Origin of the sequence: Silicimonas lutimaris (genome assembly GCF_047314965.1) — a bacterium.
Classification (GTDB): domain Bacteria; phylum Pseudomonadota; class Alphaproteobacteria; order Rhodobacterales; family Rhodobacteraceae; genus JAVJUV01.
Window position 1 is genome coordinate 1 of record NZ_JBLBVK010000039.1, and the last position, 57,671, is coordinate 57,671.

The 57,671-nt window shown below is 58.3% G+C and carries 46 protein-coding genes, 1 tRNA gene and 1 pseudogene (1 of these 48 running past the window's edge); 20 read left to right on the forward strand and 28 right to left on the reverse strand.

Translation table 11 applies throughout. The features are described 5' to 3' along the window. A pseudogene (locus ACKLNI_RS05130) lies at positions 1 to 541 on the reverse strand (mechanosensitive ion channel domain-containing protein); the annotation flags it as partial. A 558-nt stretch (positions 542 to 1,099) separates the two neighbouring features. On the opposite strand from ACKLNI_RS05130, the gene ACKLNI_RS05135 reads away from it, so the two are divergent. Together ACKLNI_RS05135 and ACKLNI_RS05140 are read left to right on the forward strand one after the other, a co-directional pair. Further along, the gene (locus ACKLNI_RS05135; RefSeq protein WP_413717972.1) at positions 1,100 to 1,312 is read left to right on the forward strand and encodes a hypothetical protein; all 213 of its coding nucleotides are present in this window, start codon (positions 1,100 to 1,102) and stop codon (positions 1,310 to 1,312) included. A gap of 150 nt (positions 1,313 to 1,462) precedes the next feature. Further along, positions 1,463 to 3,064: an amidase gene (locus ACKLNI_RS05140; RefSeq protein WP_413717973.1), complete on the forward strand. Its 1,602-nt coding sequence runs from the start codon at positions 1,463 to 1,465 to the stop codon at positions 3,062 to 3,064. 584 nt (positions 3,065 to 3,648) lie between these two features. Here ACKLNI_RS05140 and ACKLNI_RS05145 read toward each other — a convergent pair. The 9 genes from ACKLNI_RS05145 to ACKLNI_RS05185 all read right to left on the reverse strand — a co-directional run bounded on the left by ACKLNI_RS05145 (position 3,649) and on the right by ACKLNI_RS05185 (position 16,384). Next, positions 3,649 to 4,641 (reverse strand): C45 family autoproteolytic acyltransferase/hydrolase, encoded by a 993-nt coding sequence (locus ACKLNI_RS05145; RefSeq protein WP_413717975.1) that lies wholly within the window; start codon positions 4,639 to 4,641, stop codon positions 3,649 to 3,651. 86 nt (positions 4,642 to 4,727) lie between these two features. After that, positions 4,728 to 6,101, reverse strand: a complete 1,374-nt coding sequence (locus ACKLNI_RS05150) for a mechanosensitive ion channel family protein (protein WP_413717976.1) — start codon at positions 6,099 to 6,101, stop codon at positions 4,728 to 4,730. A gap of 75 nt (positions 6,102 to 6,176) precedes the next feature. Next, positions 6,177 to 7,628 (reverse strand): biotin carboxylase, encoded by a 1,452-nt coding sequence (locus tag ACKLNI_RS05155; protein WP_413717977.1) that lies wholly within the window; start codon positions 7,626 to 7,628, stop codon positions 6,177 to 6,179. Between the two features lie 11 nt (positions 7,629 to 7,639). Next, positions 7,640 to 10,393, reverse strand: coding sequence for an aminotransferase class I/II-fold pyridoxal phosphate-dependent enzyme (locus ACKLNI_RS05160; protein WP_413717978.1), 2,754 nt, complete (start codon positions 10,391 to 10,393; stop codon positions 7,640 to 7,642). A gap of 50 nt (positions 10,394 to 10,443) precedes the next feature. Beyond that, a complete protein-coding gene (locus ACKLNI_RS05165) occupies positions 10,444 to 11,412 on the reverse strand; it encodes a carbon-nitrogen hydrolase family protein (protein WP_413717979.1) in 969 nt (322 codons plus the stop codon). Positions 11,413 to 11,449: 37 nt separating this feature from the next. Next, positions 11,450 to 11,875, reverse strand: coding sequence for a universal stress protein (locus ACKLNI_RS05170; protein WP_413717980.1), 426 nt, complete (start codon positions 11,873 to 11,875; stop codon positions 11,450 to 11,452). A gap of 3 nt (positions 11,876 to 11,878) precedes the next feature. After that, the gene (locus tag ACKLNI_RS05175) at positions 11,879 to 14,650 is read right to left on the reverse strand and encodes a TRAP transporter permease (protein WP_413717981.1); all 2,772 of its coding nucleotides are present in this window, start codon (positions 14,648 to 14,650) and stop codon (positions 11,879 to 11,881) included. Positions 14,651 to 14,758: 108 nt separating this feature from the next. Continuing rightward, entirely contained in the window at positions 14,759 to 15,721 is a 963-nt protein-coding gene (locus ACKLNI_RS05180) for a TAXI family TRAP transporter solute-binding subunit (RefSeq protein ID WP_413717982.1), read from the reverse strand. A gap of 93 nt (positions 15,722 to 15,814) precedes the next feature. After that, a complete protein-coding gene (locus ACKLNI_RS05185; protein ID WP_413717983.1) occupies positions 15,815 to 16,384 on the reverse strand; it encodes a cupin domain-containing protein in 570 nt (189 codons plus the stop codon). Positions 16,385 to 16,583: 199 nt separating this feature from the next. Here ACKLNI_RS05185 and gabT point away from each other — a divergent pair, with 199 nt between their 5' ends. From gabT to ACKLNI_RS05220, 7 genes are all read left to right on the forward strand, one after another. After that, positions 16,584 to 18,023: a 4-aminobutyrate--2-oxoglutarate transaminase gene (gene gabT / locus ACKLNI_RS05190; protein ID WP_413717984.1), complete on the forward strand. Its 1,440-nt coding sequence runs from the start codon at positions 16,584 to 16,586 to the stop codon at positions 18,021 to 18,023. Between the two features lie 133 nt (positions 18,024 to 18,156). After that, a complete protein-coding gene (locus tag ACKLNI_RS05195; protein WP_413717985.1) occupies positions 18,157 to 19,476 on the forward strand; it encodes an aspartate aminotransferase family protein in 1,320 nt (439 codons plus the stop codon). Positions 19,477 to 19,495: 19 nt separating this feature from the next. Then, complete coding sequence (locus tag ACKLNI_RS05200; protein WP_413717986.1) at positions 19,496 to 21,091, forward strand: FMN-binding glutamate synthase family protein; 1,596 nt, start codon at positions 19,496 to 19,498, stop codon at positions 21,089 to 21,091. Continuing rightward, positions 21,081 to 21,644 carry a hypothetical protein gene (locus tag ACKLNI_RS05205; RefSeq protein WP_413717987.1) on the forward strand — a complete coding sequence of 188 codons (564 nt, stop codon included), beginning with the start codon at positions 21,081 to 21,083 and terminating at the stop codon, positions 21,642 to 21,644. The genes ACKLNI_RS05200 and ACKLNI_RS05205 overlap by 11 nt, the downstream gene beginning before the upstream one ends. Positions 21,645 to 21,646: 2 nt before the next feature. Beyond that, positions 21,647 to 23,050: a magnesium transporter gene (gene mgtE, locus ACKLNI_RS05210; RefSeq protein WP_413718066.1), complete on the forward strand. Its 1,404-nt coding sequence runs from the start codon at positions 21,647 to 21,649 to the stop codon at positions 23,048 to 23,050. 38 nt (positions 23,051 to 23,088) lie between these two features. Continuing rightward, positions 23,089 to 24,573 carry an NAD-dependent succinate-semialdehyde dehydrogenase gene (locus tag ACKLNI_RS05215; RefSeq protein ID WP_413717988.1) on the forward strand — a complete coding sequence of 495 codons (1,485 nt, stop codon included), beginning with the start codon at positions 23,089 to 23,091 and terminating at the stop codon, positions 24,571 to 24,573. Positions 24,574 to 24,968: 395 nt separating this feature from the next. Next, a complete protein-coding gene (locus tag ACKLNI_RS05220; protein WP_413717989.1) occupies positions 24,969 to 25,802 on the forward strand; it encodes a DUF481 domain-containing protein in 834 nt (277 codons plus the stop codon). A gap of 632 nt (positions 25,803 to 26,434) precedes the next feature. Here ACKLNI_RS05220 and ACKLNI_RS05225 read toward each other — a convergent pair. From ACKLNI_RS05225 to amt, 4 genes are all read right to left on the reverse strand, one after another. Beyond that, positions 26,435 to 27,454 (reverse strand): IS110 family RNA-guided transposase, encoded by a 1,020-nt coding sequence (locus ACKLNI_RS05225; protein ID WP_413717990.1) that lies wholly within the window; start codon positions 27,452 to 27,454, stop codon positions 26,435 to 26,437. Positions 27,455 to 27,658: 204 nt separating this feature from the next. After that, positions 27,659 to 28,291: a tyrosine-type recombinase/integrase gene (locus tag ACKLNI_RS05230; RefSeq protein ID WP_413717991.1), complete on the reverse strand. Its 633-nt coding sequence runs from the start codon at positions 28,289 to 28,291 to the stop codon at positions 27,659 to 27,661. A gap of 818 nt (positions 28,292 to 29,109) precedes the next feature. Next, positions 29,110 to 29,829 carry a Crp/Fnr family transcriptional regulator gene (locus tag ACKLNI_RS05235; RefSeq protein ID WP_413717992.1) on the reverse strand — a complete coding sequence of 240 codons (720 nt, stop codon included), beginning with the start codon at positions 29,827 to 29,829 and terminating at the stop codon, positions 29,110 to 29,112. Between the two features lie 105 nt (positions 29,830 to 29,934). Continuing rightward, positions 29,935 to 31,995, reverse strand: a complete 2,061-nt coding sequence (gene amt / locus ACKLNI_RS05240) for an ammonium transporter (RefSeq protein ID WP_413717993.1) — start codon at positions 31,993 to 31,995, stop codon at positions 29,935 to 29,937. A gap of 382 nt (positions 31,996 to 32,377) precedes the next feature. Between amt and ACKLNI_RS05245 the strand changes: the two genes are divergently transcribed. After that, positions 32,378 to 33,022 carry a Crp/Fnr family transcriptional regulator gene (locus tag ACKLNI_RS05245; protein ID WP_413717994.1) on the forward strand — a complete coding sequence of 215 codons (645 nt, stop codon included), beginning with the start codon at positions 32,378 to 32,380 and terminating at the stop codon, positions 33,020 to 33,022. 204 nt (positions 33,023 to 33,226) lie between these two features. On the opposite strand, the gene ACKLNI_RS05250 is transcribed toward ACKLNI_RS05245, so the two are convergent. Beyond that, positions 33,227 to 33,433 (reverse strand): OTU domain-containing protein, encoded by a 207-nt coding sequence (locus ACKLNI_RS05250; RefSeq protein ID WP_413717995.1) that lies wholly within the window; start codon positions 33,431 to 33,433, stop codon positions 33,227 to 33,229. Positions 33,434 to 33,569: 136 nt separating this feature from the next. Between ACKLNI_RS05250 and ACKLNI_RS05255 the strand changes: the two genes are divergently transcribed. The 6 genes from ACKLNI_RS05255 (at position 33,570) to ACKLNI_RS05280 (ending at position 41,116) form a co-directional block, all read left to right on the forward strand. Continuing rightward, the gene (locus tag ACKLNI_RS05255) at positions 33,570 to 34,775 is read left to right on the forward strand and encodes an alpha/beta hydrolase (RefSeq protein ID WP_413717996.1); all 1,206 of its coding nucleotides are present in this window, start codon (positions 33,570 to 33,572) and stop codon (positions 34,773 to 34,775) included. Positions 34,776 to 34,967: 192 nt separating this feature from the next. Then, positions 34,968 to 35,897, forward strand: coding sequence for a homocysteine S-methyltransferase family protein (locus ACKLNI_RS05260; protein ID WP_413717997.1), 930 nt, complete (start codon positions 34,968 to 34,970; stop codon positions 35,895 to 35,897). Positions 35,898 to 36,156: 259 nt separating this feature from the next. Then, complete coding sequence (locus ACKLNI_RS05265; RefSeq protein ID WP_413717998.1) at positions 36,157 to 37,050, forward strand: alpha/beta hydrolase; 894 nt, start codon at positions 36,157 to 36,159, stop codon at positions 37,048 to 37,050. Positions 37,051 to 37,224: 174 nt separating this feature from the next. Then, positions 37,225 to 37,650 carry a hypothetical protein gene (locus tag ACKLNI_RS05270; protein ID WP_413717999.1) on the forward strand — a complete coding sequence of 142 codons (426 nt, stop codon included), beginning with the start codon at positions 37,225 to 37,227 and terminating at the stop codon, positions 37,648 to 37,650. Between the two features lie 382 nt (positions 37,651 to 38,032). After that, a complete protein-coding gene (locus ACKLNI_RS05275; protein ID WP_413718000.1) occupies positions 38,033 to 38,251 on the forward strand; it encodes a hypothetical protein in 219 nt (72 codons plus the stop codon). A 981-nt stretch (positions 38,252 to 39,232) separates the two neighbouring features. Next, entirely contained in the window at positions 39,233 to 41,116 is a 1,884-nt protein-coding gene (locus tag ACKLNI_RS05280) for an SLC13 family permease (protein ID WP_413718067.1), read from the forward strand. 177 nt (positions 41,117 to 41,293) lie between these two features. Here the strand turns inward: ACKLNI_RS05280 and ACKLNI_RS05285 are convergent, their stop codons facing one another. Beyond that, positions 41,294 to 41,728, reverse strand: coding sequence for a bactofilin family protein (locus ACKLNI_RS05285; protein WP_413718001.1), 435 nt, complete (start codon positions 41,726 to 41,728; stop codon positions 41,294 to 41,296). A gap of 511 nt (positions 41,729 to 42,239) precedes the next feature. Between ACKLNI_RS05285 and ACKLNI_RS05290 the strand changes: the two genes are divergently transcribed. Beyond that, positions 42,240 to 42,656: a DUF2924 domain-containing protein gene (locus tag ACKLNI_RS05290; protein ID WP_413718002.1), complete on the forward strand. Its 417-nt coding sequence runs from the start codon at positions 42,240 to 42,242 to the stop codon at positions 42,654 to 42,656. Further along, positions 42,656 to 44,308 (forward strand): recombinase family protein, encoded by a 1,653-nt coding sequence (locus ACKLNI_RS05295; RefSeq protein WP_413718003.1) that lies wholly within the window; start codon positions 42,656 to 42,658, stop codon positions 44,306 to 44,308. Before ACKLNI_RS05290 ends, ACKLNI_RS05295 begins: the two co-directional genes overlap by 1 nt. A gap of 180 nt (positions 44,309 to 44,488) precedes the next feature. Here ACKLNI_RS05295 and ACKLNI_RS05300 read toward each other — a convergent pair. The 6 genes from ACKLNI_RS05300 to ACKLNI_RS05325 form a co-directional block, all read right to left on the reverse strand. Continuing rightward, positions 44,489 to 44,563 (reverse strand) — tRNA-Gln (locus ACKLNI_RS05300). 95 nt (positions 44,564 to 44,658) lie between these two features. Then, on the reverse strand, positions 44,659 to 46,272 hold the full coding sequence (locus tag ACKLNI_RS05305) for a KpsE/RkpR family capsule polysaccharide export protein (protein ID WP_413718004.1): 1,614 nt from the start codon (positions 46,270 to 46,272) through the stop codon (positions 44,659 to 44,661). Next, positions 46,247 to 46,909 carry an ABC transporter ATP-binding protein gene (locus tag ACKLNI_RS05310; RefSeq protein ID WP_413718005.1) on the reverse strand — a complete coding sequence of 221 codons (663 nt, stop codon included), beginning with the start codon at positions 46,907 to 46,909 and terminating at the stop codon, positions 46,247 to 46,249. The genes ACKLNI_RS05305 and ACKLNI_RS05310 overlap by 26 nt, the downstream gene beginning before the upstream one ends. Before the next feature lie 188 nt (positions 46,910 to 47,097). After that, positions 47,098 to 48,396: a Na+/H+ antiporter NhaA gene (locus ACKLNI_RS05315; protein ID WP_413718068.1), complete on the reverse strand. Its 1,299-nt coding sequence runs from the start codon at positions 48,394 to 48,396 to the stop codon at positions 47,098 to 47,100. 70 nt (positions 48,397 to 48,466) lie between these two features. Beyond that, entirely contained in the window at positions 48,467 to 49,495 is a 1,029-nt protein-coding gene (locus ACKLNI_RS05320) for a permease (protein WP_413718006.1), read from the reverse strand. After that, positions 49,488 to 49,832, reverse strand: coding sequence for an ArsR/SmtB family transcription factor (locus ACKLNI_RS05325; RefSeq protein ID WP_413718069.1), 345 nt, complete (start codon positions 49,830 to 49,832; stop codon positions 49,488 to 49,490). The genes ACKLNI_RS05320 and ACKLNI_RS05325 overlap by 8 nt, the downstream gene beginning before the upstream one ends. Before the next feature lie 83 nt (positions 49,833 to 49,915). Between ACKLNI_RS05325 and ACKLNI_RS05330 the strand changes: the two genes are divergently transcribed. Further along, positions 49,916 to 50,509 (forward strand): uracil-DNA glycosylase family protein, encoded by a 594-nt coding sequence (locus ACKLNI_RS05330; protein ID WP_413718007.1) that lies wholly within the window; start codon positions 49,916 to 49,918, stop codon positions 50,507 to 50,509. After that, a complete protein-coding gene (locus tag ACKLNI_RS05335; RefSeq protein WP_413718008.1) occupies positions 50,506 to 51,288 on the forward strand; it encodes an SseB family protein in 783 nt (260 codons plus the stop codon). Before ACKLNI_RS05330 ends, ACKLNI_RS05335 begins: the two co-directional genes overlap by 4 nt. Positions 51,289 to 51,353: 65 nt before the next feature. On the opposite strand, the gene ACKLNI_RS05340 is transcribed toward ACKLNI_RS05335, so the two are convergent. The 6 genes from ACKLNI_RS05340 to ACKLNI_RS05365 all read right to left on the reverse strand — a co-directional run. Beyond that, on the reverse strand, positions 51,354 to 52,283 hold the full coding sequence (locus tag ACKLNI_RS05340) for a 2-hydroxyacid dehydrogenase (RefSeq protein ID WP_413718009.1): 930 nt from the start codon (positions 52,281 to 52,283) through the stop codon (positions 51,354 to 51,356). Then, complete coding sequence (gene rodA, locus ACKLNI_RS05345) at positions 52,280 to 53,425, reverse strand: rod shape-determining protein RodA (protein ID WP_413718010.1); 1,146 nt, start codon at positions 53,423 to 53,425, stop codon at positions 52,280 to 52,282. Before rodA ends, ACKLNI_RS05340 begins: the two co-directional genes overlap by 4 nt. Then, positions 53,422 to 55,365 (reverse strand): penicillin-binding protein 2, encoded by a 1,944-nt coding sequence (mrdA, locus tag ACKLNI_RS05350; RefSeq protein ID WP_413718011.1) that lies wholly within the window; start codon positions 55,363 to 55,365, stop codon positions 53,422 to 53,424. Before mrdA ends, rodA begins: the two co-directional genes overlap by 4 nt. Then, on the reverse strand, positions 55,362 to 55,898 hold the full coding sequence (locus ACKLNI_RS05355) for a rod shape-determining protein MreD (RefSeq protein ID WP_413718012.1): 537 nt from the start codon (positions 55,896 to 55,898) through the stop codon (positions 55,362 to 55,364). Before ACKLNI_RS05355 ends, mrdA begins: the two co-directional genes overlap by 4 nt. After that, positions 55,891 to 56,808: a rod shape-determining protein MreC gene (mreC, locus tag ACKLNI_RS05360; protein ID WP_413718013.1), complete on the reverse strand. Its 918-nt coding sequence runs from the start codon at positions 56,806 to 56,808 to the stop codon at positions 55,891 to 55,893. The genes ACKLNI_RS05355 and mreC overlap by 8 nt, the downstream gene beginning before the upstream one ends. Before the next feature lie 88 nt (positions 56,809 to 56,896). Then, a protein-coding gene (locus ACKLNI_RS05365) for a rod shape-determining protein (protein WP_413718014.1) crosses the window boundary here: on the reverse strand, positions 56,897 to 57,671 show its 3' portion. 260 nt of this gene lie beyond the right edge of the window; 775 of the gene's 1,035 nt are visible here — the last part of the coding sequence; its start codon lies beyond the right edge, outside the window; it ends in the stop codon at positions 56,897 to 56,899.

Below are 57,671 nucleotides of genomic sequence, written 5' to 3' on the forward strand. Positions count from 1 at the left end.
ACACCAGAAACAGCGAAACCGTGCGGAAGAAACCCGCCCGCTCAGCGCTGCGGCCGAGACGAGAGTAAAAACGTTTGGCCAGCGTGCGCAGGACCAGGAAGACCGAAACCGTGATGACAATAATTAAGAGCAGTTCCGGCAGCGCTTTGAGAAGGACGCCAAGCTCATCGCCACGCAGGCCGGAGAACACGCTCTGGCCGCTGGAAAGATCCGTCGATATCCCAGTGAGCACGACCACGGCTTCCTCAGCGAATTCCTGCGTGACCAAACCAATGCGACGACCGAGTGAGATAACCTCTTCAACGGGTTCGCTCACGGTCGCAGTGGCGTTCTCCGCCGGTGCCGCGGCCGCCTCCAATTCTTCGATTAGCTTGGCACGCGCGGCGTCATCTTTCAAAATTCCAAGGAGAGTATTTATCCCGTCATCCGTCATCGCTGCATTTGACTCAGCCGGAGCGGGATCGGTGGATTGTGCATGAACAGGGGCGGTGCCGAGGCTCAAGCCTAGGAAGAGGATAGTAGCAGCGAAGGCCCAAATCATCCTAGTTTTTCTCAACCTATGAACCACCGCTTGCATGAGTTTGGCCCTCTTTGAAAAATTTCGTCGGTTGAGTTCCACGGCTCTATGCGAGGGCCTCGCCTTTTGCAAATCCTCGACCCAGATTACTGTTAACAAAGACTGCGGACAAACAAGAAGAGCTTCGGGTTGGCGGCTATGCCCGAATCTTTCACCGAGAAAGCAGAAGTAGAAATTTAGTGGATCGGAATCGACCCCTACGAGAGCCGATGGATGGCCGGTCTGGGGAGTTGCCATGCGTCGCCGAATACCCGTTGCCGCGTTATCGCACGTCAATTTTGGCTCTCTGCACCTGCATTCGCGTAGGTCAGCTCCGTCCCGCAAACTGGTCAAGCGACCTTTTCGGCTCTACGTCCGGTTCGTGCAAACGCAGCTATTCGCATTAGCGGCAGCTGATCAGATTGTTGGGATCATGGTTTCCGTCAATTTTTCACGAAAACTGTCTGATCCTGTCTTAGTACTGCCCCATCGCGCTGCGATAAAGGCAGCGTCGTAAATGTTAACCAGTGTAGTGAGTGTCCGATGCGTAAAATCGTTGCGCCGTCCTTTGCCCGCATGTCCCCCGTCATTCGATATGGCTACTTCATCCTCTCGAGCCTGACGCTACGGAGCTATTCCGCCTGGAAGCAGGACGGCGAACCCAATCCCTTCGTCCGCCCATGCTACGAGATGCTCAGAACCACGCGGTCAGAACTCGTGTCCCTGTTTCCGTCGCATCTGACCTCACAGGTTTGATGCCAGGGACTCCGCAAGGGCCAAAGTCTGGCATCACCTTGACTGTCGCGTCCGTGAAGAGGCCGCGGCCATCGCTGTTCTTCGCTAGGCGCCACGTTTGGGTTTGGTTCTTAGGTTGGCGCCACACTCAGGAATTGAGGAGACCCTGGAATGGCACAGAATAATACCCGCCCCCCGAAGGATACGATCCATCTCGGCGCGTCCGAACTGGCCGGCGCCATCAAGGCCGGCGATCTCTCCGCCGAAGAGGTCGTCGATGCCCAGATTAATCACATCGAGACCGTCAATCCCGCCCTCAACGCAGTTGTCATTCCGTTGTTCGACGAGGCCCGAGCGCAAGCCAAGCTTGCCGACGATGCACGTGCAAGGGGCGAGCCTCTCGGCGCGCTGCACGGCGTGCCCATGACCATCAAGGAGCAATACAAGGTCAGGGGTACTCAAGTCACGCTCGGCGCGACCAACAAGATCGGCAACGTCTACGAAGACGAGGGGCCGTTGGTCACAAGGCTCCGCGCTGAGGGTGCGATCATCTTGGGAAAAACCAACGTCGCGCAAACCCTTCTGGGCTACGAAAGCGACAACCGGGTCTATGGCCGAAGCAACAATCCTTGGGACCTGACGCGCTCGCCCGGGGGCAGCAGCGGCGGCGACGCGGCGATCATCGCGGCCGGTGGCGTGCCGCTCGCCCTGGCGAGCGATCTGGGCGGCAGCGTTCGAATTCCCCCGCTTTTCTGCGGCGTCCACGGCTTCAAGCCGACGATGGGGCGCTTCACGAACGATGACTTCCCGAACGAACTCCTTGGCTATGGGCAGGAAGCCATCCTGCCGCAGCCCGGTCCGATCGCCCGAACCGTTGTCGATCTCGCGCTGGCGCTAGAGGTGTTCGCCAAAACCTCGATGAACACCACCATCGACAACGTCCCGCCGGTCCCGTGGACCGACCCGGCGACCATCTCGGTCAAGGGTATGCGCATTGGCTATTACACGGACAACGGGCTATTCACTGCGTCTCCCGCACTGCGGCGCGCGGTCGAAGAGACCGCCGAAGCCCTACGCAAGCTGGGGGCCGAAACCGTGCCCGTCGACGCGCCGGACCCTTTCGAGGCAATGCGTATCTTCCTCGGTGTGATGTCCGCTGGCGGCGTTGGCCGCATGAAATCCCTGCTCGGCTCGGAAAAGCCGATCCCGCAAGTGGCCGATGCGGTCAATGGTATGGGAACGCCGCGCGCGGTCCTCGCCGTGCTTGCCCGGATCATGGCCGCGCGGGGACAGCACCTCAATTCCCGTGTCATAGGGTGCATGGGTGCCCTTAAGACGGCCGACTACTGGAAGCTGGTCGAGGCGCGCACGGATTTTCGTGTCGGTTTTCAACGTGCATTGGATGCGGCTGGGCTGGATGCTCTGCTCTGCCCACCTTGCGCCGTTCCTGCGATGACCCACGCCTCCAGCGAACACCTTTTCCCGGCGATAAGCTACGCCTTCACCTACAACGTTCTGGGCGCACCTGCCGGCGTGGTCTCAACGACCAGAGTGAGGCAGGGCGAGGAGAGCGACCGCAAGGTGGGCAAGGACATCGCCGATATTACGGCGCAGCAGGTCGAACGGGGAAGCGCGGGACTGCCGGTCGGCGTGCAGGTTGTAGCTCGACATTGGCAGGACCATGTCGCGCTCGCCGTGATGGCGGCGCTGGAAGCAGAGTTCCGCAAGACTGAGGAGTATCCATTTAGGCCGGAATTACCGGTGAACAGCTAGACAAACGGAACGGCAGATTTGTCCGCTTCTCAGACATAGCGCCCCATCAGTTCAAGGTCCGGTTCTCGCGGAAGCAGTCATTGAGGCGCCAAAGCAGACATTGCCTTGGAACTTGCTTGCCCTGAATGACCGATTAGCGCGATCAACCAGTCATCTGAGCATTCTTCTCGGATGTCTCAGAAGAGCCCGAAGCGGACATTTTCCCAATGGCGCAGCGTCGGCTACTAAGGGTGGAAAACAGACATTCGCTGCGAGTGCGAAACTCGGTTTGTGGGTAAGAGATACTTGACACTCACTTGAAGAATTACCGACCGAACGAAAGCGTCAAAGTGATGGCGTGGATTATGGACATTCGATACGAACAGTAGATTCTGAACGCGGCTGAGGATTCCCCTCCTGAGATAGCGTATCGGCATTCAGCCAAAGCAACGGCACTGAAAGACTTGCGCTGTCGGTCTACGAACCTGAGAGAAGAGGTGTAGAAAGTCAGATTACTGATCAGCATTTCCGACTTACCGCATGATTAACGGATTAGAAAAACATAGTTGCAGCATGCTTTTCGACGGCATCGAGTAAATGCGAAGTCAACTCGCGGCAATGTCACTTTGGTCTGGGAAGACTACTCGGACGGAGTCTTCCTTGAAGTCTTCAAATCCCTTGGACCAAATGCGGCCGGGCCAATGAATATCCACTGTTCCAACTTGTGGGCGGTAGGCTGCGGTGTATAGCGTTCCGAAACCAGCAGAGAACGCCGTTGAGTACAGCGGAGGTTTCAAAAAGGCAGCGATGAATCTTTCCTGCGTTTCGGGGTGAAGCGTCAGGCGCTGCAATAGATACCGCTCTCTTTCGACCGTGGCAGTGAACCTGGCATGGCTCGACCACTCCACCCGTTCCTGGTGGTTTGTCGCGACAGCGGAATGCGTCAACGCGGTCGGTCTATCGGGAGCGAGGAAGGCCGTGAGATAATTTCGATCTGCATCCAACACGGTCACATTGTAGCTCATATGCGAAGGAATGCGTTCAAGAGCCTGCCCAGCCTCTTCGGCCGTTGTACACGTCTGGAGAATGTATCGTAAGATCAGCGGCACGCCGAATCCGACGCCCACCGCTTGCCGGCCACCAAATGTGAGCGAGGCCGCCAGACCTTGGTCGTTCATACCATCCACCAGTCCGAACAAACCATCCGATGTTCCGATAACACCCCGTCCGTTCCAGTTGGTTTTTAGCAGTATGGCGTCAAATGCGTCCTTGTCGTAATCGTAATTGCGAACGAGGAGCGGTTTGTCTCCTGGCCAGATCGCCTGGCTGCATCCCGCCAGATATCGGGGCGGGCAATAGAAACTCAGGAACCGGGATTCAATATCTCCACCACCGACCAGCTCGCAGAGCTCGTCATAAAGATCGAGAATTTCCGGCATGTACTTTCGAATGGCATGCCGGGACTCAAGGTAGGTGCGCCTGCCCGAGACTCCCTCACGGCTCCACCATTTCGAATATGCCGGCCAGTACTTCGCAAACTGCCCCCCCCAACGCTGCCCGGGTGAATCCTCGGCGATAGATCGAAACTCTACAGTCATGAACCCTACATATCCTAAGCCTGCCCGCGCACAAGATCTTCGAATTGTCCGCCGGAGGAAACACGAGGGTACCTTTCAACGCGTCTCTATCGTTCGGACGCCCGCAGCTGATCCAGATTTGCACTGTCAGGACTAGAAACAGTACGCAACCGCACATCGTGGTGAGGGTAAGGTACCTCGATCCCATTGGCCTTGAACTTCTCCCAAATGCCGAGCATGACTGCACTTGCAACATTGGCAACGCCATTCTCGGGGTCGTTGATCCAGAACCGTAGTTCAAGATCAATGGAACTGTTGCCGAATGCTCTCATGAGACAATTTGGCGCCGGATCATGAAGGACCCGCGGTATTTCGAGCGCAGCCTCGATGCAGAGCTGTCTCGCAAGATCGATATCAGAGTCGTAAGAAACCCCTACAGGAATACGTCGCCTCGTCGGCTTGTCCGAATGCGTCCAATTGGTGACCGGACTTGCGATCAAGACCTCGTTCGGAATCAGCGTCTCGGTGCCATCTCTGGTTCTTACGGCAACGTAACGGGTCGTCATCTTTCGAACCTGGCCATAAGTGGGGCCATACGCTGTTTCGATTTCTATGACATCTCCCGGCTTGATCGATTCATCAGCCAGTAGCGTGTAACTCGCCAACAGGTTTTCTACAGTTCTTCGCAACCCAAGACCGACACCGATACCCAGAGCGCCCGAGAAGATCGCAAATGCTGTAAGATCGACTCCGATTGCCGAGAGGGCAATGACCACAGCCAGAATCAAGAGCGCCATCCGGAGCAACCGGACAACCAATAGCCTTAGGGCAGAGCTCATCTTGTCGACGCGTTGTAGCCTACGCTCGACGATTCCGGAGACCGCGTTTCCGCCCCAAATCAAGATGGCGGTAAGGATAACGCCTTTGACAAATGCCCAGGCTGTAATGCTGATGGGGCCGACGGTTAAGCCGGTCGCCCGCAGCCATTCAATGACAACATCCAACAGGCCCACGGAGTTCAACGCAGCGGCTGTCCAGGCGCTCCATGAAAAAACCTGGCTCCAATAGGCGGAAGGAATAAATATCGAGACCGTTCGGATAACGACGAACGCCAGCAACAAGCTGATCACGAGTCGCAAGAACGGAATCGGCAGTTCAAAGGCTTCAAATACCGATCTTGAAATACCTAGGAGCACCACCCACACAACCGGCATCGCGATCGCGGCAACCGTGCGAATTAGCCGTCGGACTGCGGGGCCAAGAGTATGTTGCTGGTTCAGCCTTTCGAGAAGGCGTTGAAAGCGCCTCCGGAGCGCAACTGCCAGAAAAAGGCCGCCGGCAATAAACGCAAACTGATAAAGCGTTTCAAAAACCAGTACGTGTTCACGAAGCCATTCGATTGCGAAGACCAAATAGTCGGTCGCTGCCGACGCGACTTCTTCGACCTCTTTCTCAATTATTGTTGGCTCTTCTTGTTCCATCTCTCAGTTTTGCCGCAACTGGCGAGGTACGCAAACCGCAGGCTTGCGTACGCCAACGTGACTTCCCGCGAATGATCACATTATCTTGAAAGCTGGATCCTCGAAAGCTTGGGCGGACGGCAACGGTCGCGCGGAATATGCGTTCTTTATGCCCTTGATCCATTTCTTGGATTTTTCGGTCAACGCGAAGCCTTTGGTCATGGAGCGTCCACGCGTCACCAGAATTCCAAGATCTGCGCCTTCGTAGCGGTAGTCGCCTGCGTTGGAAATGCGCAGGAAAAAGGCTTCATCCTCGCTTTCAACGGCACGGCGGTGATAATCGAACCGATCAAGAACCACCCGCCCGTCCGGCAGCATTTTGTAGATCCCCGATTCGGGCGCATGCGTGATGATGTCGACGCTATCTTCGGTGTGCTTGATCACCATCTGCGACCAGCTGTCAATCATGTCGGGGTCAGCCCACCGCGCGTTCAGTTCCTCTACGTCCAGATTGAAGGGTTTTTTCGAGAACTCGAGCAGGTGGAACAGGAAAAGCGGTGCGTCCGCGTGGGCGAAAGCGGCGTGGTTCGTCATGGATGATGCGCCGGTAATGCGCGGATTAAGCTCACCCAGCCAGATATCGCCGGTCTTCTTGTCGATCAGGAAGTCCAGCTCGAAATATCCACGATACCCTTCTTTCCGCAGTTGTTCGCCGAACTTGAATGTCAATTCACGCGCCTTCTGCCGCGTCTTTGGCGGAAAGGCGGTCGAGAAGATCTCGTTCCCGCACCAGCCGCCTCTGTAGGGTGTAAGTTCCTTGAACCCGACAAGTTCGGTCATCAGCGGGCCAACGATCGTACCCTCGCTCGTGGCACACGCCTCGATCGCCGATCCACGGCAATCGATCCGCTTCATGATCTTGATCTCGCCCTCGCCGATGATCTCGTGCTCGTGCTTTCGGAAATCTGCCTCGGACTTAATGAAGAACGTGGTGTGACCGCTATCGCCGAAGGCCGATTGCAGCACCAGATCGTGTCCGATCCCGGCCTTTTTGCAGACTTCGCGCAGCTGTTCGTAGCTTGTGACCTCGCTCAGCACGTTGGGCACCGACGGCACGCCGGCCTTGTTGCCGACGCGGACGGTTTCGATCTTGTTGTCCATCGACTGGCGCAGCTTGGCCTTTGGGAACCAGACTTCGCCACCCAGTTCCTTCACAAGCTTCTCGGTCTTTTCGTCAAACATCAGGAAGACGAATTTTGGCTTTCCGCCCCGCGACTTGACGTAATCGATCACCTCTTTGTGCTGCAGCAGATAGTTGTTGATGTCCTCGATCGACTGAAACTCATCATGCGGCAGTTCTGAGGGGCACAGCACGTTGGGATGTCGGCCGTCGAAACAATCCATGTAGCAAATATACTTGAAGTTCTTCACCCACTCATCAAGTCCGAGCAAATTGAAATTGGTCGCAGAGACGAAGTAGATCGGGTCCTGATTTGTGTGAAAGAAACGCCGGATCTCGGAGATGTTCCTCAGGGTTTTCTTGGGCATGGTCGTCCTCTCTACTTCTTTCTCTTTGATTGTTTCTTAAGGGCGGCTTCGGTGAAGACCCGCAAGCCAAGATCCGGCCGAAAGCCGTGGATCTCACTCACATCCAACGCGCGCATGAATGATAGGATCTCCGGGCTGATGACTTGCCCCGGCACAAGGATGGGAAACCCTGGCGGGTAAGGAATGATGAAGGAGGCCGAAACCATCTCCTCACCCGCTTCGAGCCGAGCCATCAACGCTTCATCGAGATCGAAATAGTCGCAATTGTCCTCGTTGTAGGCGAGGAAGAACGCCGAGCGAATGTCACCTTCCGGCGTTTCAACTCCTGTTCGGAACGCGTCGTGAAAACGACTGAAGTCGGGAAGCGGCGGAACGTGCTCGACCAATGCCGCGACGCGCTTTTCGAATGACCGCCGTTCCATTTTGGACGCATCATCGAGCAGATCATCCAGTTCATTGGCCACCTCAACCAAGACCTCGATCAAATAGGCGACGGACGATCGTGTCGTCCCGATATTGGTCATGAACAGAACCGAGTTGCGAGACGTCTTGTTGATCTGGATCCCGTATTTATCCATCAGGATCTTTGTCTTGAACGTATCGCCGTCCCATCCTGTGCCACCCACGGCAAGCGTCACGCGGGTCGGGTCCAGAACGAATTCGTCCTGCGCCCAGATCTGCCATTTGTCCGACCAGCCTTCGTGCTCGTCGTAATAGGCCTGAATTCCGCTTTCACGGTATTCGTCGGGGATCATGTCGGACGGGGTCAGGACCTTGAAATACTTCCGCAGCAATGGATGGGTCTGAACCGCCCGGCGGATTGCCATGGCGCTTTCTACCTGCCGCTGTACGAATTCGAAGCCTTCCAGCTCGACCTGGCGTCTGCCAACATCCAAAGACGCGATGATCTGATAGTTCGGCGACGTGGACGTGTGCGTCATGTAGGCTTCGTGAAAGGCCTGCTCGACCTCGCCTTTGAAGTCCATGTCGTTGACATGAATCATCGAACCTTGCCGCAAGGACGTAAGCGTTTTGTGTGTGGACTGCGTCGCATATACGCGCACACGCGCGTCAGGGGGCGGAATAAGCCTCGTACTCAACCACTTGTCTTCATCAGCATTCTCGAGGTCCTTTTGTTGCGCTTCGTACGCCGCCTTGTGGGCGTTGCTTCGAAGGCGCTCGCGCATGCCGTTCGCGACGGACATCGCTGTTCTCTGCCTATAAGTCGGACTGAAGCGTGCAAAGGCAAACCACGCCTCATCCCACAGGAAAATGAGATCCTTCTTGATGGCTAGGCATTCTTCCATCACGCGTTCGACGTTGTAGACGAGCCCATCGAAGGTGCAGTTGGTCAAAAGCACCATCCGCACCTTGTCGAGTTTTCCCACGGCCTTCAGCTCGAGAAGCTTGTGCTTGATTTCCCGTATCGGAACGGCGCCGTACATGGAGTACTCGTGCAGCGGATAGCTATCCATGTAGACCACATTCGCCCCCGCCAGCACCATGCCGTAGTGGTGCGACTTGTGGCAGTCGCGATCGACCAAGACAATGTCGCCGGGTCGAACCAGCGCCTGCACGACAATCTTGTTGCAGGTCGAAGTCCCATTGGTGGCAAAGAAGGTTTGCTTGGCGCCAAAGGCGCGTGCGGCCATATCCTGCGCTTCCCTGATCGGACCGCGTGGCTCGAGCAAACTGTCGAGACCGCCCGATGTGGCCGAGGTTTCTGCGAGAAAGATGTTCGGCCCGTAAAATGCGCCCATGTCCTGGATCCAGTGCGAGCGACTGATCGACTTGCCGCGACTGATCGGCATAGCGTGGAAAACACCGGTCGGCTGTTTTGAATACTCCTTCAGTGCCGTGAAGAACGGTGTCTTGTACCGTCGATTGACACCCCGAAGAATGTTCAGATGCAGTTCCAAAAAGTCTTCCTGATTGTAGAAGACGCGCCGGCAACGCCCCAGATCGAGACCGGCGATGTCTTCCGCCGACCGATCCGTGATCAGGTACGCATCGAGTTCGGGCCGTACTTTTGCAATGAGGCGACAGGCCTCGGGACCGTACTCATAGGGTTGCAGCCCATCGACGTCTTCGTCCTGGTTCAGGCGGTGCAGGTACTGCTCGATTATCGGCAAGACATTTCTTGACTTCAGGACCAGCCCCGGCCGAACGATGACGGCTTGTACGTTATAGTTGAACAGTATGCCCATTAACGCGTCTTCTAGGCTCGGGACGACGACGGGTTCGTAAATGAAGGGATCTTCAGGCCGTCTCATACGGTGCAGGTTGCTCCGCAAGAACCGCTCTTGGTGCTCATTGACGTTGTCAACAATCAGAACCTCGAAATAGGGACGACCCAGTGCCCGGTCTTCCGGTGCCAACGCGCTTTCGTCTTCGTAGTCTTCGTTGTCGGCTTCTTCGCCACCTATCGGTATCGTGCGCCGACGATAGGCACCTGAAGTCAGTGCTCGGGCGATACGCCGCACAGAAATGGACAGATCTTCGATATTGCGCTGTTCAAACAGTCTCTGAAGATGCTCAAATGACCTGATACCCGGGAAGGCCCAATAAAGCTCAATCGGAGCAAGGGCCTCGAACAAGGCCTCGGCAGTTTTGAGCAGTTTGCCGCCTTGCCGCCCTTCGACACCATGAAGGAGCATGGACTCTGCAGTTTCCCGCAGCGCACTCCATCGATCCGCGCGAAGCTGCGTCGCGCTGAAGTAGTCACTGACCGATGGCAGTTTGGTGCCGTGCTGCTGTACGTTCATGTCTTCCTCCCTTGCCTGCTCGCTCAACGAAACCTTGTCGATGCCAGGGGCTAGTCTGTACCCGTCTTGCCCTTGAACATTGAAATCGCCGGCCCAGCGTTTCTTGCCTTTTCATCGAGGCCAAGCGCCGTTCTAGGATCCCTCACACCAACACCGGCACGCGAGCCCTTCGTGGGGACTTCCAGAGGTCCGAGTGTGTCCAGGTAACTTCCCGCACCCGACATACGATCATAAATGGGGAAATCTGCTTCCCGATCGCGGAAGCTCTTGAGCACCTGGCCCAACCCCTTGATCCCCGTTTCGCGCTGGCGACGCACCATGTCGAGGTCGATCTCAATCGGAAAAATGTCTTCTTGTCCCGCGGACTGGTGAAGAACGGTTGCGGCCGGATCGACAACCAGCGATCGGCCGACACCGCCTGCTGCCAACCCGTTGACATCGAAGACATAGCATTGGAATTGGGCCGCCGTGGCCCGTGCGATGGCTATCTCGGCATCGCGGTCCGTGGTGCCGGTCAAGACCGGGTGCAACAACACTTCTACGCCCTGGCTGGTCAGTTGCCGCGTGGTTTCCGGAAACCAGATATCATAGCAGATTGACAGTCCGAACCGCCCCACATCCGGGACATCAAACACGCAAAAATCGGTGCCCGAGGCAATTCCGCTCTCGTAGGGTTTGAACGGGAACATCTTCGAGTATTTCGCAACGATCTCGCCGGCTGGATTGATGACAACGGATGTGTTGTAGATTTTGCCATCTTCGCGCTTTTCGAACATGGAACCGGGGATCAACCAGATTCCATACCTGTGGGCATCTTCCTGAAATTGAGCGAGCACATCATTCGGGAACGGCTGAGCAAATTGGTCCAGCGGTCCATAGGGCGCCAATTCCGAAAAGAGCGCCATCTGGGTCCAGGGGAAGCGCGCCATGAGAATTTCGAGACGGTGACGCATGGCCTCCACATTAGAATGCAGTGCAGAAACATGCATTTGGATGCCAGCGATTGCGAAGGGTGTCATTTATTCAACTGCTCACAGTGTTTGACGTGAAACGCTCCTATCGGAGCGTCAGAACCGGAATCGGGGAATGGCGCACAACTTTGTCGGCATTCGAGCCAACGAGAAGAGTCTGGAAGTCATTCGGCGGATGCGATGCCATGACGATCAGATCGGCGCCGATTTGCTCGGCAATTCGGAGGATGGTCTCAGGTACGTGGCCATGTCCGACGTGGGTTTCGAACTTGTCGGACGAAGAAAGCTCGCTGGCCGCCAGTTCCTCGAGTTTCGCCTTGAGGTTTTCCATCGCTGTTTGTTCGAAGTTCTCCGGCAGATACGAAGAGATCATTGCGCTGCCAAGGTCGTGCACAATGCCAAGGAGGTGAATTTCTCCACCCTCGCCGGCACACCGCTTCGCTGCAGGAAGTGCATTCGCCCAACTCTCTGGATGGTTGATATCGACGGGAAGCAGAATTTTGTCAAACATGGCTCATACTCCTTCTTGGGCAGTGCCTGCTGCGACGCGAGACCGACCGCGCTGAAGCATGACAACAAAGCCGAGAACAATCAGGGCCGGAATGAACATCCAGTATTTGGATGGTTGTGAAACGGGTTTTCTGACCTGCTCAACTTTCTGATCCCAGTCAAATCCGGCTTCCGCCGCCGGGCTTCCAAAGGCCACGTTGTCAACGATCACTTCTTCACCGCTGACGACATATTCGAGGCCGGACGCAAAGAGACGGTCTTGCCCCGTTTCACCCTCTCCAACGGGCAGCAGCGCCGTGAACGTTACCGGATCCCCAACCGCGTTCAATCCGCTGACAGTCAGCCGCAGGGTTTCTCCAACAGGCACGTCCATCGCGGCCTGCTCAATCGCCGCAGGCGGGACATTTTCGAAGGGCGGTGAGACCATATCCATCCAGAAGCCTGGTCTGAACAACGTGAAGGCCACAAGAAGCAGCGCAATCGTCTCATAGAACCGGTTTCTTGCGAGAAACCAGCCTTGCGTCGCGGCAGCGAACAAGAGCATCGCGATGGTTGCCGTCAAGAAGACGAAAACCCCCTGCGCCCATCCAACGTCTATGAGGAGCAAGTCGGTGTTGAAGATGAACAGGAACGGCAACGCCGCAGTACGAAGCGAGTAGAAGAAGGCCACAACACCGGTTCTGATCGGATCACCGCCAGAAACAGCAGCCGCGGCAAAAGAAGCCAGTCCCACCGGCGGTGTGACGTCTGCCATGATGCCGAAGTAGAAGACGAAGAGGTGCACGGCGATCAGCGGCACGATCAGCCCGTTCTGCTGGCCGAGTGTGACGATAACAGGCGCAAGCAACGCCGAGACCACGATGTAGTTCGCGGTCGTCGGCAAGCCCATACCAAGTATCAGCGACAGGATGGCGGTCAGCACCAGGATCGCCAGAATGTTGCCACCCGACAGAACCTCGACCACATCGGCCAAAGCGGAACCGACGCCGGTCTGGCTAACCGCACCGACGATGATACCCGCCGTCGCGGTCGCGATTCCGATGCCAATCATGTTGCGGGCACCGGCTTCAAGCCCCTCCAGCAGTTCCCGGAACCCGTTCCTGATGGCTCCTCCCACATTTCCTTCGCCCCGGAAGATCGCTTCCAGAGGGCGCTGCGTGACAAGGATGAACGTCATGAAGGCCGCGGCCCAGAAGGCCGACAGACCCGGTGATTTCCGGTCCACCATCAATGCCCATACCAGCACAACGACGGGCAACAGGAAATGCAGACCGGCACGGATGGTCGGCCCCGGCGGCGGCAGTGCCTTCACCGGCGCGTTGGGGTCCTCCATCTTCAGCCGCGGCTGTTTGGACGAGACATACAGCAGTCCGACGTAAACCGCCGTCAGCCCTGCGAACACGATCCAGGGCGCAGCGGCCCCGAAGGCGGGCCGGATCCAACTCATCGTGTAGTAGACACCGAAGGACAGCGCGCAGATCACGGCAATGGTGAAGGCAAGGCTGATGAGCCAGGCCACCCAAGGCTTCGGCTCCACCGCACGCGGCAGACCCTGCATGTTCGCCTTCATCGCTTCCAGATGCACGATATAGACCAGCGCGATATAGGAGATCACCGCCGGCAGGAAGGCGTGTTTGACCACGTCGAAATAGGGAATGCCGACGTATTCGACCATCAGGAAGGCGGCGGCGCCCATCACGGGCGGCATGATCTGGCCGTTGACCGACGAGGCCACCTCGACCGCGCCCGCCTTTTCCGACGAGAAGCCGACGCGCTTCATCAGCGGGATCGTGAATGTGCCCGTCGTCACAACGTTGGCGATGGACGAGCCCGAGATCAGGCCGGTCATGGCCGAGGACACGACAGCCGCCTTGGCCGGACCGCCGCGCATATGGCCCATCAGGCTGAACGCGACCTGGATGAAGTAGTTGCCCGCTCCGGCCTTATCGAGAAGCGAACCGAACAGCACGAACAGGAACACGAAGGAGGTCGAGACGCCCAGCGCGATGCCGAAAACGCCCTCGGTCGTGATCCACTGGTGGTTGGCCACGACGCCAAGCGACTTGGAGCTATGAGCGATGATGCCGGGCATGTAGGGGCCAAGGAACGTGTACGCCAGGAATACCGACGCCACGATGGTCAGCGCCGGACCCAGCGCCCGCCGCGTTGCCTCGAGCAGGATCATCAGACCGACGACGCTGATCACGAGGTCCTGCGTGATCGGTGCACCCACGCGACTGGCGATGCCGTCATAGGCGAAATATATGTAAAGCGATGTAATCGAACCGATGATCGCGAGCGCCCATTCCCAGGGGGGCACCCAGTCCTTGGGCGACCCGAGTAGGATCGCGGCGACGAGTAACGCGGCCGCCACAAGGATCCACCAACCCTGCGCTATGCCGCCAATACCCGTGACGAACAGGAATGCCAGCAGGATCGGGATGCCGATGCCCAGCGCCAGCTGGAACGGCGTCCGTGCCGCCGGGTAGGCGGCGAAGGCCAGGAACAGAGCGAAAGCCAGATGGAAGGACCGCGCCTCGGTGTCGTTGAAGACGCCGAACCCCAGCATGAAGGGCAGCGGCGACGCGATCCAGAGCTGGAACAGGGACCAGACAATGGCGACGGCGGTGATGAACTTTGCAACGGGAAGCGATGGACTGCGCCCCCCGGTATCGGAGGATGCGACAAGTTCGTCCAGTTCCGACTGGCTGAGCCCACCTTTTCCTGCGGCCTCGTTTTCCACTCGCGCAGCCTGAAACTGGTCCTTGTCGGTCATCGCATGTCCCCCCTTGTCCCTATTGCCTACCGGCAGATTTTTTTCTGGATCGGCTGTCTCGGGGACGGCCCCGCATGGCGGGACCGTCCGGTGGTCTAGTGGTCGCGGTTACTGAATCCAGCCGCGCTCTCTGTAGTACTTCTCGGCGCCCGGATGCAGAGGTGCGCTCAGCCCGCCCGAGATCATTTCCTCTTCGGTCAGGTTGGCAAACGCCGGATGCAGACCCTTGAAGCGGTCGAAATTGTCGAACACCGCCTTGACGACCGTGTAGACAACGTCATCGGGCACGCTGGCCTTGGTCACGAAGGTCGCCTTCACGCCGAAGGTCTGGACGTCTTCGTCATTGCCCTTGTACATCCCGCCCGGAATCGTGGCGTGGGCATAGTACGGATTCTCGGCGACCAGCTTGTCGATGGCTTCGCCAACGACCGGGATAAGCTTGGCGTCGGTCGTCGTCGTGGCTTCCTGGATCGAACCGTTCGGATGACCCGCGGTGAAGACGATCGCATCAACCTTGTTATCGCCGAGAGCGGCGGACTGCTCGGCCGACTTGAGCTCGGAGGCGAGCGAGAAGTCGTCGATGCTCTTGCCCATGGCCGCCAGCACGACTTCCATCGTTCCGCGCTGACCCGAGCCCGGGTTGCCAACGTTCACGCGCTTTCCAAAAAGGCTGTCAAAATCGGTCGCGCCACTGTCCGTACGGGCTACGACCGTGAACGGCTCGCCGTGGACCGAAAACACGGCACGGAGGTCTTCCACCCTCTTGCCTTCGAACTCGGACGTGCCATTGTAGGCATGGTACTGCCAGTCAGACTGGGCCACGCCCATGTCCATGTCACCCGCAGCGATGGCGTTGATATTTGCGATAGAACCGCCGGTCGAGGGTGCAGTGCACTTCAAGTTGTGTTCGGCCGTGCCACGGTTCACCAGCCGGCAAATCGACTGACCCACGACAAAATACACGCCTGTCTGTCCGCCGGTACCGATGGTGATGAAACGCTCTTGCGCCGTCGCCGAGTGGCCGGCCAGAACCGCAGCCGAAAGCAACGCGCTTAGTTTCAGATATCTCATGGCAGTCTCCCATTGTATATTCAACATAGTTGCGACCTTTGCAGTCGCTTCGTGGTTCAGAAGCTTAAGGCCCCTGAAATCGTTTTACAAATCTCAGAATGTCGGCGGGGTGCAGGCGCTGATCAGCACGCACTCCTTGTTCCCGATGTTCCGAAACCTGTGCGGCAGACGACTATCGAACAAATAGCCCTCGCCTGGATTCAAGACCCTTACCTGATCGTCGACGGTTATCTCGATGACCCCGGACACCACAACCCCCGCCTCTTCTCCTTCGTGGCTGAGCATTTCCGGCCCCGTATCCGTGCCAGGAGGATAGTGCTCGTACAGCATCTGCAGACTATGCTCAGAGGCATTGCCCAGTTGGCGCAAGGACAGCCGCGCGGCCGACTTGCCAAGACCGATGTCTTGCGGCGACAGTTCGAAGAATTCGTTTTCGGCGTAAAAGTACTTCCGCGGACCGGTGTTTTCGACCTCGGCGAAGAATTCGGACATGGTCATGGGGATGGCGTCGAGCAACGCCTTCAGGGATGAGACCGACGGGCTGCTCTTGTTCTGCTCGATCAGTGAGATCGCGCCACTGGTCAGGCCGGCGCGTGCTGCAAGGTCGCGCTGCGAGAGCTTTCGCGATTCCCTCACCGACCGCAATCTTCCGCCGATATCCATCGCCGCTCCAAAGTTTTCTAGCTTCCGATTGATATTTTAATCACCTCGTTCTCGCCTCAGTCAACGCATTTCCAACTGAAAAGCACGCCCGTTGACGGGACCGATGATAGCATTCTTAGCGTCAAAGCCCCATCTTGACAAGTATTCTAATCGGTGTATGAGAATTTTCATCATTCCACCCTCGTCCTTGGAGATCCAGATGACCAGGAAAGCACCCGCCGGACAGAAGCGCGCAAAGGCCGCTGCGTCGACGACGACCACAGAAAAGAAATCAAAAAAGGAAGCCCAGGCGACCGCAGCGCCAACCGCGGCAAGGGACGTACCGCCGACCGGTTCGAACGCGGCGCTACTCGCGCGTCGTGAGGCGGCTGTCCCGCGCGGTGTTGCTTCGGCAGCGCCCATCTTTGCGGCGAAGGCAGAGAACGCCGAGCTTTGGGATGTCGAAGGCAACCGTTTCATTGATTTCGCGGGCGGCATCGCGGTTCTGAACACCGGCCACCGCCACCCGTCCGTTATCGCCGCCGCCAAGGCCCAGGAAGACCTTTACACCCACACCTCGTTCCAGGTTGTGCCCTACGAGCCCTATGTCGCGCTGGCTGAAAAGTTGATCGCGCTGGCTCCCGGCGATTTCGCCAAGAAGACGCTTTTGGTCACGACTGGTGCAGAGGCGGTGGAAAATGCCGTCAAGATAGCCCGAGCCCACACCGGCCGCCCCGGCATCATTGCCTTCACCGGCGGCTATCATGGCCGCACCCTGATGACGCTGGGCCTAACCGGCAAGGTCACGCCCTACAAGAAGGACGTGGGCCCATTCCCGGCTGACATCTTCCGCGCGCCCTTCCCAGATGCGCGTAACGGCATCACCGTGCAGGATGCGCTGAACGCGCTCGAGACATTGTTCCTCACAGATGCCGACCCGTCGCGCGTCGCCGCGATCATCCTTGAGCCGGTGCTTGGCGAAGGCGGTTACCACCCTGTACCCGCCGAGATGTGGCAGGCGCTGCGCGCGATCTGCGACAAGCACGGCATCCTTCTGATCTCGGACGAGATCCAGGCAGGCTTTGGCCGCACCGGCGCCTGGTTTGCCATCGAGCATTCCGGCGTAGTGCCGGACCTGATCACCGTGGCGAAGTCGATGGCGGGTGGCTACCCGATCGCCGGGGTCATCGGTCGTGCAGATGTCATGGACGCCCTCGCACCGGGCGGCCTTGGCGGCACCTACGGCGGCAACCCTGTGGCATGTGCTGCCGCTTTGGCAGCAATCGAAGCGATCGAAAGCGAAGGCCTGCTGGCCCGGTCGGCAGCGCTTGGCGAGACCTTCCGCGCGCGCTTTGCCGAGTTCGGCTCACGCACGGCGCCCTATCGAATGTGGGACATACGGGGTCTGGGTGCCATGCTGGCCGTTGAATTCGTCACCGATTTCGAGACCGCCAAGCCGGACGCCGCCTTTACTAAGTCGGTCATCGCACATGCCCTCAAGCGCGGTCTGATCCTTCTGGCGTGCGGAATGCACGGCAATGCCGTGCGCATCATGGTTCCGCTGACCGCCGCGGATGCCATCATCGAGGAAGGTCTCGCCATCTTTGAAGCGGCCCTCGCCGATGCGGTCGCCGCGGAAGTCCGGATCGCGGCCGAATGATACGGTAGCCGGGGTGCCAAATGTGGCGCCCCGGCCACGCGCACCCCGGGAGGGTTGCGTCCAGGTGCACTTCGGGCACTCTTGTCTGGGAGATCACCCAAGAAGAATTCACTGCCGGATGGAGGTTGCCCCCATGTCACATATCTTTGCGCGCCATTGTCACTCTGTGCCGCCGACTGCCGTTGGCGGCGAAGGCTGTTACCTGATCGACAGCACGGGAAAGCGGTATCTTGACGGGTCGGGCGGAGCTGCGGTCAGCTGCCTAGGCCATGGCGATAGCGCTGTTACCGAAGCAATCAAGGCGCAGTTGGACAAGCTCGCTTTCGCCCATACCGGCTTCTTGTCGTCCGAACCCGCGGAAGCACTTGCCGACCTTCTGATTGAGCACGCTCCGGGCGACCTGGATCGCGTATATCTTGTGTCGGGCGGGTCGGAGGCGACCGAAGCAGCGATAAAACTTGCGCGCCAGTACTGGGTGGAAAAGGGCGAACCGCAACGCAGCCGTCTCATCGCTCGCAAGCAAAGTTATCACGGGAATACCATCGGCGCACTGAGCGCGGGAGGCAATGAATGGCGCCGTCAGCAGTTCGGCCCCTTGCTTCTCGAGGTCAGCCATATCGACCCGTGCTATGAATACCGGTACCGGCGCGACGATGAGAGTCCCGAGGCGTATGGCCTACGCGCGGCTCAGGCCCTGGAGGACGAAATCCTGCGTCTTGGGCCGGAGACAGTTATGGCCTTCATGGCCGAACCGGTCGTTGGCGCAACCGCGGGAGCTTTGCCGCCTGCTCCGGGATACTTCAAACGCATCCGCGAGATCTGCGACAAGTATGGCGTTCTGCTGATCCTTGACGAGGTGATGTGCGGTATGGGCCGCACCGGCAGCCTGTTTGCCTGTGAGCAGGACGGGATCGCGCCGGATATTGCCTGTATCGCCAAGGGCCTTGGCGCGGGATACCAGCCCATCGGCGCGATGCTCTGCACTTCTGACATCTACGATGCGATTGCAAACGGCTCTGGGTTCTTCCAGCACGGGCACACCTATATCGGCCATCCAACAGCCGCCGCCGCCGGTTTGGCCGTGGTCAATGCCATCATCGACCGGGGTCTGATTTCACGGGTCAACCAGCAGGGCCGCACGCTCATGCAGGCGCTCGAACACAGGTTCGGCCAGCACCAGAATGTCGGCGACATCCGGGGCCGCGGGCTGTTTCGCGGGATCGAGCTTGTCAGGGATCGGAACACCAAGGATCCGTTCGATCCCTCGCTGGGCGTGGCCGCAAAGATCAAGAAGGCCGCCTTCGCCGAGGGACTGATCTGCTATCCGATGTCGGGCACCATCGATGGCCGCCGAGGAGATCACATCCTTCTCGCTCCGCCGTTCATTATCGAAGACGACCAGATCGACGAACTGACGGACAAGCTGGAGCGCGCGATCAATACCGTAATCTGAAAGTGATGGGGGGCTAATCGTGCGGTTCTTTGCATTCGTTGGATCGGTGGTTCTGGCGTTTCTGTGCGTCATCGGCCTGATCTGGTCACCTTGGTTCCTGATCGGTGTCCTGGTTTTTGGAGGTCTTTCCGCCCTGGGCGTCTACGACGTTACACAATCGGGCCACGCTATCCTGCGGAACTATCCTGTCATAGGGCACATGCGGTTCATGTTCGAAGGAATCCGGCCCGAGATAAGGCAGTATCTGATCGAAAGCGACCAGGACGAAGAACCCTTCTCTCGTGACAAAAGGTCCATCGTCTATCAACGGGCAAAGGGCGTGGAAGACGAACGACCCTTCGGCACACGTCAGCGGGTCTATGATTCCGGCTACGAATGGATCACCCATTCCGCGTCCCCGAAGCATATCGAGGACCACGATTTCCGCATACGCATCGGCGGCCCCGATTGCGAAAAACCCTACGATGCGTCGATCTACAACATTTCTGCCATGTCGTTCGGTGCTCTCTCGGTCAATGCTATCCTTGCGTTGAACAAAGGGGCCAGAAAGGGCGGCTTCGCCCATGACACCGGCGAAGGCGGGATCAGCCGCTATCATCGCGAAGGCGGTGGTGACATCATCTACGAGATCGGATCAGGCTATTTCGGCTGCCGCATGCCGGAGGGGCGCTTCGACGTCGAGAAGTTCCGCGAGCAGGCCGCGGATCAGCAGGTGAAGTTGATCGAGCTGAAGCTCAGCCAGGGAGCTAAGCCCGGTCATGGAGGGGTGCTGCCTGCCTCGAAGATTTCGCCGGAAATCGCCGAGGCGCGCGGCGTACCGATGGGGCAGGATTGCATGTCCCCAGCATCGCATCCCGAATTTTCGACCCCCCTCGAGATGATGGAATTCATCAAGCTCCTGCGCGACAACGCCGACGGGAAACCGGTCGGCTTCAAACTATGCATCGGTCACCGGCGGGAATTCATGTGCATGGTCACAGCGATGCTGGAGACCGACATCGTTCCCGACTTCATCGTCATAGACGGAAAGGAAGGCGGAACCGGCGCCGCGCCTCTCGAGTTCGCCAACCACATGGGCATGCCTTTGGTCGAAGGCCTTGTCTTTGCGCACAACACGCTGCGCGGCGCCGGGTTGAGAGATCGGCTCAAATTGGGCGCTTCGGCAAAACTCGTGACCTCGTTCGACATCGCAAAGGCGCTTGCGCTTGGCGCCGACTGGGCAAACTCGGCGCGCGGGTTCATGTTCTCGATCGGATGCATACAGGCGCAGGCATGCCACACGAACCACTGTCCGGTCGGTGTTGCCACGCAGGACAAATTGCGACAACGCGTCCTCGACGTCTCGAGCAAGTCAGAACGCGTCTACCGGTTCCACCAGAACACGTTGAAAGCCCTGGCGGAAATGACGGGTGCCGCCGGTCTGACGCATCCGGGCGACTTCAGACCTCACCACCTTCTGATGCGCGAAAGCGACCGCGACATGGTGACGGGCGAGGACGTCTATCCCTATTTGCCGGACGGTTTCCTTCTTCGCGAGGAAGAAGACAAATTCGGTTACCTCAAGCGCTGGAGCCGCGCCCGGGCGAACAGTTTCGAGCCTTTTGATGTCGTCTGACCCGGTTCTAACGTCGGGTGCCGCCAAGGCGGAGACCTTGTGCGACCGGGAATGGCCTCCCGCCCTGACCGTCATGCCATCCGGCCGTGCGGATGGACTGAATGTCTATCCAATCATGGCGCGACACTCTGCGCCTGCGCAGGCTGGTCTTGAACCCGTCAGTCTTCGGACCGGCCGCCGTCTCGGCGCAGAGTGGGATCGGTCGCAGCCCATCGAGCTTGGCAGGCGCCGCGGCCTTTCCGATGCCCGAATTGGCTCGGCGCGCGCGCCTCTGGCGGACATGACGGGCAACGACGCACCTCGCCGCAAGGCTGTCGGTCAGGTTCTCGACGCATCTCGATCGGCTGAAGAAACGCTCGAAGCCATCACCCATCGCTTTGGAAAGCCTGCTTTGTACGGTTCGATGGCGACGGTCGGGCTTTGCCCCAGACGGGGTTTCGGACCGAACCACTTCAGGGTGCCGATTGACAGGGACAACCGGGCAGGCCTTGAGGCCGGGCCGCTGGATGACGCGCGGGGCGAGAATTGCCCCGATGCGGAAAAGGGTAGGTGACGATGTCGAACGACCAGAAAACACAGGACCGAGACGACACGGACGTCGCCGACGAAGCGCAGTCCCGAACCATAAGAGAACAGCTCAAGGAAGCGGTCGATGCCCGCGACGCGGAGTCAATAGAGGCGCTTCTCGCGCCCCTTCCCCTCAGCGGGAAGATGCGCCAGCTGCTTGCCCTGTCTGTGGGCGACCGCGACGTCCTGCTCAGCCTGGTTCACACCGACGTTGCGGCCGATCTTCTGGAAGAAGCCCCGCACGAGGCGGCGATTGAGCTGGTCGAACGCATGGAGGCGGCCCGGGCGGCCGAGGTTCTTGGTGAACTCGACTCAGACCTTCAGGCCGACCTGATTGGCGATCTGGAAACGGAAGAGGCCGAAGACATTCTGGCCAAGCTGGATCCGGAAGATGCGGCCGATGTAAGACGCCTTGCAACCTACTCGGACGATACTGCCGGTGGCCTCATGATCGCCGAGGCGTTTTCCTTCCAGTCGACGGCTACCGTGGGCGCCGTCTTGCGCAGCATGGCCAGCGAGGACGACGACTTCGAACGGTATCGCGGTCAGCATCCCTACGTGCTTGACGATGACAATCGCCCCGTAGGTGTCGTTTCGCTACGAGGATTGCTGACATCCAAGCGGAGCGACAAGCTCACGGCCATCATGTCGACGCCGTTGACGGTCGACGTCGACACATCGCTTGATGAACTGCAGGACATTTTTGACGGCAACAACTTCCTCGGCTTGCCGGTCGTCGAGAAGGACGGACGGCTCGCCGGCGTCGTCTCGCGCAGCGCCGTCGACGCCGCCGCCCTTGAGCGTTCCGAAACCGAAAGCCTGAAACGGCAGGGCGTCGTCGGCGATGAAGTGCGCGCAATGCCCTTGTGGTTGAGATCGCGCCGCCGACTAGCCTGGCTTTCGGCCAATATCGTACTGAACATCATCGCTGCCAGCGTCATCTCGGCCTATGAAGAAACCCTGGCGGCGGTCATCGCCATCGCAGTTTTCCTGCCGATGGTCTCGGACATGTCAGGCTGTTCCGGCAACCAGGCGGTCGGTGTCACGATGCGCGAGCTTTCACTGGGAATCGTTCAGCCCAAGGATGCGTTCCGGGTTTGGCTGAAGGAAGTCTCGGTCGGCGTCATCAACGGGCTTGCCCTTGGTGTGCTGATCGGCATCGTCTGTTTCGTCTGGAAGGGAAACCCGTATCTAGGTGTGGTGATCGGCCTCGCGCTGGCAATCAACACGGTCATCGCCGTGTCCATCGGCGGCGTCGTCCCCCTACTGCTGAAACGCCTGAACCAGGATCCGGCGGCCGCCAGCGGGCCGCTTCTGACCACAATCACCGACATGGCAGGGTTCTTCCTCGTGCTCAGTTTGGCCACGATGATGATGCCGCTGCTTCTGTAAACACAAACACAAACACGAAAAAAGAAAGGGCAGTAGACATGCTCGACCAAGTGACCAACCTCAGCGATCTTTTGAAAGACCCCTCGCTGTTTTCCACGAAAGCCTACGTTGGCGGAGAGTGGATGGATGCCGGCGACGGAAGCACGTTCGAGGTCACCAACCCCGCGCGGGGGGATGTCATCGCCCGCGTGGCCGACCTTTCGCGCGGAGATGCGAATTGGGCGATCGCCTGTGCGGATGCGGCGCAGAAGAAATGGGCGGCCCACACCGGAAAAGAGCGTGCCGCGGTGCTGCGTGAGTGGTTTGACCTCATGGTCGCGAATGCGGACGATCTGGCCACGATCTTGACCGCGGAACAGGGTAAGCCCCACGCCGAGGCAAGGGGTGAAATCCTTTACGGCGCGTCCTTCATCGAATGGTTCGCCGAAGAAGCCAAGCGCGTTTACGGAGAGACCATTCCGGGCCACCAGCGTGACAAGCGCATCACGGTCATCAAGCAACCGATCGGCGTTGCCGCGTCGATCACGCCGTGGAATTTCCCCAACGCCATGATCACGCGAAAGGTTGGCCCTGCTCTTGCCGCAGGCTGCGCTTTTGTCGCCAGACCTGCCGCGGAAACCCCTCTGTCTGCCCTGGCGCTTGCGGTTTTGGCCGAACGCGCGGGCATTCCCAAAGGCGTATTCTCGGTCATTCCGTCGTCGCGATCATCCGAGATCGGAAAGGAATTCTGCGAGAACCCGGCGGTGCGGAAGCTGACCTTCACAGGCTCGACCGAGGTTGGGCGCATTCTGCTGAAACAGGCCGCCGATCAGGTCATGAAGTGTTCGATGGAGCTGGGCGGCAACGCCCCCTTCATCGTGTTCGACGACGCAAATCTGGATGCGGCGGTCGAAGGGGCGATGATCTCGAAGTACCGCAATAACGGGCAAACCTGCGTCTGCGCCAACCGCATCTACGTGCAAGCCGGCGTTTACGACGCCTTCGCCGCCAAGCTCGCTGCCGCGGTCGAGAAAATGACCGTTGGAGACGGTTTGATGGAAGGGTCACAGCTTGGTCCGCTTATCAACGAGGACGCCGTCGGAAAGGTGTCCGAGCACATTGCCGACGCGGTCGCGAAAGGCGGCAACGTCATGACGGGCGGAAAGCCGCATGCCTTGGGCGGAACCTTCTTCGAGCCGACGATCATCACAGGCGCCACGCAGGACATGGCATTCGCGAAGGAAGAGACGTTCGGTCCATTGGCACCGCTCTTCATGTTCGAGACTGTTGACGAGGTCATCGGATATGCGAATGACACGATCTTTGGATTGGCCGCCTATTTCTACGCTAATGACATTAGCCGTGTCACAAAGGTCGCCGAGGCGCTTGAATACGGCATGGTCGGCATCAATACCGGTCTTATATCTACTGAAGTTGCCCCTTTTGGTGGCGTCAAGCAGTCCGGGTTGGGGCGAGAGGGTAGTAGGCACGGAATGGACGAGTTCCTTGAGATGAAGTACCTCTGCGTGGCAGTGGACGTTTGAACGGTCACGGTCTCCGCTGAGGCCTCAGCTTTGTCCGTAAACTTGTGTCGCTCAGGCTCCCTAGGCTGCAGAGAGAAATCTTGCACCATGGTCGCGCAGGCATATTCTTTGGCCGGAGCAATGGAGACCCGAATACAAACGCTCTGATGATCCACTGGTAAAAGAGCTCAGATTCAAGTAGTCGATAAAAATATATTTATCGTCTCAAGTCTGCCAGGTCACTTGCATTGATAACATTGATTTATTGTTTTGATCGGTGAATAAGTTGTGCTGCAACTGCACAGTTTTGTCCGGGTCGTGTTCAATTCCATGCCAAAGATCTAACTATCGGTCTCAAAATCACTAAATGAGCCGGGTGCGGAGGTTCTCTGCACATCTTACTTAAGGATCCCAACATGAACATACCTCTGCGCGCCTTTCTCGGCGCCGCCGCTATTGCCACGTCGCTTGCGACCGTTGCATCGGCACAAACAGTTTTCACCGGCACCAATGTTGCCGCGGACCGCAACGAAGACCTGCTGGAAGCCATCGAAGATGATGCTGAGCGCGATCTGGACCGGTTCGGCAACGAAGGCCGCCCGCAGGGCTTCGCGGGTTCTGTCGCTCTGCGCGGCATCGCTAGCTCGGGCAATACCGACAGCGTCGATGTGGGTATCGGCTCCGACCTTGGCTACGTCTGGGGGCCGAACGGTATCGAGTTGCAACTTAGCTACACCTACGGCGAAGACGACGGCGTGAAGAACGACGAAAGCCTGTTCTACGGCTTGGAATACACCCGCGACTTCAATCCAAAGGTCTTTGGCTTCGCAAAAGTTCAGGGTTCGGTCGACAAGTTCTCAGCCTTCGACAGCGACACCTTCGTCAGCTTCGGCGCCGGTTACCGCGTCTTCAACGAGGCCGACCGTCAGTGGTCGGTGCAGGCCGGTCCCGGTTATCGGTTTGCCGAACTCAGTGACATCACCTCGGGCGACATCAGTGAAGGTGCTTTCGGCGTTTCGTCCGATTACGCACAGAAGCTGACCGACACCGTGTTTCTGACCAACGACACGGACATCATCACGTCGAGTTCCGACACGGTCGTCTACAACGATCTTGCTGTTAGCGTTTCGATGACCGACAGCCTTGCGCTTCGGTCGAGTATTCTTACCGAGTATCACACCGACCCGACACCGGGCTTCAAAAGTACCGACAACACGTTCGGTCTCTCTCTTGTTTACTCGTTCAACTAAGGCCAGCACGTCCCTCGTGTGACCTTACTTTGAGACTTGGGCGGCAACAAACGTTGCCGCCCTTTTTTTATGCTCTCCTAAATCCCGAAACTAGTCTTCACTTCTGCTTCATCCTTTGGATTTGCTCTCTTGGTGGTTCTCGAATCATTTTCCAAGCACTTATCTTCGCTTTCCGTCCGTCTCAGTATACTTGGCCGGCTTTGAGCCGTCCGCATTCTCATCGATTGCAATATTCGAAGGAGACTGGTTCCCCAAAGATAGTCTCCTCAAAGAGTTCTCCGACATTGCACTCCAATTCCTTGGTCTAGTTCACCACTCTTTTCTGTAGCTTTCTCGTGCGAATCGCTTCTTCACGAGCAAGAGCATGGGCGACTTGATGACCGCTTCGTCCTGTGTGGATGGCTCCTGCTTGGCAAGACGTTTTTGTGAGGGGTGTCTGGTCAGAAGCGGTCTTGTGTCCGGCCTGTTCGCGCGGTGCGTGAGACCGCTGGCCCTGATGGGTTCCGCAGATCGAGTCCCATTCTGCAGAGCGGACACGGGAGGTCCGGGACAAAGCACGGGGTGTCTCGATCGTTGGGCTGACCTTTGCCATCACATCCTGCGTCTTGCTGTCTGGTTGATCCTTTCGACCGTTAGATTGCCCTTATCCTGTAGTCCTGTTCTCTCGTGAGCACCGCCCAGATGATCCGAGCTGTCTTGTTGGCCATTGCGACGGCCGCCAGCTTCGGAGGCTTGCGCTCGAGGATGTCGGCAAACCAGGGATCGAACTGCTCAGGTCGTTGCTGGATCTGCTTGATCCGTGACGTCATGCCGAGCACCAGCAGGCGCCGGATGTATCGGTCCCCCATCTTCGAGATGCGCCCCAATCGCTCCTTACCGCCGCTTGATCGGTTCAGCGGTGTGAGGCCGAGCCAGGCCGCGAAGCTGCGCCCGTTGGAGAACTGAAGGCCGTCCCCAATCGAGGCGACGATGGCGGAGGCGGTAATCGGTCCAACGCCGGGGACCGTCCTCAATCTGGCGACGCGTGCGTCGCGTGATGCAGCCCGGTTCAGCTGACGGCCATACCAGAGCACTCGGCGGTGCAGGGCCACGAGCTGGTGACAGAGATTGGTTACAACATCTCTCGCGAGGTCGGGCAGGCTCTGCTCAACGCCTTCAAGGCAGTGCCTGGCGAAGGCGATGGCGTGACCCGCGCCTTGCCGGACAACAATCCCAAACTCGGCCAGAACGCCTCGGAGCATGTTCACGATCTGCGTTCGCTGTCGGACGATCAGGTCCCGCACGCGGTGTAGGGCCAGCGTCGCTTGTTGCTCCGGCGTCTTGATCGCCACGAAGCGCATGGACGGGCGCGTCACTGCCTCGCAGATCGCCGCAGCATCGATCGCGTCCGACTTTCCGCGCTTCACATAGGGCTTCACATAGGCCGGCGGGATCAGACGGACCTCGTGTCCGAACTTCGCAATCTCCCGCGCCCAGTAATGGCTTGTGCCGCACGCCTCGATGCCAACAAGGCATCGTGGGATGCTCTCGAAGAAACGGTGCACCTGGGCGCGCCGAAGCGAGCGGTTGAAGACGACCTCGCCCTCCTCGGTGGCGCCGTGAACCTGGAAGACATTCTTGGCCAGATCGAGGCCGATGGTGGTAACTTGCATGGGGTGGCTCCTCTCTCGCAGTTCTAACAACTGCACTATGGCGCATCGCGACGCCGATGGAGCAGGAGCCATCCATCCCATCTGCGGAGCGGCCATTGACCGCAAATTGACGAAGGTCCGCTGTCCTAAGCAGCGGCCGCTTGCGTCTGGACGTTCGGGCATCCGGTTTGAGATGACGAACGGCTTCTGCCGTCCGCCAAATTCTTAAATGTCGATCTTCTCGGCGATACTCAATGCATCGTCGAGTTCGACTCCAAGGTATCTGACCGTGCTGTCTACCTTCGTGTGTCCGAGCAGAAGTTGGACTGCTCGAAGATTGCCGGTCTTTTGATAAATCAGCGCTGCCTTTGTTCGCCTGAGAGAATGCGTCCCGTACCCGCAGGGTTCTAGTCCAATGACCGACACCCAGTTGCGGACGAGACGCGCGTATTGCCGTGTCGAAATGTGGGACGAGTCGTGGAATCTGCTCGGAAAAAGGAACGCGCAACCGCGCATGGCTGGCGCTGTGATCCACTCAAGCACCGATCGCCGTGTATTCTCGGACACCTCGAATTGAACTGGTCGGCCCGTCTTTCGCTGGATGACCGACACGCGGTCTCTAACGGCTCCAGCTACGACGAGATCGGCCACTCTTAGTCGAACAAGATCGCACCCGCGAAGTTTGCTGTCGATCGCGAGGTTGAACAACACGAGGTTGCGCTGGTTCCCGGCGAGTTCGAGCCGCGCACGAATTGCCCAGACCTGTCTTGGCATTAAAGGGCGTTTCTGACCAATCAGTCGGCCCTTGTTCCACGGCGGCCGAGATGGCCTGATTATTGGAAGTTGGATACTGGACATGGTTGAGTCTCCATCCAGCCCTCCCACACCAGGCATCGGCACCCTGCAGACCTGCGCACTCTACCGCCTTTGCCACCAAAAGATGGATTGTTCCCGTCTGAGACCGCGGTCGACCACCTCTAATGACCGCTTTCGATTGGCACAGACGTCCGACGAAGTAGAGCCAACGACCGCTGTGCGGACAGAGCGGTCATCGCCACATCCTAGCGGACTCAGGACCCATTGACCGACGATCGCTGCGAGGTGGCACAGAGAGCGGTAGAGAAATTCCGTCCCAGACGGAAGCCGCCGCTCACCTGCTTCATGGTGGACGGCGGCTTAGACTGATTTGGAGTTCATCAACTTGGCTAGGCGGTTAGAAACTCTACTACCGGAACTTCTAGGCAGTAACCGCAGTACACTTTAATCCTTCTCCTGCCGCTGAGAGCTGATTATGGTCGTCGCAGGCTCACTAGCCAAACAGGGTTACGGGAACTGGACCACTAGCATCGAATTTGCCTTCAGGTACTATTCGGCCTTTGCGCGTCATTGTGTAGAAAACACCTCTGTAACACATCTGAGCCGGAGACGTGTAATGCGTTGACGCGTTTTGCACTCCATTATGATGAAGGCCCCTATAAATTAGTCCTAATGGTTTTCGGGCCTCTGAAGCGGGAGCCGGAATGTGAGGATGTCCGCGATAAATCAAGGTAGTCATTGTTTAGTCTCCTCCAAGCGAAATCCGAAATTTCTACTCTGAACCGGTACTGCAAGGAGGTTGCCAGAAACCAAAACCTCTGGCTGTGAACTGGATCACAATGACGGTTCTCAAGTGCCAATCAACCTGACAAAATCTCAGCTGCTTCTGCACGTGCGGCAAGCCTCTTGAGGTCCTTTATGATAAGGCGTCCGCCTTCTTGGACGACTAGTCCGTCATGCTTCAGAACCCTAAACTGCTTATTCACCGCCTCCCTGCTCACACCGAGCAACTGTGCTAAATCAGTTTGGGAGAATTGTCTTGAAAAGTGCGCTATGTTACCTGCAACTTCGGCATGGTCTAGAGCGAGTTCATGTAGTTTCCGTGCGAGCCGCGCATCCAGCGCGGTAAAGGCAAAACTGTTAATCGTCGCAAGATTGTGACGCAATGTCTCGCAAAGCGCATATAGTAGTTGCCGTGCAAGAGCTGGATCGCTGGCCAATGCCTTATCTACAGCGCTGGAAGGAAGGAAGAGACACTCAGTCATCCCTACAGAAGTGGCATTTGCGGTCCGCGTCAAACCGTCTAGCAGTGCAATTTCGCCGAAGGGGTCGCCTGGTCCCAAGAACGCAAGTGTAAACTGTCTGCCATGACTGTCTGCAGTCCATATCCGCACTTCTCCAGAAAGGACGACGCGTAAACCGTCCGCCTCGTCCTCAACCTCGAAGATCACCTGGTCAGACGAATATTTTTGGATTGAGCTGGCGCGTGCGAGTGGTTCCAAGCTCTCCGGATGCACTTCGGAAAAAAGATAGCAGCCACGGATAGCCTTAATCGTGCTATGTTCTTGGCGCTTGGCCATTTATTGCCTTTGCTTGCTGCGCTGCCATGGGCTAGCTGACTTCACCATAGACCTGCAAATTGGAGGGTCATTCTCTCATAAATCCCTACATTCTTCTAACGGCGCCTAAATTTCTTGATCCGATTTCAGAAAGCGAGAGAATCCTCTCTTTGTTTTTTTGAGCTCTGTTCTTCGCCCTTCGATAGAGTAGATAATCGTCGGCCCGATCCCCTTCAGACGAACCCGACTCTGCCGTTCATGAATGAACTCCCCGCCAATTCGATCAACGACCGCTTGACTTGCACTGATCTTACCAGGCACGCCAGCCTCCTCGATCCGTGATGCCATATTCACTGTCATGCCCCAAAGGTCGTAGACGAAACGCAGGTCGCCCACGACGCCAGCTACGAGTGGTCCGCTGTGTATACCAATTCGAACATTTAACTCGCGCCCCATACCGAGGCCCATTTGTCGTGTTTGAAACAAAATCTCGATGGCTGCGTCGACAGCAATGGCGCAGTGATCGCTCTGTTCGTTGGTCACACCCGAGACATACATATAGCTGTCCCCGACGGTCTTGATCTTTTCCAGATCATAATCCGTTATGACTTCGTCGAATTTGCCGAAAAGGTCACGCAAAAGAGCAATTGAATCTTCAGGTGGCACGCTGCCCGCGTATTCAGTGAAATCGACGATGTCGACAAAAACAACCGTGGCATCCGTGATCTGATCAACAATCTGGCTGCTGCCGTCGTTCATTCGCGCGGCAATTCTCTTCGGTAGGATACTTTCCAAGAGTGTGTTTTTTTGCTCAAGCAGATCGGCGAGTTCGATCTGTTGCTGCTGCGCCCTCGAGAAAGAGCGCTCGAGTTCAAACAGCACTGAATTATAAAACAGGCCGATCTGTCCAACTTCAGTGAAAGGTGACTGGGGCGCGCGGGCCGAAAGATCCCGGTCGCGTGCCTGTCTCTGCATGACTTCGAACAACTCGTTCAGGTCCGTGTTCGCCCCATGCTCGCCGACGTTCAGGCCAATCGTTTCCACATGCTGTGTGACTCTAAGGGGCAAGACGCGATTGAGAATGTGGAGCAATATGAATCCACCCAATGCCGAGAAAAGGCAAATCGTGATAATCCCCACAATCTGAATGCCCAGTTGCGACCCTGCACTTGTCCCCAGAGAATCGGCCCCAAACAATCCCACAGCAAGTAATCCCCACAGACCGGCGAGGAAATGCACTGATACTGCGCCGACGACATCGTCGATCTTCAATCGTTCGAGGGCCCGATCACCGAAAAAGACTACTAGGCCACCCACGGCGCCGATCAAGACAGCTTCGCGAGGACCAAAAAGATCGCAACCCGCAGTAATTGCGACCAGTCCACCAAGTCCCCCGTTCATGCCGAAAAATACGCTGGGCTTTCGTTCAAAAATCCAAGAGACGCCGAGGCCAAAAAGGACACCGGATGCTCCGCTGATCAACGTATTCAGTAGTAGTGCCGGTACTTGGGATGTGAATCCCAACGCACTTCCCCCATTGAATCCGAACCATCCAAACCAAATCAAAAAAACACCGAGCATCGTTAGAGGCAAATTGGAGCCATTGAATCGACGCGGCTGCCCCGTCTCCAAAAACCGACCCTCCCTAGGCCCAAGAACGAGAATCGCCGCGAGCGCCACTCCTCCGCCAACAGCGTGAACGACACCCGCACCCGCAAAGTCGTGGAATCCTGCTATGCCGAGCCACCCGACAGGATCACCAGCAGTGTCAGTCGCCCACGCCCAGTGGCCGAAAACGGGATAAATAAAAGTCACCGTAATTGCAGTGATCACGAGATAGGCGTGAAAAGCGCACCGCTCGGCCACTGCACCTGACAAGATGGTTGCAGCAGTGCCGCAGAACATCGCTTGGAAAATGAAATAAACATAGGCATCAGTTTCGCCGAGCTTCCCGAATGCAAATTCCGAAGAGCCGAACAGCCCCGACACGCTGCTTCCGTACATAAGGCCATAACCAACCGCCCAGTAGAGCAGCACCGAGATTGAGAAATCGCTGATGTTTTTTATGGCGACGCTAATATTGTTCTTTGTTCGCGTAATCCCAGCTTCGACACACATGAAGCCAGCTTGCATCATAAAAACAAGGGCCGCACACAACAGGATCCAGACCTGATCAATCCCGCTCATTGACCGACGATTCTCTCGTTTGCTGATTTGTGTATTGCGAGTTCCCGCCCAGAAAAGTTTGGCGAGCCAAGCGTTGCGAGAACTTGTCTTGGGGAATGTCCCGATTGGTAAGGCAGGCCTTTTACTTCCAAGACCTGTCGCATCAGAGTGTCTCGCAAAACAGGAGTCTGGACTGCATTTTTTGGAGGCCCGCTCTCTAACGCGTATCTGCGCTCCTCTTTAGAGACGCGTTTCGACATATTGGCCCCCCTCAGCTCGGACTCAGCCGCTCTATTTGCTTGCCGTCGCCATTGACGTAGTCCGAATATCTCTACGTTAGACGGAAAGCTCAAACAGGGGCAACGGAATTGGGGCAATCGCGGGTCGGGGGGACGGCTTCTAGATGGAATACCTAGAAATAATCGGTTGGCTTGGCGCAGTTTTTACGCTTAGCGCTTATTCGATGCGCAACATGCTGTCGCTTCGATGCATTGCCTTGGCGGCCAACATAGCGTTCATGACTTATGGCGCACTGACGCCAGTCTACCCAATGCTCGCCCTGCATGCCTTGCTCCTGCCGCTCAATCTGTATCGGCTCCGAGAGATCCTTTCAGGCATGAAACGGATGAGAAAGTACGGCCAAGCAGAACACCCGATCGATGCCTTAAAGCCATTTTTGAAGCCTGCAACCTTCGAGGACGGAGAAACCATATTCGAAAGAGGCGACAGCCCAGATCATGTCTATTACCTAGAGTCCGGCGAAGTATTTCTGCCGGAGTTAGGTGAAACGTTATCCAGCGGAACAATCTTTGGAGAGATGGCCTATTTCACCAGCGCTAAGGCACGAACGACCTCTGCCATTTGCAAGGGGCAGTGCCGCATCATGAAAATCAATGAGAGGAATTTCATGACCGTCTACCAGCAGCATCCCGAGTTTGGACACTTTCTCATTCGACTTATAGCGCAGCGTCTAATCGACGGAGCACGCAAGAATCCCGAACTCTATGGTGGGTTTGCCGATGACGTCGGGCGGTCTCCTTATCCGTAGGACATGCCCTGGACAAATGCCCGATTGGTTCGTTTTAAGTTCGAAAGAGACATCGTGCGATCATCTTTAAATGTCAGCCGGGCGGTGCCGATTCTACCGATCGCCGGACTATGCCGCCTATCTTCGAAATCGCCTATTGGTCTTCTGCCATTCGCAGGGTTGCCAAAGACTGACGGTGCGTCGAGCCCTTAGAACGACGTTATTCTAGAGTCCGGCGCCATAGTACAGCCGCAGGTGATCGACACGTGCACGCAGGTCTTCAGCATGTTTCTCGCAGAGCATGTTTGCCTCGAGATCGGAAACCTTGCGAGTAAGTGATTTGGCTCTCACGGAAGTCAATTGACGTACGGCTTGGCGGAAGGCGTCAAAGAACGATGACTGGTTTACGTCCGGCGTTTCTAGCGTGAGCATTCAATGTCTCCTTGGTTGCATGCATGCAGCCTGGAGGATGTTGTCCACATGCGCTTGAGGAGCACCTGAGGAACTTCCTGTCTTCGTCTTGTGTTTCTTTGACCTTCCCCGGCAGCGCGGCGTAAATATTTGTTTCATGCGCTACCGATTTGCAGGATTCGAACTCGACGAAGCTCAGCACGAGCTGACAAACGACGGCACACTGGTCACGGTTGAGCCGCTTGTGTTCGATCTCATTCTGCTACTGGTCCAGAACGCGGGCCAGCTCATCACTAGGGATCGATTGGTAGAGGAGATCTGGAATGGGCGTATCGTTTCGGATTCAGCAATCTCTGCATGTCTCGCGTCGGCCCGTGCTGCGTTGGGGGATAGCGGCAAGACCCAGTCCGTAATTCGGACTGTTGCCCGTCGCGGAGTCCGATTGGTGGCGACTGTCCAATGCGTCGAGACCCCCGGCGAAGATGAGCCGGCGCTTCGCCAAGGTCGCGCCGTCAAGCACGCGTTCCATGAAGAAACGCAAAGGGTGCGTTACGCTCGCAGTGAAGAAGGGCATAGTATTGCCTATGCGATAACCGGCAGTGGCCCACCTGTTCTCTATTGTCGTCTCTCAGGCGCAGCAAATCTGGAGATGGAATGGAAGCTTCCTGGCGGACGGGCTTTCTTCGACACTGTTGCAGAACGATTTTCCGTGTTGCGGTTCGATCCGGTCGGCTCCGGAATGTCGGAGCGGCAGACAATTGAGACGGATTTTTCCCGGATGGCGCGGGATGCCATCCGAGTTGCAGACGCGGCAGGCATTGACCGCTTTTCGATTTACTCGACTTCTGGCGGTGTTTTGCCAGCGGCGCACATTGCTGCGAACTTCCCGGACCGGATCAAGAAACTCGCCATTATCGGCGGATATGTTGATGGGCGCTCCCGCCGTCAGGTAAACCCGCGAGCTGACGTCATTAGAGAATTGATGGCAAATGGATGGGACGAGCCGGAGAGCTCTTTCGCGACCGCGGTCTTGGCATCTTACTTCCCCGAAGGCCCGTTTGACACGGTCAAAGACTTTGTTCGACTTATGCAGAGCGCGGTCGACAAAGAGCACATGCTGAAGTTGCGGGACGCTATCAACGACGCTTCTATAGAGCCACTCTTAGCGCGCATTACTTGCCCAACCTTGATATTTCACGGCCGAAAAGACGGCATCCACCCGCTCTCGGAAGCTCAGAAACTTGCCGCTGGTATTCGCGATGCGGAGCTGATCACATTGGAGACGGCAAATCATCTCCCGCTTCCAGATACACCGGTTTGGGATCAGTTTATGGAAACGCTGATTGCGTTTCTGGCAGAATAGCTAACGGTCCGCCTTGGGCTCCAAGCGGCCAATCATCCGAATTCGCTTAACGGCAGAAAAGCGGACGAAGGAGACACTCGTGCACTCTCGAAGCGTGTGGTGGTCTCCCGGTCGAGGAACGGATCAAAGAGCGTTTTGGTCGGCTCACCTTTTCCGATATCCTCGTCGCCGTACATGGCGGAGGGCAGCTTTATGACACGCGCATTCCTGGACCGGTATCCAATCATTCTTGGCGAGGGCTCAATGTACGAACGTCTGAGGCGGGGAGCGTCGGATACGTTTGATCCGTTCATCGCCTATGCCGGGATGCTCTACGACGATAATGGCCGAGAAGTCCTAGCAGCGACGCACCGCGAGTACCTGGACATTGGCCAACGCCAGAAGCTGCCGATGGTTGCTGGGACGCCGACCTGGCGGGCCAGCGCTGAACGAATTGCCCGTTCAAGGTTTGCAGGCAAGCCAGTAAACGAAGATGCCTGCGACTTCATGAAAGGGCTAAGTACGTCCTATGGCAGTGACAGCACGCCAATCCTAATTGCTGGTATCACCGGTCCTGCAGGAGACGGCTATAAACCTGAGGAAGCGCCAGACGAAGAGGCCGCACGTGCCTTCCACGCGCCTCAGATTGAAGGATTGGTCGACGGTGGCGTTGATCTATTCAAAGTACAGACCTTGCCGGCCTTCGCTGAGGCCCGTGGGATAGCTCGGCTTCTTGCAGAGACCGACATACCTTACGTCATGAGTTTCGTGATCAGGCGAGACGGCACACTCCTTGATGGTACGCCTCTCGACCACGCCATAGTCGATATCGATGACGCCGTTAAGCGACCGCCAGCGAGTTATAACATCAACTGTGTTCATACGTCGGTCTTTGCCGCGGCTATGTCCGTGATCCGAGAGCGCAATCCACATGCGGCACAGAGAGTGCTCGGCATTGATGCGAACACTTCCGCGAAAACACCTGAAGAACTCAATGGGCTTCAAGAGATCGATACCGAAGCACCTGAAGAATTTGGTCGGAACGTTTTTGCTTTGCATGAGGAAGTCGGGATTTGCTACCTTGGAGGGTGCTGTGGCTCCTCCACCGAGCACATGGCGCAATTAGCCGAACGGTGCACCTGAAGCAGGATGCGGTCTCTGCAATGGATTTCTGCAACAAGCCGAAATCGGCATGTCTACGCTGGGCTCGGGGTCGTCGATCAATGCGCTGGCTCTGAACGTCAGCTGTGGCGAGAAGCGGCCTTTGGCCTGCGGTACCCACGTTAGCAGGATCGCGCACGATGCGGGTCTTCGACCGATAGAGGTGGACGGCTGCTGCTATAAGGCTTTTGCGAGAACGAACTTCGCTCGATAACCTGGAACTGTTGGACCCGGAGAGCAGATGTACAGCAATGTAGAGTTTCATTCCGAAGGAGCGGAGTTGCGGGGCCGTCTCTATTCGCATCGTGACAATAGCCGCCCGATCGTCGTGATGACACATGGCACCACCGCGACGATCACTATGGCGATAAACATCTACGCCGAGAGGGTCTTCGACGCGGGTTACGATGTTCTGCTCTACGATCATCGGAATCTTGGGCGAAGCGGTGGCGAACCACGCCAAGAGATCAATCCTTGGATCCAGACGCGAGGCTACCGCGATGCCGTTGGATTTTTACGAAGTAAAGGGGAAAATCGCCGGATCATACTTTGGGGCGATAGCTTCTCCGCTGGTCTGGCTTTGGTCGCGGGAGCAGTGATCGAGGATATCTCGGGAATTGTTGCGCAGGTACCAGTGTGCGGCCCATCAATCCCGGAGCGCAGTTTCGATCAGACCGCTTTCATGACATTGAAGGAAATCTTTCACGACGGAGATGTGACAGGCGGTCCAGAGCAAACCACTGGACCGCTCCCCGTGGTTTCGTCCGATCAGATCAACAACCCATCTCTTTTAACACCTATTCAGGCCTACCGCTGGTTCATCGAACATGGCGGGCGTCACGGCAGCGGTTGGGAAAACCGGGCAACGCGCATAATCCCCGATACGCCGGTTCCGTGCAGTCCGTTCGTGACGGCGCCCTATCTCAACATGCCGGTTCAGATGATGATCGGGACCGATGACGAAATGGTGCATTGCAACATCGAGGCGCAGAGAGCCGTTTTCGACCTCATTCCGGGCGAAAAAGAATTCTTAGAGATACCGGGTGGGCATTTCGGATTACTTTGGCATCCAAGCGAGGAATTTGAGGCCGCCTCGGAAGCTCAGATTGCATTCCTAAGACGGTTGACCGACTGATCGGATAGGCGGCCATTGGTGCCAAGCGCGGCGTAAGAGAATGAGCGCTTGAAGCGGTCGCTCAGTCGAATCCAGCAAACGACCGCTTGGCGGACAAAGCCGCCCTTCCAGTCCCTATGTCTTTATTGACCGAATAGAACATGCGAAGAGTGTTTCTGACCTAAGGGGAACATTATGCAGAAACTATCTGAACGCCTAACCCTCGACCTTCTTCGAAGGGGCAATCTGCCCATTTCAGCAGAAGGTATCGTACGGTTGAGACCCGACATTGCCGGGGAAATGACAACAGCGTGGTCGGTGTTGGCCGATGAAATTGAACTTGAGCCAAAGTCAAGCGTGGGGTGGCAAACCGAGAAAGATGAAGAGGATGTTTTGGAAGCGAGGTTTACTCCGGCTTCAGGGGACGGGCAGCAACGGCATCTCTTTGTTCTTGAGGTTCCTGAAACACGAAGCGACGGCAACAGAATAAAGCGCTGGTCAAAGACGCCCGTCTCCTATGGTTCATTTGTTCAGATTAGAAAGTTTCTGACGGAGGCATGGGGTGACATTCCTGATTTGGAGGTTCAACGGTCGAAGGTGCAGTTGAGCCAAGTGGATTGAGCTGAAAATTAGCGAAAATCGCCGCCTAAGGGCGTTTCTAGTATCCAATCTTGTCGGGAGCTGACGCTGGGCTGAGACCGGTCGATGACCTCTCATCGGGACCAAGCCGTCATCGGCTGTTTAGAAGAGTCGAGACATCCCATGAGCGTACGTTGTGCGGAGCCAACTAGCTAAAGGCGTTTAAAGCCTTTCCCACATCTGCGGCGGGACATCGACCAAATAGGCAGCCTTCGCAGCGCTTTTGGTATGGCCGAATTTCTCCGGGCAATTCGGATTTCGAACCAAGTGGTCGTTTTCGCCGCATCAATTAGAAGTTTTCCTCGGCATACATAGCATCTCCTAGTCGGAACTTACACAGGGCTTGGCAAATGAGGGCACGAAAATGAACACTCCATCGGCGGTAAAGGCAGCAACGATTGGTGCTCAGTTCTCCATCGAAATGTCGCTCAATGGACTCAGTGAAGCAACGCTGCGCGAACAGGCAGCAAGGCAACTATGCCTGTTAGCCGAGCGCATTGAGGCAGGTGAGGCCTTGGGCGAAATCCGTGACCGAAACGGGATTGAAATTGGATGGTTCGATATGTCGCTTGATGAGTTCTGATAGTCATCACCGAGGACAATCAACTACACAGACAAAGACCGCTGATTGACCTGCATCAAAGTGACATTCTGCCTCCTCCATATGAAGGAGGGGTAGTAATGAGTGAGGTCTCCGGTTTTACCTCGTCCCAATCGCAACTGGCCCCGATGCTTTCCCTTTTGGTGTCGGGGTTTCTTTTGTCCGCCGCCTGCTCGTGTCAAGTTCATGCAAATTGTGCTATGCTTCGGTGCTGCCACGATTTGAAGCCTCAATTCAGTCTCGTGGGGGCTATCCCGGCTGCTCACTCCCACAGTCATAACCTTGAGTGGTCGGGGCATTGGCGCCGATAAATGAAAAGAGACCCGCCAAGGGATGAAACTACGGGGCCTCATGTTGGGTGCAATCGAGTCTTGTTCGCACCACATATGATTCAGTATTCCAAAGACGCATTGGTACAGAATTCTACCCAGACGGCTAGTGCAGCGGTCCGGTGCTGCAAATCAGTGTTATGCTGCGGCGCTGCCATCGTTTGAAAGTCAATTTTGAGGAGAGTTGGCTGGATATTGCTGGGGGCAGTCTCGACCGCCTGGTGTCTACCCCCTTTCCAGAAGGAGTCAGGCGGTCGGGACACTGGTTCAGCAGGTTCAAGAACCGATCATAGGCACCACGAGCCTAGATGACTGCTTTCGGCTCGGAATGGATGCCAGGTTGAAACTGCTCAATTACCGCACCTCGAAGGCAAATTATCTGATCAGCCTCCAATTTCGTGCAGCGAATACAATCGCACTTGCTCCCCGCTCACACAAAGATGTTTTTATGCATGGCTTCGGCACTGCCCACACGCTGACCTGCGTCCCATTCAGGAAAATCGGGCGACTGAGTGAAAAAGTCGCTACAATCCGAATGGACCGTCATTGGAGCAATGTGCCGGTCCTACTGAATCGATGCGTGCCGCTACGGAGAGAAGTCTATCCGCAGACGGCCAGAATGGGGGCAAGGGCAGTGGAGTCTATCGCTTTGACTTATCCGACGGCGGTCGTTCTAGGCCTTCTTGCATTGACGGTGATACTGTTCGTTTCAGAAGTTGTTCGCATCGACTTTGCGGCCATCCTCGTCATGGTCTTGCTGGGTCTTCTGAGCCAGTTGCCGGGGCTCGGCTCGCTGGCCGATGTAAGCCAGTTGTTCAATGGCCTCGCGTCAAATGCAGTCGTCTCGATCATAGCAGTGATGATTATCGGAGCCGGATTAGATAAGACCGGCCTGATGAGTAAAGTCGCGGCCCTGATCCTGCAGCACGGAGGAAGCTCAGAGGCGCGGGTTGTGCCGATCATCTCCGGGACCGTCGGCATCATTTCTTCTTTCATGCAGAATGTCGGCGCGGCAGCTCTTTTCCTGCCGGTGGTTAGCCGAATTTCTGTCCGTACCGAATTGCCACTCAGTCGTCTCCTGATGCCGATGGGCTTTTGCGCCATCTTGGGTGGAACGATGACAATGGTCGGCTCCTCCCCACTGATCCTCCTAAACGACCTGATTCTCACGGCAAACCAGTCGCTTCCAGAGGAGGCTCAGATGGGTTCTTTCGGACTTTTTTCGGTAACTCCCATCGGCGTAGCGCTCGTTGTCACCGGTATTCTATACTTTGTGATCTTCGGCCGCTGGGTTCTGCCAGGCGAGCAGAAGGACGGGGACGCGACCAGCGGCCAACCAATGAAAGAGTATCTGAAGAAAATCTATGGGCTCAAGACCGATATCTTCGAGGTCACTATACCCGAAGGGCATGCGGTGGAGGGTCAATCCTTCGATGACGTGATTCAGCGCTATCATGTCTACATCATCGGCAGCGCCTATCACGGGAAGACATGGTTCGCCCCGGTTATCCAGACAAAAATCACCCCGCCCTGCCGGCTGGCTGTTCTTGGTCGCGAAAAGGAAGTCCGCAACATGGTCGAGGATGCGGGTTTCACACTACATGACAAGCTGGATGTCTTTGCCGAGGACTATGCCCCTACGAAATCCGGTGTCGCCGAAGTGGTCATACCCCCCGGCTCCTCGCTGATTGGGAAATGTGCGCACGATGTGGTCTTCCGCACAACTTATGGGGCGAGCATGCTCGCCATTCATCGCGGCGAGGAAACCCTCAGCCTCGTCTCGACTGAAGACCATCAGCCAACCCAAATCGCAGAGGTGCCGTTTCGCGCAGGAGATACGTTGGTAATTCTCACGACTTGGGAGGCGCTGACTAGACTTAGCCGAAATCGCGATTTTGTGGTTGTGACAACAGATTTCCCGCAAGAGGAGCTACGCCCAAAGAAGGTAGGCTGGGCCTTGTTTTTCTTCGTGGTTTCACTCTCTCTTATAATGCTCACCGATCTGCGGCTTTCACTATGCCTTCTGACCGGTGCGGCAGGCATGGTTTTGACACGAGTGCTCGATATCGACGAAGCCTACGAGGCGGTAAGTTGGAGCACGGTTTTTCTTCTGGCCAGCCTGATTCCACTAGGGCAAGCGGTTCAAACTTCAGGCACTGCCGCCTGGATTGCGCAACAGATCCTACTGTTACTGGACGGTTGGCCCGTTTGGTCTTTACAGGCAGGTCTGGCGGTCCTCGCCACGGTTTTTACGCTCATTATGTCAAATGTGGGTGCAACAGTTTTGCTGGTTCCTCTCGCAGTGTCTATTGCAATCGCAGCCGGTGGTGATCCAGCGATTTTTGCGCTCACTGTCGCAATCTCAACGTCGAATTCGTTTCTGATCCCCACGCACCAGGTCAATGCGCTCATCATGGGGCCCGCTGGTTATAAAGTTACGGATTTCATCAAGAGCGGCGGCATTATGACCGTGCTCTTTCTAGTTGTGTCGCTGTTGGTAATGAACCTGGTGTTTTGATTTTGAAGAAACAGAGCCAGGCGCTCTCTTGCCTCACGATTCCAGTGGGACGCCTGCCGCCGCCTAGTTGCTGTGCGAACTTTCGAGCCATCCAAATGATCTGCAAGTTTAACAAATCGCGTTAGGTGGCCCCCGGACAACTTGCGGGTTTCGTGGCATCTACGCCGTAGCTATGCTTTAGCCACCCTTAGCTTCCACGCGCCCACTAATCGTGGCTCCGGAGCTCATTGTCATGGAGCCAGCGGTCACGTCAGCCTTCACGTCAGACTTTTCTTCCAAGGCAAGCGCCTTGCATTTCACGCTTCCCTCCAGACGTCCTGCAATCGTGACCTCTTCTGCGCTAACTCCACCCTTGACGCTTCCTCGAGCGAGGATCTTTACGGTTCTGGCGTTAATATCACCCGTAACTTTGCCGCTGATGGAAATATCCCCTTCTTTGGCCACCAGGTCGCCTTGGATAGTCAAATCCTCTTGAATCACCGTCGCCGCCACAACCTCAACCTCCCCGTTTGTTCCATATGAGGAATACCCGCCGCGTTCCCGGAATGCGAATGGTAATGCCAATAGCGGCAGACATCTGCCGACGATGACCTCATTGTGAACCAGCGGCATCCATTCAGATGGGTAGCGGCCGATATCCTTCTAGGGCGAGAACACGAATACGCTTCTTGTCGAGCCCGTCGCTACAAGTCTGGAGCCAGGAACGAACTGAATTTGTTCGAGCAACGTCAGCTATGTCCGCAACCCGGACCTTGAGGTCTGAGATCTCGCTGCATCGGTCACGGATGACCGCTTTTCCTTCTGAGCCACAGCGCTCAGGCTCAGAGGTGTTCATGCTGCATTTGCGAGGGCTTCTGGTGGGTCACTTCTGGAAAGGGCTCCGAGCCGTCATCTGACCGATTTGCTCAGATGTCCTTTTCTCCGCGCTAAGCGGACGTTCGACCCCACATATCTCCCACCGAGACTGCCTCGCATTTCGTCGCCGAGCCGACTGGACTTCCGGCGCTGTCCGAGCGTCACTGACCTGACCCTTTCTCCCGCCCCGGCCTGTCCGGGGTTGCGTCAGTAGCGGCCGCGCGCGTCGCGTCGCCGCCTTCGGCATAGGAGAAGGGAGAGTGCCGTCATGACCACAACCACGACAGATCAGTCAGACCTGCAGAGGCTACGAGAAGAATGGAGGGCCGCTTTTGGAACGCCCCCGGACAAGTACCTGTCCCGCAGGTTGATGGAGAAGGCCCTGGCCTGGCATCGGCAATGCGAGGGTGCAGGCGGCTATCCAGCCCCATTGAAGCGGCGCCTGCGGAGTATTGAAGTAGGCGGTGGACGAGTTAGCACCTCATCTCCCACGCTCTCGCCCGGCAGCATGCTGGCCCGCGAGTGGAACGGCCGGGTGTATCATGTCGAGGTCACGCCTGACGGCTTCTGGTTCGATGGTCGGGACTTCGCCTCGCTCACCGCTATCGCCCGGCGGATCACGGGCACGAACTGGTCCGGACCACGGTTCTTCGGATTGAAGGCACGGAGCGGTGGTACTGGCTGATGCAGAAGATCCGCTGTGCCATCTATACAAGGAAGAGTTCCGAGGATGGGTTGGAGCAGGAGTTCAACTCGCTCCATGCGCAACGCGAGGCTTGTGCAGCCTATATCCACAGCCAGAAGGCAGAGGGTTGGGTGCTTCTGGAAGAGGCCTACGATGATGGCGGGCTCTCGGGCGGCACCCTCGACCGCCCTGCCCTGCAGCGATTGTTGGATGCGGTAGACGACGGCCGTGTCGACCGGATTGTGGTCTACAAGATCGACCGGCTCACCCGGTCCCTCGCGGACTTCGCCAGGATCGTCGACCGGCTCGATGCCGCCGGTGCGTCCTTTGTCTCAGTGACCCAGTCTTTCAATACAGCCACCAGCATGGGGCGTCTGACGCTCAACATGCTCCTGAGCTTTGCCCAGTTCGAACGTGAGGTCACGGCCGAACGGATCAGGGACAAGATTGCCGCCTCGAAGAAGAAGGGGCTCTGGATGGGCGGCAATGTCCCCATGGGCTACGAGCCCGACGGTCGGACACTGAGAGTTCTGGAACCCGAAGCCGAGACAATCCGGATGATCTACGACCTCTACCGGAAGCTCGGCACCGTCAGAGCTGTCCGGGACGAGGCCGAGCGCCTTGGGCTCCGGACACGGAGACGGATTGCGCCGGATGGTCGGCGAAGTGGCGGCGGTCTCTTCGACCGGGGCCATATCCATCACATCCTGACGAACCCAGTCTATGCCGGACGGATCAGACATCGGACGCGGGTCTATGACGGGCAGCATCCCCCGATCATCGATCCCAAGACCTGGGACGCTGTTCAGCGCGAGCTCAAGGACAAGGCTGCACGAAGGCGCAGTGGTCGGGGTGGTATCGATCGACGCCATGCCGTGACATCGCCTCTTGCCGGAAAGCTCTTCGATGAAACCGGGGACCGGCTTACGCCAACCCATACGAAGACCTCCGCGGGCAAGCGGCTCAGGTACTACGTCTCGAACCGGCTGGTCCAAAAGTCGGGTGAGAAACAGCGAAACGGATGGCGGTTGCCCGCCCCACAGCTCGAAGACCTTGTTGCCGCCAAGGTCAGCGATTGCCTTCGCGATCCCAAGTGGCGGGCGGACCTGACACAAGATCAAGACAGCGCATCAATGACGCATGCCCCGTTTGAGGATGAAGCGACCATCGAGAGCGCAAGGACTTTGCTCGGTTTGATTCAGCGCATCGATCTGGCACAGGCTCAGCTTACGATCTCTTTGGATGCAGACGCGATAAGCCATTGGGCGGGTGTCGATCGCACTTCTATCGATCCCAAAACCCTTATCTTCCAGACCCCATTCCAACAACGTCGGCGCGGCGTCGAGACCAAGCTGATCATCGACAATCCCTCCTCCCGACGCGACGACACCCTGATCCGGAACGTCGCGCTCGCGCATGCCTGGTTCGCGGAGCTTCGCGCCGGGGCCAGTTTTGCCGACGTCGCCGAGCGTGCCGGGACATCGAAGCGGCGCGTCATGCAGCTAGTCGATCTCGCATTCCTGGCGCCCGACCTGACCGGCAAGATCCTCGATGGGCGTCAGCCTCCGTCGCTCACGTCAGACCTGCTGATCAAGGAAGGCATCCCGTCCAAGTGGACCGCCCAGCGGCAACTCTTCGACTCGCTGCGCTGACAAGCGCCAGCTCGACATCCAAACCTGCTACCGGAACAAAGCGGAACAGAGACTGGGACCATTCTGCCCTTGAAAACCGGCTCTCAGAGACGCAACAAACCATCCGCCCAGCGCCTAAGGCCCCGGAAAGTCGGGAGAACTTCCATCACGCCAAACTGTATCTGGGAGAAGGTGCCTGCCTGGCTGGGGTGGTAGGATTCGAACCTACGGTACACGGTACCAAAAACCGCTGCCTTACCACTTGGCTACACCCCAACAGGCTGGCGTTTCTTACTCAGAGTGGCTTGACGGTGCAAGCCCCGCCGGAGCGAAAAAACGACATCCGGCGAGAGCGAATTCAAAGAGGCCTGTCAGCTTGAGACCTGTTCACGCAGAATCGATACCGTGACCGACGCCAGAAGGTAGATCGCTCCGAAGATCAGGAAGGCGATCAGCGTGTTTTCGAAGACCCTGGGATACGTCGGTTCGTCCGGCGGTATCGGCGCCACATGCACCGCGAGGTAGCGCACCTGGCGATTCGCCTCGATCCGGGCGGCCTCCATCTGCTGCAGAGTCTCCTGCATCATCATGGTGCGGGTTTCCAGATCTACTTCGGCCATCCGAAGCTGCGCGCTGATCGAGGCAAGCGAACTGTCGCGTCCGCTTTCCTTGGTCAACTGGGAACGAAGGTCGGCAACCAATGCTTCCAGGCGCGCGATGTCGCCCTCGGTTCCGGCGACCCGCGCCTGGTTCGGCTGGGCGTTGTCCAGAAGCTGCTGGAGTTGAAGCCGCTTTTCAGCCAGTTGCACTTCGAACTGGTTGATTTGGCTCATGATCCCGGTGGTCTCGGACGCAGGATCGATGACGCCAAGCCGCTCCTGCAGTGTAAGCACCTTTTCCTGTGCCGCGATCATCTTCGCCTCGGCTTCCTCGAAGCTTTCGCGGGCGCCCCGCATCTGGTCGCCCCTCTTCCGCTCGGTCACCTGGTCGACGCGCTCCTCGGCATAGCCGATCAGCGCCTCGGAGAATGTCCGCGACATCTCGGGCGAGAGGGCGGACACTTCCATCCTGATCACGCCCTCGGTCGGATCGTAGCCGATCTTCACGTTGTCCTGGAAATGGCTGTACACCGTCTCGTTCGAGGCATCGGCAGGCAGTCTTTGAAGAGCGTCGATCGACGGATCAGAAAAATGTTCCAGATAGCCGTGATCCGCATCCAGCCGCAGCATTGCTTCGCGCGAGGTCAGGAAATCCTGCACCATGATGGAATCCTGGCTGGTTGCCAATGATGTGCCACCCAGCAAACCTGCGGCGCCGGATGCCTGCGCTTCGGCCTGCTGAACGACGAATTCCGATTTCGTGGCGAAAATCGACGTCGCCATGAAGGCAAAGTAGAAGAAAGCCAGCAAGGTTGGCAGCAGCACGAAAGCCCCCAACCGCGCCGAAAGGAACAAGAGCTTGCGGCGGCGGCGGCGCGCAATGTCCTGCTGGATACGCTCTATGTCGTTCACCCCCGCAGGCTGCGGTTTCATGGCCGGTCCCGGCACTTTCGCTGGTTCCACCTTCTGCGGGACACCTGCCCGTACCGTTCCTTCGGCGGCAGCCTCGGTCTTGTTGGCGACCTCTTCTTCGTCCGGCTTGGCGACGACGAGTTCCAGCAAATGCGACCGGTCGAAAGGATCTATCCCCCTTGCCCGAAGCTGACGCACGGCGTCGAAATCCGAACTGGGGCTGAGCCCCTGCTTCTGGGCCAATCGCCGGGCCATGCGCAACTGGCGGCCGGTCAGCCCCTCGCGCCGGATTTCGGAGATATCCTGCGATCCACCGACACTGTCGGCCCCTGCCCTTTCCGCCTTGGCCGAACCAGGGAAGGCGACATCGCCGAAACCGTCATCTGTACCGGAAAATGGCGTGTCGCCGCCATCGGACGCAGCCTCGGAGTTCCGGCGAATTCGGAATTTACGCGCTTTGGGCTTCATAGTCATAGAGTTCTTTCGCCTCTTCCAGCGTGTCGAACATATGCAGTTGACCGTTCCTGAGAACGGCTGCGGAACGACAGAATTTCTCAAGCGTACTTGCCTGATGGGATACGATTACGACCGTTGCGGTCTTGAGCCGCTCGGCAAGGATGTGGCCGGCCTTCTTGTTGAACTCGGCATCCGTGGTCGAGGGCATGCCCTCGTCGATCAGGTAGATATCGAAATCCAGCGCAAGCAGGAGCGCGAACGAAAACCGCGCGCGCATGCCGGCGCTGTAGGTTCCGACGGGCATGTCGAAATATTCTTCAAGCCCGCATACCCAGCGGCAGAACGCCTCGAGATAGTCCGGGTCCTTGCCGTACAAACGCGCGATGAAGCGGCAGTTTTCCATTGCCGACAGCTTGTTGACGATGCCGCCCATGAATCCCAGCGGGAATGAAATGCGCGAGCGGCGGATGATCTCGCCCTCATCGGGCTGCTCAAGACCCGCCATCATGTTCACAAGGGTCGTCTTGCCGGTCCCGTTGGGCGCAAGGATGCCAAGAGAATTCCCGGGCTCGACGCGAAAGGTCGCCCGGTCAAGGATGACCTTGCGACGTTCGCCTGTCCAAAAGGACTTGCTGACGTTCCTGAACTCGATCATTCGTCCTGCTCAATGGCACTATGCTGTTTCGCACAGCTTTGGCCTGTCGGTCTTTCGACATTCTTTTGTCAATAATATGGCCAGAGTGCCAAGACTTCTTCAACAAACAATCAACCGCTGGCGATGCGACGCCCACGAGGTGTGACCAAAAGGGCGGGAATGCGCCGAGTTCGGTGTTTCCCGCCGCTCTAGCCGTATCTTTTTTCAACACGGCACAGCCTGCCTGCAACGATTGAGATGATCGCCGCGGCGAAACTGAAAAGCGCCCCCATCTTCGCTGCATCCTGCACTGGACCAGGCTCGAAAGCGACAGACGCAATGAAAAGCGAGACCGTGAAGCCGATCGCGGCAACGCAGCCGATCACGAGAAGGTCGATCATCCGCATTCCACGCGGCAGTCCCAATTTCAAAGGTCCCGCTGCGAACCAGCCGAACAACAGGATACCGGTCGGCTTGCCAATGATGAGCCCCGCAAAAACCAGCCACGTCGGAGCACCTATGGCGGAGAACTCGACGCCCGCATTCATCATCCCGAAGAAGAAGAGGATGATTTCGACGGGATGTTTCAGCAGGTGCTCGATATGGTTCAGAAGATCTGTCAGGTACTGTTCGGCTTCACTGAATATGCCGAAAGCGCGGTCGGCATGCGGGATCGTGGGAACGATTGGCAGAAGACCAAGCGCCGGGTGCAGGCCGCTTTCCTGAAATCCGTACCAGCTCAGGCAGGCCGCGATCAGGTAGGGCCAGAAACTCAGGTGATTGCGGACCCAGGTCGATTTGCGGCGCAACTGGTCGCCCCGGTCCAAAGTCCTCGGAAGCCAGTTGAAAAGAACGAACACGCCAATGGCCGCGCCCAGCGACAGCATCAGCCATTCCAACGCCAGGGCACCCGAGGGGTAGAAGATCGCAAGGATAATGAGGCCGGCAGCATCATCCGCGATGGCCAGCAACAACAGGAACCGCACGGCGGGGTGCCCCGCTCCGAAAACGATGCGTCCGACCAGATAGCTGAAGGCGATGTCCGTGGCCGTGGGAATGGCCCAGCCATTGGCCGCTGCGTCGTAGACATCCGAGCCAAGCAGCGTCGCGAGACCAAGGTAGACGGTCACCGGTCCCAGCATCCCCCCGGCTGTCGCGAAGAGCGGCGTGGCCGCCTTCCTGCCGCGCAGACTCCCGTTCTTCAGAATGACCGCTTCCCAGACTTCCTTGGCGGCAATGGCGAAAAAGAACGCCATCAGGATATCATTCACGAGGAAATGTGCGGTCAGCACCCTAAGCCGGCTGGCCGTATCGCCGGTGTGGAAATCTTCCCCATAGGAAGCGATCCATGCCTTCGCATCTACGCCTACCCAGTCATTGAACCAAAGCGGGTACTCGACGAAGTGGTGATAGCCATGCGGGTCAGAATTGGCCCATATCAGTGCCAGCAAGGCACCGATAATCAAAAGCAGCGAGTAATTGGTTACGAAGTTCCAGACGCGATACATCGTAGGCTGACACTCCCGGTTCAGGCCGGGATAGACCACCCGCGAGCAAGCGACAAGAACCCGAACACTCTCAGGTCGCCAGCAAGCCCCAGGCCAGGCCTGCGATCAGCGACCCTGCCATCGCTATGCCGAGATAGGCCGCAAAGACGCGCGGTTTGACCAGCGCCCACACAGCAATGGCGGCGGGAATGCAACTGACGCCTCCGGCCAGCATGAAGGACATTGCCGCGCCGGGCGCCATGCCCTGGGCCAGCAACGCATCGACCAGCGGAACGGCGGCATAGCCGTTCAGATAGGCCGGCGCTCCAACCAGCGCGCCCATCAGAACCGGCCAGAAGCCCTGGCCGCCCAGAACGGATGCGATCATCTCGGCAGGGACATACGCCAGCATCAGCGCCTCGACCATGTAGGCCACCGCAAGCCACTTGCCCAGAAACAGCGCATTCTCGAGAACGGTATCCCTGAACACCTCGCGCCGCGGCGCCTCGTGCCAGAAGCGCCAGACCGGCGTACCCTTGAAGGGCGACGGCCCGCAACCGCAGCAGCTTTTCTTGGTTTCCTTTGGCCTCAGCGGATCGACGAATACCGGCGTCCGGGCAAAAAGATAAACCGTGGCGCCGCCCAACAGGCCCAACCCCACGGCGGCGGCTGTCTTGGCGACGGCGAAGGACATACCAAGCGTGCCGGCAGTGATCAGGAACATGGCCGGGTCCATAAGCGGCGATGCAAGCCAGAAGGCCATCACAGCCGAAAGAGGCGCGCCGACGGCCAGGAGTGCCGCTATAAAGGGGATGACCTCGCAGGAGCAGAAAGGAGACAACCCGCCCAGAAGGGCCGCCATCACGATCATGCGCATTTCGCGGCCTTCGAACGCCTTCGCGAGAATCGCCTCCGATCCGCTGGCCTTCAGGTACCCGACGGCCAGAACGGCAAACCCGATGAACCACGCGGTGTGGCCCAGCGCGCCCAGCGCGAAGCGCACGGTCTCCTTCGCCTGTTCAGGATCGAAAACCGCAACCACCAGCGGGATCAAGACGACCGCAAGCCAGACGCGGTCTATCCTCCAGCGTGGTTCGTGGGCATGGGAAACATCAGCCATTGCCATGTGCCTCGTGTGGGAGCGCAGCGTCTGCGCAGCATTCGTTCAGTAAGAACCGGGACAGAATTTCCATTTCTCCATAGGCCGCCGCGATGCAGATGATCCGACGTCCATCCCGCACTTGTCGCACCAGTCCGGCAGCGGCGAGGATCTTCATATGGTGGGTCAGCGTAGAGCCGGTCACACCCGAGCGCTCACCCAAATCCCCAATCGACAGGCCCGCGGGCCCGGCGCGCACCAGAACCCTCAGGACGGCAAGACGTTGTTCGGACCCCAACGCGGCAAAGGTCGACGCAGCGCGGGCAAGGTCCAGATCAGAATCGCGAGTCTTTGACATATCCATATTTCGATAATTCTAGAAATATAAAAATATGTCAAGCGAGGGTAGATCTCGAAAGCTCGCAGGATTACCTCGACATCATGGAAACCAGACGCCTGAAAGCTGACATTTCGGCCTGCCGAATTTGTGCCGACCGTTTTCGCAAGACGGCTACGGCGCATGCGCCGCGTCCGGTTGTGTGGTTCAACGACACCGCCCGTATCCTGATCGCCGGACAAGCGCCGGGCCTGCGCGTACACGAGGCAGGCAAGCCCTTTTTCGACCGCTCGGGCGATCGCCTCCGTGACTGGATGGGGATCGGGGAAGACATCTTCTATGACAGGGACCGCGTGGCGATCGTTCCGATGGCGTTCTGTTTTCCGGGCTATGACGACAAGGGTTCCGACCTGCCTCCGCCCAGAATTTGCGCCAGCACATGGAGAAGCCAGATCATGGAGCAGTTGTCCGGGATCAGGCTGACGCTCCTGATCGGAGGGTATGCGCAGGGCTGGCATCTCCCGGGCGCCGGGAAGAACGTCACCCAAACCGTCGCCGCATGGCGCAAGAGCCTTCCAGACACCCTCCCCTTGCCTCACCCCTCGTGGCGCAATACCGGGTGGCTGAGGAAGAACCCGTGGTTCGAGACCGAATTGCTGCCGGTCCTCAGAACCCGCGTGCAAGAGGCGCTGCAATGACAGAGACACCGATCGATCGTGCCCACGCTGCGATGCAGACCGAATCCGATGACGATACGAGGCGTCTGGCATTCTATGAGCGCCTTGCGGACGGCGAGTTGTTCCTGATGCTTGAAAGCGAACCGGAAGGAGACAGCATCAGCCCCCGGATTTTTGAAACGGAACAAGGCACTTACGTGCTGGCCTTCGACAGGGAGGAGCGGTTGGCGGCGTTTGCGGGGGGGCCGGCGCCTTATGCGGCCCTGTCGGGGCGCACTCTGGCCGGCATGTTGTCCGGGCAAGACCTCGGACTGGGGCTGAACCTTGGCGCGGCGCCATCGGAAATGCTGATCCCCGCCGAAGCGGTCGCCTGGCTCCACGCCACACTGAGCGAGCGCCCCGAGGAGATGCAGGAAACGCCCGAGGAATTGCACCCGCCCGCAGGCCTGCCCGAACGCCTTGTCGCGGCGCTGGATATCAAGCTCGCCACGGCCTCAGGCCTGGCGAAACTGGCGTATCTCTCTGGCGTTAAATGGAAAAACGGCCGCCGCGGACATCTGATGGCACTGATAGACCCGGTTCCCGGTTCGGAGCCCGCCCTTGCCCGGGCCGTGGGGGAAGCTTTGATTTTCTCAGGTCTCGATGCCGGCGAGCTGGACGTCACCTTCCTGAAGGCCAGCGATCCGGTTTCGGCGCGGCTGGCCCGCGTGGGTCTGCGTTTCGACCTGCCGGAACCGCCCAAGCCGGAGGGTCCTGCAGCACCGGGCATGGACCCGGACAAGCCGCCGAAGTTGCGCTGAAGGCCGGTCGGCAAAGCGTCGGCGAAACGTCGGCAAAACGTATGGCAGGTGTCGGGCAGCCGGCCTCAGTATCCGGCCGAACGGTCGACGAGATGCAGGAACGTCTCGCCCGCCTCGCCCCGCCGGATGTTCTCGGCGATGACCCTCGCGGCGGTCTCTGCCCGGGTATCCGACGCGATATGCGGCGTGACCGTCACCTTCGGATGGGCCCAGAACGCGTGCTCGGCTGGCAAGGGTTCGACGCGGAACACGTCGAGCGTCGCATGCGCGATACGGCCGCTGTCGAGCGCGGCGAGAAGCGCCTCGTCGTCGATCAGAGGCCCCCTGCCCGGATTGATGATGAACGCCCCCTCGGGCATCAGCGCAAGGCGATCGGCATTCAGAAGGTCCCGCGTGGCTGATGTCAGCGGCAGGAGCAGGATCAGGATTTCGGCGCGGCCAAGCGCCATGTTCAGCCCTGCATCGCCGGACAGGCACTCGACACCCGGTATCTCCTTCGGTGAACGGCTCCACCCCGCCACATCGAAGTTCATGCGACCAAGCGCCAGCGCCACCTCTCGTCCCAACTCGCCCAGCCCCAGAACGGTAACGCGCCGGCTGCGCGCCAGTGGCGGGACGTGCGGTTTCCATTGGGCATCCGTGCGGAGAATGTCCTGGTCCATGCCAAGGTGATGGCGCAGCGCGTGACCCACGCAGTACTCGACCATGCCCTCGGTCATGCCCGGATCCACCATCCGGCAGAGCGGCACGGTGAGAGTCTGGTTGCCCACCACGTTTTCAACCCCGGCCCAAAGGTTGAGAACGGCCTTGAGACGCGTATAGGGCCGAAAGTCCTGAACCGCGCTGGAGGGCGCGTAGACGATGTAGTCGACCGACCCCGGTTCAGCTTCGGTCACGATCTCGGCTTCGATGCCTGTCTCGGCGACAGCCTTGGGCAGGACGTCTTCGTATTCGGCCCAGTCGCCGGGATTGGCTGCGAAGAAAACCCTGATCATCGGCTGCGCGGCCTGTGAATATGGGCCGACTGGACCAGTCCGAAAGCCGCAAGAAGAACCAGCATCGCCGAACCTCCATAGCTGACCAAGGGCAGCGGCACGCCAACGACAGGCGCCAGCCCCATGACCATAGACATGTTGACCGCGAAGAACAGGAACAGCGTGGCGGCGACACCAAGCGTCAGAAGCGCGCCGTAACGGTCCTTGTTGCCCATCGCCGAGACGATGCAGAACAGGATGATCAGGCCATAAAGCGTCAACAGCGAGAAGGCGCCAAGGAAACCGAATTCCTCGGCGAGTGTCGTGAAGATGAAGTCGGTATGCTTCTCGGGCAGGAAATTCAGCCGCGACTGCGTGCCCTGCATAAATCCCTTTCCGCTCCAGCCGCCGGAACCAAGCGCGATCTTCGACTGGGTGATGTGATAGCCCGCGCCCAGCGGGTCGGTCGACGGGTCGAGGAAGGTGTCGATCCGCCGGAACTGGTAGTCCTTGATCAGCTGCCAGTCCGTGCCGCGCGATGCGAAGACGGCATAAACCAGCCCGGCGCCAGCCGCGACGACCGCGATGAAGTACCACCAGGACACGCCGGCACAGAACATGACGATCCCACCCCCGGCGATCAGCAGGATCGCGGTACCGAGGTCCGGCTGCTTCAGCACCAGCGCGGTCGGGATCAACGTCAGGATTACCGGCGGCAGCACCCACAGGGGGCGCGAGACCTTGGACAGCGGCAGCCAGTCGTAATAGGCCGCAAGCATCATAACGAGCGAGATCTTCATCAGTTCGGAAGGCTGCAAGCGAAGCGGACCGATGTCGATCCAGCGCTGCGCGCCCATGCCGATTTCGCCCACCAGTTCGACCAGCACCAAAAGGCCCAAGGCCCCCAGGTAGGCGAGGCCGGACATCGACCGCCAGAACCAGATCGGCACCATTCCGATGATCATCATGACGACCAGGCCGAGGGCGAAGCGTTTCATCTGCGGCTCGGCCCAGCGTTCGATATTGCCGCCTGCCACCGAGTAGAGCATCAGGAAACCAACCGACGCGACAGCCGTCAGCAACAGAACCAGCGCCCAGTTCGCATAAAGGATCTTCCGAACGCCCGTTGGGACGGTCTGGACCTTGTACTCGAGATAACTCATGCCCGCGTGGCCTTGGTCTCGGGTTCAAGACGCGGGCGAAGCACCATTTCCTCGTGCTGCACGCGGATGCGCTCGCGCTGATCGCTGGGGTAAGCCTCGAGCGGCGGGACGTCGCCGTACAGCGCGTAAAGCAGGATATCGCGCGATGGCGGCGCAGCGGCGGTCGACCCGCCCCCACCATGCTCGACCACCGTCGCAATCGCGTATTTCGGCTTGTCGAATGGCGCGAAGGCCACGAACAGCCCGTGGTCGCGCCGGTTCCATGGCAACTGGTCGTTCCGGAAGACCCCGCGGGCGCGTTCGGCCGCGGTGATGTTGCGGACCTGGCTGGTGCCGGTCTTGCCCGCCATCTCCATCCCCTCGGTGACGATCCGGGAGCGTGTGGCTGTACCGCGCTGACCGTTCGAGACGTTCCACATCGCCCGCCGCACCAGCGCCATCAGGTTTGCCGGAACGTTTATGTCCGGCACGTTCTCCGGCGGAACCTCGACGCCGTTGATCGACTTGATCAGGCGGGGTTTCACGGCCTTGCCGCTTGCGATCCGTGCTGTCATCACGGCCAGTTGAAGTGGCGAGGCCAGAACATCGCCCTGCCCGATCGCCGTGTTCAGCGTTTCGCCCGGGTTCCAGCGTTCACCGCGAACCTGCGCTTTCCACCGGGTGTCGGGGATGATGCCTTCCTGCACGGCAGACATGGGGATGTCGTGCTTTTCGCCCAGCCCGAATTCATGGCAGAGATCGGCAAGCCGGTCGACGCCCAGACGGTTGGCCGCCTCGTAGAAATAGACGTCGCAGGACTGGGTGATCGCATTGTTCAGGTCCATCGAACCGTGCCCGCCCCGCTTCCAGCAATGGAAGCGACGACCGCCGAAGGACATGAAGCCCGGGCAGTAGACGGTCTCGCCCGGTCCGATCACACCGGCACGCATCGCCGCGAGCCCGGTCATCATCTTGAAGGTCGATCCGGGGGGATAAAGCCCCTGAACCGCCTTGTTGAACAGTGGCTTGTAGATGTTGTCGCGCAGTTCGCCGTAGTCCTTCGACGAGATGCCGCGCACGAAGAGGTTCGGGTCGAACGACGGCGCTGAGGCCATCGCCAGCAGATCGCCGGTTTCGATGTCGATGACGACCGAGCCCGCGCTTTCGCCGGCCAGGCGTGCCTGGGCATAGTTCTGAAGCCCGTGGTCGATGGTCAGCTGCAGGTCTTCGCCGGGCGTGTACTCGTCGCGGCTGAGTTCGCGCATCACGCGGCCCGCAGCGTTGATCTCGATGCGCTTGGTTCCGGCCTTGCCCCGAAGCTCGGCCTCCAGCTTGGTCTCGACGCCGATCTTGCCGATCTGGAACTTTGGGATCTGCAGAAGCGGATCAGGGTCTTCGATCTTCGAGAGATCGTAGTCGCTGACCGGACCGACATAGCCGACGATATGAGCGAAATCCTCGGCCAGCGGGTAGTCCCGGCTGAGGCCGACATCGGGCGTAATTCCGGGAAGCACCGGCGCGTTTACGGCGACCTCGGCGAGATCCTCCCACGTCAGCCGGTCGGCCAGCGTCACCGGGACGAAGGGGCTGCGCCGGTACATCTCCTTCAGTGAGCGTTCGAGTTCATCCTCGTCCAGCGGAATCAGTCGACGCAGCTTCGCGATCGTCTCCTCGACGTCGCCCGCATCCTCGCGCACGATGACGATACGGTAATTCTGGGTGTTCTGGGCCACGGGAACGCCGTGGCGGTCGTAAATGATGCCGCGCGACGGTGGAATGAGGCGCACGTTGATGCGGTTTTCCTCGGCCAGCAGACGGTACTGTTCGGCCTCCTCGACCTGCATCTGACGCATGCGGAACCCGAGCAGGCCCATGAACCCGACCTGGAGTCCGCCCAGCACGAGGCCTCGGCGTGTGACGAGGCCGGCGCTTTCCTCGGTTTCCTTGGGCGAGCGTCTCATTGCTTGTGTCCCAACCGATCGACCTCTCCGGGAACGATCTTCCTCAGTCCAAATGCCCTGCCGGCAAGAATGACCACCAGGGGATATGCCAGAATGGTGGCGATCAGGCCGATCAGGGTCAATCCCAGACCCGGTTGCGACACCGCAAAAAGCCCCAGGAACAGGCTATTTCCAATGAAAACGGCCGTTACGACACCCGAAACCAGCAACCATTCCAGCAGGAAAGGCGTATCCCGCAGGGTGAAAGACCGGCTGCGCAGGAATTCAGCTCCCAGCACGACCAGCGCAGTCCAAAGCCCGAGCGGACGCATGAACAAAAGATCGGCGAGGAAGAACACCGCGGCGATCAGGAAGACCGGCACATAGTCGGGACGCATGATGACCCAGGAGAACGCAAGGAGCATCAGCACGTCTGGTCCGGGAATTTGGCCGGGTCCCATGTCCAAGGGCAACAGCTGAACGAAGGCGACTGCGATGCAGAGCGCAAGGAACAAGGCGCGATATCCCCAGAGGCCTGTTGCCGGGTCAGCCATCGGCGGGCTCCGGTTCTTCCTGGCTGAGCGCGATGGATGGCTGGGGCAGAAGCGGACCTACCAGCCCGTCGGGCGGCGCGATGGTTTCGCCCGGCTGATTTCGCAGGACGCGCAGGAACTCCAGCCGCTCGTAATCGGCCGTCAGACGCAACCGCAGCCGGCCATCCCGGGCAAGAACCACATTCCCCACGAGAAGGCCGGCCGGAAAGACACCACCGTCGCCCGACGACACAACGCGGTCGCCGGGACGCACTTCTTCCGGGGCTTCCAGAAAGTCCAGAACCGGAAGCGCCGAGTTGTCGCCAGCCAGCAGTGCCCGCTGGCCTGAGGGCTGAATCGTGACCGGCACACGGCTTGCGCTGTCGGTCAGAAGCAGAACCCGGCTGGAATTGCGCCCGACACCAGAGATGCGACCCACGAGGCCCAGTCCATCGGTCACCGCCCATCCGTCCTTGATGCCGTCGCGGGCCGCGCCGACGTTCAACAGGACTGATTGCCGGAAGGGCGACCCGGAATCGGCGATTACCTGCCCTGTCACAACGGTCAGCGCCGGATCGAGCCGTACCTTGTTCAGGTCCAGAAGCTTGGCGTTTTCCTGTTCCAACTGAAGCGCGGCCTCTTTCCAGGCTTTCATCCGCTGCAGTTCGTCGCGCAGCTCGCGGTTCTGGCGCTGAAGGGCGGCGTAGGACTGGAAGCCACGGACGAGGTTCATGGTTTCGGTGACCGGAACCAGCGCCCATTCAAGGTTCGGAACGATGGCATCAACGATTTGCGCCCTGAACCTTTCCGCGCGCGGACTGTCGATGCGCCACAGAAGGAAAACGGCGAGCAAGACAATAACAAGCCCCCCGACGGCCATACGCCGGATCGGGCGAACGTATTCTTCCTGGGAGCCGCTCTGCCGTGCCACGTTCGTCTCTGTCGTTGCCTCCGGCTTCCTAGCTTACAGCAAAACTCTTCAAAGAGTTGCGGCAAGTTTCCCGAAAGGAAACCTTGCCTTAGCTGTCATAGTCGATCACGTGCCGAAGCTGTTTCTCGTATTCCAGCGCCTTGCCCGTGCCCAGCGCCACGCAATTCAGGCTCTCGTCGGCGACGCTGATCGCCAGACCGGTCTGTTCGCGAAGCGCAAGATCAAGCTCGCCCAGAAGCGCGCCGCCTCCGGTGAGCATCACGCCGCGATCCACGATATCCGCAGCCAGATCGGGTGGCGTGGCTTCCAGCGCGGTCATGACCGCTTCGCAAATCTGTTGCACCGGTTCCGCCAGCGCCTCGGCCACCTGGGCCTGGTTGATCTCGGTTTCCTTGGGCACGCCGTTCAGAAGATCACGTCCCCGGATCTGCATCGAAGAACCGCGACCGTCATCCGGCATGCGCGCGGTGCCGATCGACGTCTTGATCCGCTCCGCGGTCGACTCGCCGATCAGCAGGTTATGCTGGCGGCGCAGATAGCTGATGATCGCCTCGTCCATCCGGTCACCGCCGACACGGACCGAGCGGGCGTAGACGATGTCGCCCAGCGAAAGGACCGCAACTTCGGTGGTTCCGCCGCCGATATCCACGACCATGTTGCCGGTCGGATCGGTGATCGGCATGCCGGCCCCGATGGCGGCTGCGATCGGTTCGGCGATCAGACCGGCGCGCCGGGCGCCCGCGGAAAGGACCGATTGGCGAATCGCCCGCTTTTCAACCGGCGTCGCCCCGTGCGGCACGCAGACGATCACCTTCGGCTTCGAGAAGGTGCCGCGCTTGTGCACCTTGCGGATGAATTCCTTG

Excerpts from the sequence above, each read along its gene's own strand:
- ACKLNI_RS05135 (WP_413717972.1), top strand. The coding sequence starts at position 1,100 with ATGCGTAAAATCGTTGCGCCGTCCTTTGCCCGCATGTCCCCCGTCATT.
- ACKLNI_RS05140 (WP_413717973.1), top strand. The coding sequence starts at position 1,463 with ATGGCACAGAATAATACCCGCCCCCCGAAGGATACGATCCATCTCGGC.
- ACKLNI_RS05145 (WP_413717975.1), bottom strand. The coding sequence starts at position 4,641 with ATGACTGTAGAGTTTCGATCTATCGCCGAGGATTCACCCGGGCAGCGT.
- ACKLNI_RS05150 (WP_413717976.1), bottom strand. The coding sequence starts at position 6,101 with ATGGAACAAGAAGAGCCAACAATAATTGAGAAAGAGGTCGAAGAAGTC.
- ACKLNI_RS05155 (WP_413717977.1), bottom strand. The coding sequence starts at position 7,628 with ATGCCCAAGAAAACCCTGAGGAACATCTCCGAGATCCGGCGTTTCTTT.
- ACKLNI_RS05160 (WP_413717978.1), bottom strand. The coding sequence starts at position 10,393 with ATGAACGTACAGCAGCACGGCACCAAACTGCCATCGGTCAGTGACTAC.
- ACKLNI_RS05165 (WP_413717979.1), bottom strand. The coding sequence starts at position 11,412 with ATGACACCCTTCGCAATCGCTGGCATCCAAATGCATGTTTCTGCACTG.
- ACKLNI_RS05170 (WP_413717980.1), bottom strand. The coding sequence starts at position 11,875 with ATGTTTGACAAAATTCTGCTTCCCGTCGATATCAACCATCCAGAGAGT.
- ACKLNI_RS05175 (WP_413717981.1), bottom strand. The coding sequence starts at position 14,650 with ATGACCGACAAGGACCAGTTTCAGGCTGCGCGAGTGGAAAACGAGGCC.
- ACKLNI_RS05180 (WP_413717982.1), bottom strand. The coding sequence starts at position 15,721 with ATGAGATATCTGAAACTAAGCGCGTTGCTTTCGGCTGCGGTTCTGGCC.
- ACKLNI_RS05185 (WP_413717983.1), bottom strand. The coding sequence starts at position 16,384 with ATGGATATCGGCGGAAGATTGCGGTCGGTGAGGGAATCGCGAAAGCTC.
- gabT (WP_413717984.1), top strand. The coding sequence starts at position 16,584 with ATGACCAGGAAAGCACCCGCCGGACAGAAGCGCGCAAAGGCCGCTGCG.
- ACKLNI_RS05195 (WP_413717985.1), top strand. The coding sequence starts at position 18,157 with ATGTCACATATCTTTGCGCGCCATTGTCACTCTGTGCCGCCGACTGCC.
- ACKLNI_RS05205 (WP_413717987.1), top strand. The coding sequence starts at position 21,081 with ATGTCGTCTGACCCGGTTCTAACGTCGGGTGCCGCCAAGGCGGAGACC.
- mgtE (WP_413718066.1), top strand. The coding sequence starts at position 21,647 with ATGTCGAACGACCAGAAAACACAGGACCGAGACGACACGGACGTCGCC.
- ACKLNI_RS05215 (WP_413717988.1), top strand. The coding sequence starts at position 23,089 with ATGCTCGACCAAGTGACCAACCTCAGCGATCTTTTGAAAGACCCCTCG.
- ACKLNI_RS05220 (WP_413717989.1), top strand. The coding sequence starts at position 24,969 with ATGAACATACCTCTGCGCGCCTTTCTCGGCGCCGCCGCTATTGCCACG.
- ACKLNI_RS05225 (WP_413717990.1), bottom strand. The coding sequence starts at position 27,454 with ATGCAAGTTACCACCATCGGCCTCGATCTGGCCAAGAATGTCTTCCAG.
- ACKLNI_RS05230 (WP_413717991.1), bottom strand. The coding sequence starts at position 28,291 with ATGTCCAGTATCCAACTTCCAATAATCAGGCCATCTCGGCCGCCGTGG.
- ACKLNI_RS05235 (WP_413717992.1), bottom strand. The coding sequence starts at position 29,829 with ATGGCCAAGCGCCAAGAACATAGCACGATTAAGGCTATCCGTGGCTGC.
- amt (WP_413717993.1), bottom strand. The coding sequence starts at position 31,995 with ATGAGCGGGATTGATCAGGTCTGGATCCTGTTGTGTGCGGCCCTTGTT.
- ACKLNI_RS05245 (WP_413717994.1), top strand. The coding sequence starts at position 32,378 with ATGGAATACCTAGAAATAATCGGTTGGCTTGGCGCAGTTTTTACGCTT.
- ACKLNI_RS05250 (WP_413717995.1), bottom strand. The coding sequence starts at position 33,433 with ATGCTCACGCTAGAAACGCCGGACGTAAACCAGTCATCGTTCTTTGAC.
- ACKLNI_RS05255 (WP_413717996.1), top strand. The coding sequence starts at position 33,570 with ATGCGCTACCGATTTGCAGGATTCGAACTCGACGAAGCTCAGCACGAG.
- ACKLNI_RS05260 (WP_413717997.1), top strand. The coding sequence starts at position 34,968 with ATGACACGCGCATTCCTGGACCGGTATCCAATCATTCTTGGCGAGGGC.
- ACKLNI_RS05265 (WP_413717998.1), top strand. The coding sequence starts at position 36,157 with ATGTACAGCAATGTAGAGTTTCATTCCGAAGGAGCGGAGTTGCGGGGC.
- ACKLNI_RS05270 (WP_413717999.1), top strand. The coding sequence starts at position 37,225 with ATGCAGAAACTATCTGAACGCCTAACCCTCGACCTTCTTCGAAGGGGC.
- ACKLNI_RS05275 (WP_413718000.1), top strand. The coding sequence starts at position 38,033 with ATGAACACTCCATCGGCGGTAAAGGCAGCAACGATTGGTGCTCAGTTC.
- ACKLNI_RS05285 (WP_413718001.1), bottom strand. The coding sequence starts at position 41,728 with ATGCCGCTGGTTCACAATGAGGTCATCGTCGGCAGATGTCTGCCGCTA.
- ACKLNI_RS05290 (WP_413718002.1), top strand. The coding sequence starts at position 42,240 with ATGACCACAACCACGACAGATCAGTCAGACCTGCAGAGGCTACGAGAA.
- ACKLNI_RS05295 (WP_413718003.1), top strand. The coding sequence starts at position 42,656 with ATGCAGAAGATCCGCTGTGCCATCTATACAAGGAAGAGTTCCGAGGAT.
- ACKLNI_RS05305 (WP_413718004.1), bottom strand. The coding sequence starts at position 46,272 with ATGACTATGAAGCCCAAAGCGCGTAAATTCCGAATTCGCCGGAACTCC.
- ACKLNI_RS05310 (WP_413718005.1), bottom strand. The coding sequence starts at position 46,909 with ATGATCGAGTTCAGGAACGTCAGCAAGTCCTTTTGGACAGGCGAACGT.
- ACKLNI_RS05315 (WP_413718068.1), bottom strand. The coding sequence starts at position 48,396 with ATGTATCGCGTCTGGAACTTCGTAACCAATTACTCGCTGCTTTTGATT.
- ACKLNI_RS05320 (WP_413718006.1), bottom strand. The coding sequence starts at position 49,495 with ATGGCTGATGTTTCCCATGCCCACGAACCACGCTGGAGGATAGACCGC.
- ACKLNI_RS05325 (WP_413718069.1), bottom strand. The coding sequence starts at position 49,832 with ATGTCAAAGACTCGCGATTCTGATCTGGACCTTGCCCGCGCTGCGTCG.
- ACKLNI_RS05330 (WP_413718007.1), top strand. The coding sequence starts at position 49,916 with ATGGAAACCAGACGCCTGAAAGCTGACATTTCGGCCTGCCGAATTTGT.
- ACKLNI_RS05335 (WP_413718008.1), top strand. The coding sequence starts at position 50,506 with ATGACAGAGACACCGATCGATCGTGCCCACGCTGCGATGCAGACCGAA.
- ACKLNI_RS05340 (WP_413718009.1), bottom strand. The coding sequence starts at position 52,283 with ATGATCAGGGTTTTCTTCGCAGCCAATCCCGGCGACTGGGCCGAATAC.
- rodA (WP_413718010.1), bottom strand. The coding sequence starts at position 53,425 with ATGAGTTATCTCGAGTACAAGGTCCAGACCGTCCCAACGGGCGTTCGG.
- mrdA (WP_413718011.1), bottom strand. The coding sequence starts at position 55,365 with ATGAGACGCTCGCCCAAGGAAACCGAGGAAAGCGCCGGCCTCGTCACA.
- ACKLNI_RS05355 (WP_413718012.1), bottom strand. The coding sequence starts at position 55,898 with ATGGCTGACCCGGCAACAGGCCTCTGGGGATATCGCGCCTTGTTCCTT.